At 33.8% G+C, this 57,671-nt stretch carries 49 protein-coding genes, 1 pseudogene and 1 riboswitch (1 of these 51 cut by a window edge); of the genes and pseudogenes, 24 read left to right on the plus strand and 26 right to left on the minus strand.

All coding sequences use genetic code 11. The features are described 5' to 3' along the window. The first annotated feature begins 615 nt into the window (after positions 1–615). Positions 616–1,857, plus strand: coding sequence for a cation:dicarboxylate symporter family transporter (locus tag ACFFIT_RS02085; protein WP_385876061.1), 1,242 nt, complete (start codon positions 616–618; stop codon positions 1,855–1,857). Between the two features lie 266 nt (positions 1,858–2,123). On the opposite strand, the gene gltS is transcribed toward ACFFIT_RS02085, so the two are convergent. The 5 genes from gltS to bcp all read right to left on the minus strand — a co-directional run bounded on the left by gltS (position 2,124) and on the right by bcp (position 5,982). After that, positions 2,124–3,347 carry a sodium/glutamate symporter gene (gene gltS, locus ACFFIT_RS02090; protein ID WP_385875935.1) on the minus strand — a complete coding sequence of 408 codons (1,224 nt, stop codon included), beginning with the start codon at positions 3,345–3,347 and terminating at the stop codon, positions 2,124–2,126. Positions 3,348–3,660: 313 nt separating this feature from the next. Further along, positions 3,661–3,810 carry a hypothetical protein gene (locus ACFFIT_RS02095; protein ID WP_385875937.1) on the minus strand — a complete coding sequence of 50 codons (150 nt, stop codon included), beginning with the start codon at positions 3,808–3,810 and terminating at the stop codon, positions 3,661–3,663. 3 nt (positions 3,811–3,813) lie between these two features. Beyond that, a complete protein-coding gene (gene dapE, locus ACFFIT_RS02100) occupies positions 3,814–4,968 on the minus strand; it encodes a succinyl-diaminopimelate desuccinylase (protein WP_385875939.1) in 1,155 nt (384 codons plus the stop codon). A 61-nt stretch (positions 4,969–5,029) separates the two neighbouring features. Then, positions 5,030–5,407 (minus strand): hypothetical protein, encoded by a 378-nt coding sequence (locus ACFFIT_RS02105; protein WP_385875941.1) that lies wholly within the window; start codon positions 5,405–5,407, stop codon positions 5,030–5,032. A gap of 107 nt (positions 5,408–5,514) precedes the next feature. Then, complete coding sequence (bcp, locus tag ACFFIT_RS02110) at positions 5,515–5,982, minus strand: thioredoxin-dependent thiol peroxidase (protein ID WP_385876062.1); 468 nt, start codon at positions 5,980–5,982, stop codon at positions 5,515–5,517. A 496-nt stretch (positions 5,983–6,478) separates the two neighbouring features. Between bcp and dapA the strand changes: the two genes are divergently transcribed. The 3 genes from dapA (at position 6,479) to purC (ending at position 8,917) form a co-directional block, all read left to right on the plus strand. Beyond that, complete coding sequence (gene dapA, locus ACFFIT_RS02115) at positions 6,479–7,375, plus strand: 4-hydroxy-tetrahydrodipicolinate synthase (RefSeq protein ID WP_385875943.1); 897 nt, start codon at positions 6,479–6,481, stop codon at positions 7,373–7,375. A gap of 81 nt (positions 7,376–7,456) precedes the next feature. Further along, positions 7,457–8,140, plus strand: a complete 684-nt coding sequence (bamC, locus tag ACFFIT_RS02120; protein ID WP_385875944.1) for an NlpB/DapX family lipoprotein — start codon at positions 7,457–7,459, stop codon at positions 8,138–8,140. A gap of 66 nt (positions 8,141–8,206) precedes the next feature. Beyond that, positions 8,207–8,917, plus strand: a complete 711-nt coding sequence (purC, locus tag ACFFIT_RS02125; RefSeq protein ID WP_385875945.1) for a phosphoribosylaminoimidazolesuccinocarboxamide synthase — start codon at positions 8,207–8,209, stop codon at positions 8,915–8,917. Between the two features lie 118 nt (positions 8,918–9,035). Here the strand turns inward: purC and sohB are convergent, their stop codons facing one another. From sohB to ribD, 6 genes and pseudogenes are all read right to left on the minus strand, one after another. Continuing rightward, entirely contained in the window at positions 9,036–10,220 is a 1,185-nt protein-coding gene (sohB, locus tag ACFFIT_RS02130; RefSeq protein WP_385875946.1) for a protease SohB, read from the minus strand. A 99-nt stretch (positions 10,221–10,319) separates the two neighbouring features. Further along, the gene (gene ribH / locus ACFFIT_RS02135) at positions 10,320–10,799 is read right to left on the minus strand and encodes a 6,7-dimethyl-8-ribityllumazine synthase (protein WP_385875948.1); all 480 of its coding nucleotides are present in this window, start codon (positions 10,797–10,799) and stop codon (positions 10,320–10,322) included. A gap of 251 nt (positions 10,800–11,050) precedes the next feature. Beyond that, positions 11,051–11,722: a GTP cyclohydrolase II gene (gene ribA / locus ACFFIT_RS02140; protein WP_385876063.1), complete on the minus strand. Its 672-nt coding sequence runs from the start codon at positions 11,720–11,722 to the stop codon at positions 11,051–11,053. Then, a pseudogene (ribB, locus tag ACFFIT_RS02145) lies at positions 11,702–12,334 on the minus strand (3,4-dihydroxy-2-butanone-4-phosphate synthase); the annotation flags it as partial. The gene ribA and the pseudogene ribB, both read right to left, overlap by 21 nt. A gap of 40 nt (positions 12,335–12,374) precedes the next feature. Further along, positions 12,375–13,037, minus strand: coding sequence for a riboflavin synthase (gene ribE / locus ACFFIT_RS02150; RefSeq protein ID WP_385875950.1), 663 nt, complete (start codon positions 13,035–13,037; stop codon positions 12,375–12,377). 15 nt (positions 13,038–13,052) lie between these two features. Further along, the gene (gene ribD / locus ACFFIT_RS02155) at positions 13,053–14,264 is read right to left on the minus strand and encodes a bifunctional diaminohydroxyphosphoribosylaminopyrimidine deaminase/5-amino-6-(5-phosphoribosylamino)uracil reductase RibD (protein ID WP_385875952.1); all 1,212 of its coding nucleotides are present in this window, start codon (positions 14,262–14,264) and stop codon (positions 13,053–13,055) included. Between the two features lie 378 nt (positions 14,265–14,642). Beyond that, positions 14,643–14,785, minus strand: a riboswitch (FMN riboswitch). A 343-nt stretch (positions 14,786–15,128) separates the two neighbouring features. Here ribD and ACFFIT_RS02160 point away from each other — a divergent pair. The 3 genes from ACFFIT_RS02160 to ACFFIT_RS02170 all read left to right on the plus strand — a co-directional run bounded on the left by ACFFIT_RS02160 (position 15,129) and on the right by ACFFIT_RS02170 (position 19,624). Then, positions 15,129–17,522, plus strand: coding sequence for a hypothetical protein (locus ACFFIT_RS02160; RefSeq protein WP_385875954.1), 2,394 nt, complete (start codon positions 15,129–15,131; stop codon positions 17,520–17,522). 447 nt (positions 17,523–17,969) lie between these two features. Further along, positions 17,970–18,731, plus strand: coding sequence for an SDR family NAD(P)-dependent oxidoreductase (locus tag ACFFIT_RS02165; protein WP_385875956.1), 762 nt, complete (start codon positions 17,970–17,972; stop codon positions 18,729–18,731). 74 nt (positions 18,732–18,805) lie between these two features. Further along, a complete protein-coding gene (locus ACFFIT_RS02170) occupies positions 18,806–19,624 on the plus strand; it encodes a pyridoxal phosphatase (RefSeq protein ID WP_385875958.1) in 819 nt (272 codons plus the stop codon). A gap of 147 nt (positions 19,625–19,771) precedes the next feature. Here the strand turns inward: ACFFIT_RS02170 and ACFFIT_RS02175 are convergent, their stop codons facing one another. Continuing rightward, positions 19,772–21,649 carry a DNA topoisomerase III gene (locus tag ACFFIT_RS02175; RefSeq protein WP_385875960.1) on the minus strand — a complete coding sequence of 626 codons (1,878 nt, stop codon included), beginning with the start codon at positions 21,647–21,649 and terminating at the stop codon, positions 19,772–19,774. 497 nt (positions 21,650–22,146) lie between these two features. Between ACFFIT_RS02175 and ACFFIT_RS02180 the strand changes: the two genes are divergently transcribed. The 5 genes from ACFFIT_RS02180 (at position 22,147) to ACFFIT_RS02200 (ending at position 27,641) form a co-directional block, all read left to right on the plus strand. After that, the gene (locus tag ACFFIT_RS02180; protein WP_385875962.1) at positions 22,147–23,382 is read left to right on the plus strand and encodes a polyamine ABC transporter substrate-binding protein; all 1,236 of its coding nucleotides are present in this window, start codon (positions 22,147–22,149) and stop codon (positions 23,380–23,382) included. A gap of 103 nt (positions 23,383–23,485) precedes the next feature. Beyond that, positions 23,486–24,592: an extracellular solute-binding protein gene (locus tag ACFFIT_RS02185; RefSeq protein WP_385875964.1), complete on the plus strand. Its 1,107-nt coding sequence runs from the start codon at positions 23,486–23,488 to the stop codon at positions 24,590–24,592. Between the two features lie 491 nt (positions 24,593–25,083). After that, complete coding sequence (locus ACFFIT_RS02190) at positions 25,084–25,896, plus strand: DUF3100 domain-containing protein (protein WP_385875966.1); 813 nt, start codon at positions 25,084–25,086, stop codon at positions 25,894–25,896. A 1-nt stretch (position 25,897) separates the two neighbouring features. Then, on the plus strand, positions 25,898–26,356 hold the full coding sequence (locus ACFFIT_RS02195) for a hypothetical protein (protein ID WP_385875968.1): 459 nt from the start codon (positions 25,898–25,900) through the stop codon (positions 26,354–26,356). Positions 26,357–26,456: 100 nt separating this feature from the next. Further along, on the plus strand, positions 26,457–27,641 hold the full coding sequence (locus ACFFIT_RS02200) for an amidohydrolase (RefSeq protein WP_385875970.1): 1,185 nt from the start codon (positions 26,457–26,459) through the stop codon (positions 27,639–27,641). Between the two features lie 607 nt (positions 27,642–28,248). On the opposite strand, the gene ACFFIT_RS02205 is transcribed toward ACFFIT_RS02200, so the two are convergent. The 9 genes from ACFFIT_RS02205 to ACFFIT_RS02245 all read right to left on the minus strand — a co-directional run bounded on the left by ACFFIT_RS02205 (position 28,249) and on the right by ACFFIT_RS02245 (position 38,791). Then, entirely contained in the window at positions 28,249–28,404 is a 156-nt protein-coding gene (locus ACFFIT_RS02205) for a hypothetical protein (RefSeq protein ID WP_385875972.1), read from the minus strand. 326 nt (positions 28,405–28,730) lie between these two features. Continuing rightward, on the minus strand, positions 28,731–29,165 hold the full coding sequence (locus ACFFIT_RS02210) for a hypothetical protein (protein ID WP_385875974.1): 435 nt from the start codon (positions 29,163–29,165) through the stop codon (positions 28,731–28,733). Further along, a complete protein-coding gene (locus ACFFIT_RS02215; protein WP_385875975.1) occupies positions 29,165–29,725 on the minus strand; it encodes a T6SS effector amidase Tae4 family protein in 561 nt (186 codons plus the stop codon). Before ACFFIT_RS02215 ends, ACFFIT_RS02210 begins: the two co-directional genes overlap by 1 nt. Before the next feature lie 493 nt (positions 29,726–30,218). Further along, a complete protein-coding gene (locus tag ACFFIT_RS02220; RefSeq protein WP_385875977.1) occupies positions 30,219–31,853 on the minus strand; it encodes an IS1634 family transposase in 1,635 nt (544 codons plus the stop codon). Between the two features lie 2,309 nt (positions 31,854–34,162). Beyond that, positions 34,163–35,377: a beta-ketoacyl-ACP synthase I gene (fabB, locus tag ACFFIT_RS02225; RefSeq protein ID WP_385875979.1), complete on the minus strand. Its 1,215-nt coding sequence runs from the start codon at positions 35,375–35,377 to the stop codon at positions 34,163–34,165. Between the two features lie 204 nt (positions 35,378–35,581). Continuing rightward, complete coding sequence (znuB, locus tag ACFFIT_RS02230; protein WP_385875981.1) at positions 35,582–36,376, minus strand: zinc ABC transporter permease subunit ZnuB; 795 nt, start codon at positions 36,374–36,376, stop codon at positions 35,582–35,584. Positions 36,377–36,400: 24 nt separating this feature from the next. Further along, positions 36,401–37,144, minus strand: a complete 744-nt coding sequence (gene znuC, locus ACFFIT_RS02235; RefSeq protein WP_385875982.1) for a zinc ABC transporter ATP-binding protein ZnuC — start codon at positions 37,142–37,144, stop codon at positions 36,401–36,403. Between the two features lie 62 nt (positions 37,145–37,206). Next, complete coding sequence (gene znuA / locus ACFFIT_RS02240) at positions 37,207–38,190, minus strand: zinc ABC transporter substrate-binding protein ZnuA (RefSeq protein WP_385875984.1); 984 nt, start codon at positions 38,188–38,190, stop codon at positions 37,207–37,209. Between the two features lie 112 nt (positions 38,191–38,302). Further along, positions 38,303–38,791 carry a hypothetical protein gene (locus ACFFIT_RS02245; RefSeq protein ID WP_385875985.1) on the minus strand — a complete coding sequence of 163 codons (489 nt, stop codon included), beginning with the start codon at positions 38,789–38,791 and terminating at the stop codon, positions 38,303–38,305. Between the two features lie 210 nt (positions 38,792–39,001). Between ACFFIT_RS02245 and ACFFIT_RS02250 the strand changes: the two genes are divergently transcribed. Continuing rightward, positions 39,002–40,429 (plus strand): hypothetical protein, encoded by a 1,428-nt coding sequence (locus tag ACFFIT_RS02250; protein ID WP_385875987.1) that lies wholly within the window; start codon positions 39,002–39,004, stop codon positions 40,427–40,429. 214 nt (positions 40,430–40,643) lie between these two features. Here the strand turns inward: ACFFIT_RS02250 and ACFFIT_RS02255 are convergent, their stop codons facing one another. Further along, positions 40,644–42,191, minus strand: a complete 1,548-nt coding sequence (locus tag ACFFIT_RS02255; RefSeq protein ID WP_385875990.1) for a nicotinate phosphoribosyltransferase — start codon at positions 42,189–42,191, stop codon at positions 40,644–40,646. An 890-nt stretch (positions 42,192–43,081) separates the two neighbouring features. On the opposite strand from ACFFIT_RS02255, the gene ACFFIT_RS02260 reads away from it, so the two are divergent. The 4 genes from ACFFIT_RS02260 (at position 43,082) to ACFFIT_RS02275 (ending at position 45,257) form a co-directional block, all read left to right on the plus strand. Further along, positions 43,082–44,335 carry an ammonium transporter gene (locus ACFFIT_RS02260; RefSeq protein ID WP_385875992.1) on the plus strand — a complete coding sequence of 418 codons (1,254 nt, stop codon included), beginning with the start codon at positions 43,082–43,084 and terminating at the stop codon, positions 44,333–44,335. A gap of 319 nt (positions 44,336–44,654) precedes the next feature. Further along, positions 44,655–44,858: a hypothetical protein gene (locus tag ACFFIT_RS02265; protein ID WP_385875994.1), complete on the plus strand. Its 204-nt coding sequence runs from the start codon at positions 44,655–44,657 to the stop codon at positions 44,856–44,858. A gap of 47 nt (positions 44,859–44,905) precedes the next feature. Then, the gene (locus ACFFIT_RS02270; RefSeq protein ID WP_385875996.1) at positions 44,906–45,106 is read left to right on the plus strand and encodes a hypothetical protein; all 201 of its coding nucleotides are present in this window, start codon (positions 44,906–44,908) and stop codon (positions 45,104–45,106) included. Next, on the plus strand, positions 45,093–45,257 hold the full coding sequence (locus ACFFIT_RS02275) for a hypothetical protein (RefSeq protein WP_385875998.1): 165 nt from the start codon (positions 45,093–45,095) through the stop codon (positions 45,255–45,257). Before ACFFIT_RS02270 ends, ACFFIT_RS02275 begins: the two co-directional genes overlap by 14 nt. Positions 45,258–46,112: 855 nt before the next feature. On the opposite strand, the gene ACFFIT_RS02280 is transcribed toward ACFFIT_RS02275, so the two are convergent. Next, entirely contained in the window at positions 46,113–48,035 is a 1,923-nt protein-coding gene (locus ACFFIT_RS02280) for a hypothetical protein (RefSeq protein ID WP_385876000.1), read from the minus strand. A 619-nt stretch (positions 48,036–48,654) separates the two neighbouring features. Between ACFFIT_RS02280 and ACFFIT_RS02285 the strand changes: the two genes are divergently transcribed. From ACFFIT_RS02285 to ACFFIT_RS02295, 3 genes are all read left to right on the plus strand, one after another. Next, positions 48,655–49,938 carry an MFS transporter gene (locus ACFFIT_RS02285; RefSeq protein ID WP_385876001.1) on the plus strand — a complete coding sequence of 428 codons (1,284 nt, stop codon included), beginning with the start codon at positions 48,655–48,657 and terminating at the stop codon, positions 49,936–49,938. A gap of 495 nt (positions 49,939–50,433) precedes the next feature. Beyond that, a complete protein-coding gene (locus tag ACFFIT_RS02290; protein ID WP_385876003.1) occupies positions 50,434–51,567 on the plus strand; it encodes a tRNA/rRNA methyltransferase in 1,134 nt (377 codons plus the stop codon). 157 nt (positions 51,568–51,724) lie between these two features. Further along, the gene (locus ACFFIT_RS02295; protein WP_385876005.1) at positions 51,725–51,928 is read left to right on the plus strand and encodes a YjfB family protein; all 204 of its coding nucleotides are present in this window, start codon (positions 51,725–51,727) and stop codon (positions 51,926–51,928) included. Between the two features lie 63 nt (positions 51,929–51,991). On the opposite strand, the gene yciH is transcribed toward ACFFIT_RS02295, so the two are convergent. From yciH to ACFFIT_RS02310, 3 genes are all read right to left on the minus strand, one after another. Then, entirely contained in the window at positions 51,992–52,318 is a 327-nt protein-coding gene (gene yciH / locus ACFFIT_RS02300) for a stress response translation initiation inhibitor YciH (RefSeq protein ID WP_385876007.1), read from the minus strand. 35 nt (positions 52,319–52,353) lie between these two features. Further along, positions 52,354–52,893: an endonuclease SmrB gene (gene smrB, locus ACFFIT_RS02305; RefSeq protein WP_385876009.1), complete on the minus strand. Its 540-nt coding sequence runs from the start codon at positions 52,891–52,893 to the stop codon at positions 52,354–52,356. Positions 52,894–53,022: 129 nt separating this feature from the next. Further along, positions 53,023–53,637, minus strand: coding sequence for an inner membrane-spanning protein YciB (locus ACFFIT_RS02310; protein ID WP_385876010.1), 615 nt, complete (start codon positions 53,635–53,637; stop codon positions 53,023–53,025). A 323-nt stretch (positions 53,638–53,960) separates the two neighbouring features. Between ACFFIT_RS02310 and ACFFIT_RS02315 the strand changes: the two genes are divergently transcribed. From ACFFIT_RS02315 to fabI, 4 genes are all read left to right on the plus strand, one after another. Next, a complete protein-coding gene (locus ACFFIT_RS02315) occupies positions 53,961–55,793 on the plus strand; it encodes a SulP family inorganic anion transporter (protein WP_385876012.1) in 1,833 nt (610 codons plus the stop codon). A 28-nt stretch (positions 55,794–55,821) separates the two neighbouring features. After that, positions 55,822–56,664: a deoxyribonuclease IV gene (gene nfo / locus ACFFIT_RS02320; RefSeq protein ID WP_385876014.1), complete on the plus strand. Its 843-nt coding sequence runs from the start codon at positions 55,822–55,824 to the stop codon at positions 56,662–56,664. 45 nt (positions 56,665–56,709) lie between these two features. Beyond that, the gene (hspQ, locus tag ACFFIT_RS02325; RefSeq protein ID WP_385876016.1) at positions 56,710–57,027 is read left to right on the plus strand and encodes a heat shock protein HspQ; all 318 of its coding nucleotides are present in this window, start codon (positions 56,710–56,712) and stop codon (positions 57,025–57,027) included. Positions 57,028–57,239: 212 nt separating this feature from the next. Next, a protein-coding gene (gene fabI / locus ACFFIT_RS02330) for an enoyl-ACP reductase FabI (RefSeq protein ID WP_385876018.1) crosses the window boundary here: on the plus strand, positions 57,240–57,671 show its 5' portion. The gene runs 357 nt beyond the window's last position; 432 of the gene's 789 nt are visible here — the first part of the coding sequence; it begins with the start codon at positions 57,240–57,242; its stop codon lies beyond the right edge, outside the window.

Below are 57,671 nucleotides of genomic sequence, written 5' to 3' on the forward strand. Positions count from 1 at the left end.
AAATGTTTGGGTTATAGAACGCCCTATGAAGTATTCGAAGAACTAACAGGCATAACCAGAGAAAAAATTATCGTGGGGTATGCACTTATGTCTTGAATTCACCTTGACTTTATTTTGTATTTTAATAATTAATGAGTTAACTTAATTTTGCAACCAGCTCAACTCTAACTGCTTATATCTAACTGCTTATATTGCCTTACTCCCAACACCGCTAATAAAAGAATATTCAGAGTGAAAATAACGTAAACTCTAGCTCGCATATAAAATACAAATTATCTTAAATAAAAAGGTCTACATGAATAGTCAAATTGCCGTAATGTATGGGTTCTTCATCTACATCCCCCCAATCAACAGCATAAGTGCAATAACTGGATTATCAATGGTACCTATTTAAAAACTTTAATACTTCTAAAAAAAATGTAAAATTTGTTGGGCAAACCCATCAAAGTGATAAAGTAAATACTTTAGGTGCTTAATGCTTTCACATTTTCATGGTACTTTTTTATATTATTAACTGCTATCTAGATTAACTTCAGTTTACGCAATTAATTCCCTAAAGCAAAGAATAATATACTTTTAAGGACATAATTCATTATTAAGGATAACATCATGACAATAAAAAATTTTAAAATGCCTGGCTTAGCTTGGCAAATATTTATAGGTATGCTACTTGGAATCATTACAGGCTGGATTTTTAGAGAAAATCCTCACTTATCAACTGTACTTACTCCAATAGGTGACATTTTTCTCCGACTGATAAAAATGATTATTATCCCAATTGTTGTGACTAGTATTGTGGTTGCAATTGCAAATAGTGGAGACGCTAAAGCACTCGGTAAATTAGGTGGTAAAACCTTACTTTATTTTGAAATAATTACTACTTTAGCAATTATTATAGGTATTTTATCTGCTAATATTTTTCAACCAGGTGCAGGCATTGACTTTAGCCAATTAACTCAAAACGATATTACTAAATATGTCAAAACAGCCACTAGCCAAGAGCAAATGAGCCTTATGGATACGATAGTCCATATCGTGCCAACCAACCCTTTTGCTGCAATAGCCAATGGAGACATGCTCGCTATCATATTCTTCTCTGTCGTTTTTGGTTTGGGGTTATCGGCAGCAAAAGAAAGCGGTAAGCCTGTGATCAATATCCTAAAAGGTTCAGCTGATACCATGTTTATCATTACCCATCAAATAATGAGACTAGCCCCTATTGGTGTCTTTGCTCTTATAGGAATGACAGTAGCAAATTATGGTCTCGCATCTTTAATCCCTTTAGGTAAATTAGTTTTAGTTATTTACGGCACTATGTTCTTTTTTGTCTTTGTGATACTAGGATCTGTAGCAAAAATTTTTAACTATAGAATTATGGACTTAATCAAATTGCTCAAAGACGAAATTATTCTGGCCTTTTCAACAGCAAGCTCTGAAGCTGTTATGCCAAGACTAATGAGTAAGGTTGAATCTATTGGTGTACCTAAGCATATCTCCTCATTTGTCATTCCTACAGGATATTCCTTCAATTTAGATGGTTCAACACTTTATCAAGCGATTGCAGCTATATTTATTACTCAAATGTATGGCATCGATTTTCCCATTATTGAACAGATATCTCTTGTATTAGTCCTCATGATTACGTCAAAAGGTATAGCTGGGGTTCCTGGTGTATCGATAGTCGTCTTAGTCACTACTCTTGGTGTAAAAGGTTTACCTGTTGAAGGAATCGCTTATATCGTTGGTATTGATCGTATTCTTGATATGGGCAGGACTGCTGTTAATGTCATTGGTAATGGTCTAGCTGCAATTATTATTGCAAAATGGCAAGGTGAATTTAAAAAAAATACTGCTTAGCTAATTAATAATTTGTATTTATATTAAGTATTTGCCTATTTTTGGAATTATTTTAAATTTGAAAGTAGGCAAATAATAAAATTCAGATTCATTGAAAATGATTATTAATCTATTGCATACAACGGATTAATAAGTTTAAGTTTCTTTTAAGCCTCTATTTAAGTATGTGAACCACATCACTCATTTTAGATGCAATATGATAAAAAAGCTAAAAACAGAAAGGTTCCGTTTTTAGCTTGCTAAATAAAAAATTGACTAAACAAAACTTAATTAAACAAAGTAATCAAAACAAGTGAACCTTTAATTACAAGTACATTTAAAAAATCCACCAAAAAAGCACCCACAAGTGGCACAATGAAAAATGCTATGTGTGAAGGTCCATAAATTTTAGTGACTGCCTGCATATTAGCTATCGCCGTTGGAGTGGCACCTAAGCCAAATCCACAATGACCCCCTGCTAATACCGCGGCATCATAGTTTTTACCCATTATTCTAAAGGTTATAAACACAGCATATAACGCCATTAATAAACCTTGAGCGGCAAGAATAATAAGTACAGGTAAAGCTAAATCTAGAATTTCCCATAACCTTAAACGCATAACCGCCATCGCAAGGAAAAAAGATAAGCTAACATTTCCTATTATTGATACTGATTTTTCAATCACATTATAAATACGAGTAACCGATAAAACATTTCTTAATAAAACACCCATAAGCATAATCGCAACAAATGCTGGTAATTTAAAATATGGCGTGATTAAACTGCTGATATAAGAGCCTATAGACAAGCAAATTGCAATTAATATAATAGATTCTGTAAATGAACGCGTTGATACATCACGCGGATCTTGAGGATTCTCAAATCCACTAGGTGGCAATTCATCATCGGGTACTCCATCTGGTGTAGTTGTTTTTTTAACCAAATATCTTGCTACTGGTCCCCCTATTATCCCCCCCATCACCAAACCAAAAGTCGCACAAGCAATAGCGATTTCTTTTGCGCCTGTTATATTATAATCATTACTAAACACATCGCCCCAGGAATTAGCTGTTGCATGGCCTCCAGATAGAGTAATTGAAGCGGCTAGGAGTCCTACATGCGGATCTAGGCCAAACAAACTGGCAAGGGATATTCCCAATAAGTTTTGTAAAATTAACAAACCTAAAATAGCAACCACAAATATGCCTAGTTTACTACCACCTGTCGCTAACTTGCGTAAATCGGCATTTAATCCAACCGTTGCAAAAAACATAAACATTAAAGCGTTTTGCAATGTATCAATATTAAATTGAATATCTACATTAGCAGTGGTTCTTAGAAGCGTAATTAAAAAAGCCACAACTAATCCACCTGCAACAGCTTCAGGAATTGAATAACGATTCAAAAAACCAATTTTTTTTACACATTTACGTCCAAGAATCAAGACAAATCCAGCTGCAACTAGTCCCGTATAATTATCCACGGAAATGAGCGTTAAATCAGAAGGCATTTTTGAGCTCCTTTATAATCAAAATAATTCTGAATATTTTAAAGTGTGTCATCATTATAACAAATCTTTACGGAATTTGATTTTTATATGTTATGTATTATGTAAATAGCTATCAGAATTAACATATTCTCTTCATAAAAGTAAAAATGCTATAAGCATACAGTGCTCTTTAGAATACAAAGTTTCTTAATAAATAATACAAAATTATTTATATGACTAGAGCTTAAATAGAAACTTTAACTCTTTTAAATTACGCAAACTATAATCGAACAAACCACTGTTGTGTCTTTTCCCCTTATTAGAACTGTTACACTTATTCTTTTTTAGTTTCATCAGGATTTTTTTGTCCTGGTTTCTTATAATATTTTTTAGTATCTATCTTATTTAATTCAACAAGATGATTAATAAACACTCCAATAAGAAAGATAATTATTAACCACCAATATTTTTCCAAAAATTCCATGAGCTATCCCAAAATATTTTTCATAATTGAAGTGTAAATTTTACTTAACGTAGTTAAATCACTTAAAGAAACACATTCATCAACTTTGTGAATGGTTGAATTTAAAGGGCCAATCTCTACAACTTGCGTTCCCATCGTCGCAATAAAACGGCCATCTGAAGTTCCACCAGAGGTTTCGAGCTGTGGAGTCAAACCGACATGCTCAGTGACTGCATTAGAAACGGCCTCAACAAGTTGGTCATCAGTTGTTAGGAAAGGTAAACCTGATAAACGCCATTCAATATTATATTTTAATCCTTGAGAATCGAGTATTTCCTTTACTCTAAACTGAATACCATCAACGCTCAGTTCGGTACTGAATCTAAAATTAAACTGTACCTGTAGTTCTCCAGGGATAACATTTGGGCTACCCGTTCCTGCATGGATATTAGCTATTTGCATTGTTGTAGGAGGGAAAAAAGCGTTCCCTTCATCCCATACTTCATTCACTAATTTTTCCAGTGCTTCGAGGGATTGATGCACTGGATTAACAGCCAAGTGAGGATAAGCTACATGTCCTTGAACACCATGAATAGTCAAATAGGCACTAAGAGAACCTCTACGTCCATTTTTGACTACATCACCTATACGTTCTCTACTAGAAGGTTCACCCACAACACAGTACTCTATGGATTCATTTCTTTTTTTTAATACTTCGACAATTCGCTGTGTTCCATCAATAGCTTTGTCCTCTTCATCAGAGGTGATCAGAAAAGCTAAACGTCCCTTTTTAAAATAGCCTTTTTGAATAAACTGTTCAACGCCTAAAATCATAGAAGCTAGCGATCCTTTCATATCCGCAGCTCCACGACCATACAAGTAATCATTCACAACAGTTGGAATAAACGGAGGAAAGGTCCAGTCGGACTCTTGCCCTGCAGGAACCACATCCGTATGCCCACAAAACAACAAAGTAGGTCCTTTGATGGGAGCATCAAGTGTAGCCCAAAAATTTTGGACATCGGCAAATGGCATTTTTTCAATACTAAAGCCTAATGCTTTTAACCTATCAATCAATATTTCTTGACACCCTAAATCTAATGGACTAATAGAAGGTTTTTCAATGAGTTGAGACAATAGCTGCGTGATATTTTGTTTTATTGGTATATCTTCTAACATTTAGGGTAACCTTAGTGATAAAAATGGATTTTAATAGACTAGAGCAATGAATTAGCATTCTTTAAAAATGTTCGTTAACAAATTTAAGATATTTATTTGCACAAAATCCTTGTACAAAAGAGACTGAATTCTCTTGGATATGACTTTTTGGTTTATTTAACAAAAGAATAGGTAGTACAAATCCACTACTCTCTTGAGTCTGGATGCTTTGCTGTATATTTTTTTCAGCATCAGAGTGCTTATGCAGGGCAGAAACTAAGTGCCCTGCTAGTTCTTCAAATGAATAAGGAGTGGGCAACTGTTCAACTAAATTATCCAAGTTTATTTTTGAACGGTCAAAAAAATCATACTCTATTTTTTGCAAATCGAGCCAAACCTTAGCCTTTAATGTTAAAGTACAGTTAGCTTGCCCTATTAGAAACAACTTATTTTTTTTCATGTTAAAGTATCCTCCTTGATGTATTGATATAATTACTTATAGTAATGATATCATTACTACTGATTCAAAAATCATCTATAACTATACTATTTAGTCATAACTATAAGCTAAAGGGTTTTAATTCTATTTAGTACTACTTCATGGTGATCTGATGTCTTAAACTTATCAAAACATTCTATAATTGTACCCTCTTCATCAATTAGAAAACTGATACGATGGATGCCATCAAACACTTTGCCCATAAACTTTTTCTCTCCCCACACACCAAAAGCTTCTGTGATCTTATGATCTGGGTCAGATAATAAAGTAAAATTTAAATTATCACGAACAATAAATTTAGCAAGTCTATCAGGGGTATCTATACTTATTCCAATGACATCAACGCCATTAGCGATAAAATCAGCTAAATTATCACGAAGATGGCTCGCTTGAACAGTACAACCAGGTGTCATTGCTTTAGGATAAAAATATATTAAAACTTTTTTACCACGCAGATCAGTCAGCTTAACTAATTCATTGTTTTGATTTAGCGCTTCAAAATTTGGTGCTTTATCGCCTGGCTTAAGGGGGGATATAGACATAACAACACTCCTAAAAAATAAAAAGAGATAAAATTCAAACTACCGAGTAATACATTAATTAGCCTGCTCCCAAAAAATGGAGTAGATTCTTGTCATCATAACCAAAAAAAGGCTAGTTTATGGTTAATTTTGAAGTTACATATTCATAATACATGACTTTTAGCAATAATAAAAACAAATGCACTTAATTTTATGTTGTACAATAAACAATCAACCCCCCTATATATCTAATTCGTGTAAACGTATTTACGCTGTATAATTAAAAATATCTTTTTCTTTCTTAATCCCTTGAATATCCTTTAAGTAATATGGTTTAATACAAAGTAGTGTAACCCTATTTAATCCTTATAGCTAAGATTCGCTCATTTAAGTTAAAACACCTAACCAATCAAATGCGTGCTTTCACCCACTAATAGCGATAAGCTTAAATACTTTCACACAGAACAATCAAAATTTATGGTTTCTTAACAGGTACTTTTATGGAGGTCTTATGTCAAACACAAAACTTTTTACTGGTAGTATTGTTGCATTAATCACACCGATGGATGACAAAGGTGAAGTTAACCACAAGTGCCTTAAAAACCTTATTGAATATCATATTGCAAGTGGAACAAAGGGATTAGTTATTGCTGGAACTAGTGGTGAATCTGCCACGTTAAACCATAAAGAAAATATTGATATTGTACTTGAATCTATTGATATCGCTGAAGGAAGAATTCCTATTATTGCTGGGACAGGCTCTAATTCAACGGCAGAAGCGATTTCATTGACTAAAGGACTTAAAGACAGTCAAGTGTCAGGTTGCCTGACTGTTACCCCTTATTATAATAAACCACCACAAGAAGGCTTATTTCAACATTTTAAAGCGATAGCTGACTCAACGGACATTCCTCAGATCTTATATAATGTTCCAGGCAGAACAGTTTGTGATATGTTAACCGAGACAGTTGCTCGCTTGAGTGAAATCAAAAATATTGTCAGTATTAAAGATGCAACAGGTAATCTTGCCAGAATTTCAGAATTAAAGCGCGCCATTACTCGCCCTGATTTTTCTTTTTTATCTGGAGATGATCCTACTGGTATCGATTTTATCAAATTAGGAGGAGATGGTACTATCTCCGTTACTGCAAATATTGCAGCTGCACAGATGAGTAAAATGTATGATCTTGCATTAAAAGGTGATTTCGAAGAAGCTTATAAAATTAATGACATACTAATGCCTTTACATAAAAATCTTTTTGTCGAAGCTAACCCTATTCCAGTAAAATGGGCTGCCAAAGCACTTAATTTAATTGATAATGATTTCCTAAGATTACCATTAGTGCGTTTATCAGCTCATGGTGAAGAAATCGTCAGTAATGCATTAAAACAAGCCAAAATATTATAATTTTTATTGATTAAAAGAAATATGGTATTATGGTATTTTAATACCCTATTTCTTATTAACCACAGGACATCAATTGCTACAATGAACAATTTTAAAAAATCTGCTTTATTCTTGTCTATAGGCGTCAGTTTGGTGGCAATAATAGGCTGTTCAAAAGACACAAGTTTCACAAAAAAGGTTAAGGGTACAGATGATTATCTATATGTTTCTAATCCTACAATGATCAATATCCCTGAATCAATGGTACTTCCAGCTTCAAATGCTGAATATGAGATTGCTTTACCAGGTAAAGAGGGCTCCTTAGGTGAAGAAGTTGACATAACTCCGCCTTCATTAGGATTAACAAGTACTGATGTACAAATTGAGTCCGAATTAGTGCAAGAAAGTATATCTGATGAACTATATGCATCTGTAATTAATGCGATTAACGCCAAAGATGAAACTAGTTCACCAATCGTATTATTTGACGCTAATTTTGAGCAAGTCTGGCAAGCGCTCCTAACAAATTTACCTAGAGCTGGTTTTGAAATTATTGAACAGAACAAATCAACAGGCTTAATCAAAGCCGAATACAGTAGTTTATCAAATGACGAATTAACTGCTTTTGGTATGATAAGATTTAATTTACCTGAAGGAGTTTATAATATTCAATTAGGTGATTTAAAAGACAAAACCTCAGCTCAACTAAGAAATGAAGACAATGTATATCTGAGAGAAGATCTCAATAAAGATTTATCAAGAATTTTTGACCAAATCATAAAATAATCTAAAACGGCTTTATCTCACCTAAAGCCTTTTTTTTGTTAACTATCAAAATAGAGAATCCTTATTATGCAAAAAATCAAAGAGCTTTATCGAGGAAAAGCAAAAACGGTTTTCACAACTGAAAACCCTAACTTATTAATATTAGAGTTTAGAAATGACACCTCTGCTTTAGATGGTGAACGTATAGAACAATTTGACCGCAAAGGAATGATAAATAATAAGTTTAATCATTTTATAATGACTAAATTAGCAGATGCAGGTATTCCGACTCAGCTTGAAAAATTATTGAGTGATACAGAATGTTTAGTGAAAAGATTAGATATGGTACCTGTTGAATGTGTTATAAGAAACCGTGCGGCTGGTTCATTAGTTAGACGCATTGGTGTTGAAGAAGGTATTGAACTTTCACCACCATTATTTGACATGTTTCTTAAAAATGATGCGCTGCACGATCCTATGGTGAATGAATCTTATTGTGAAACCTTTGGCTGGGTGAGTAAAGAGCATTTAGCAACGATGAAATCACTAACATACCAAGTTAATAATGTATTAAGTAAATTATTCTTAGATGCAGGATTGATACTAGTTGATTTTAAATTAGAATTTGGTATTTTTGATGGTAAGGTGTATCTAGGTGATGAATTCTCTCCTGATGGTTGTCGCCTATGGGATGTTAACACCCTAGAAAAAATGGATAAAGATCGTTTTAGACAATCACTAGGTGGAGTAATTGAAGCTTATGAAGAAGTAGCCAAAAGACTAGGTGTTTCTTTATGATAAGCTTCATACGATAAAGAAAGTTTAGGGGTAACCCTTATAAATAAATCCATCTATCACTTAGGCAGATGGATTTATTTTAGCAAATTAGTTAGCTTCCAATCTCATGGATTCTAGCTTATATCTGAGGCTTTTGATTATTTTGCCAAATAGACATCACTGAATCAATTATCGCTTTAGAGGCACTACGTGTAACTCTTTCAGCCATTCTTTTTTTCATTACATATTTTATTTTTAACACTTTATGATCTTGATATAATTTTCCAAGATAATCATCACTTGTTGCAATTTCATCTACTAAGCCTTTCTCTAGCGCTTGGATACCATACCAATGTTCACCTGTAGCAACACTTTCAATATCAAGAGAAGGTCTTTTTTCTATGACAAAGCGTTTAAAAAGCTCATGTGTTTCATTTAATTCTTGCCTAAATTTCTCTCTACCCTCTTCTGTATTTTCCCCAAACAAAGTAAGAGTTCGTTTATAAGCGCCAGCAGTATGTAACTCGACATCAATCTCATTTTTCTTAAGGAATCTATTAAAATTAGGTACTTGTGCAACGACACCTATAGAGCCTAAAATAGCGAATGGAGCTGCAATAATTTTATCTGCTACGCATGCCATCATATAGCCTCCTGATGCTGCAACTTTATCAACACAGGCAACCAAATTAATATTTGCATTTTTAATTCGAGCAAGTTGAGAAGCAGCTAAGCCATAACCATGTACTACCCCACCAGGACTAGTTAATCTGATAATGACAGTATCTTGACTTTTTGCCACACTAAGAATTGCTGTGATTTCTTCTCTCAAGGAACTCACTTCACCAGCGTCCATGCTGCCATCGAAATCAATCACAAATATACGTTTATGATTGTTATCGTCAATAGCAGTTTTAGACTCAGAAGTAACTGTCGACTGATCTGATTCTAATTTTTTTTGAGATTCTTTAGATTTAGACTGTTCATTACTAACCGAAGTAGCATCAGTAGAAATCAAATGGGGAAGTTCAGCCCCCTCTTTGTGTTCTTGTTTAGCTGCAATTTTTTCTTTTTTACGTTTGATTCTTTCTTCTTGTTTTTGCTTTTTCTGCCACATTTTTTGCTCAGCAGGGTTCATAAGTGCCCCTTGCATCATTTGTACCGTTTCTTCATGTTTTTCTGAAAGCGAAATGACTTGAATTTCTCCTTTTTGTCCTTGAGATTTGTGGCGCATTCCAACAATTAATATAAGAATGACTGCAATTGCAGCAACAATTGTGATTGTTTGGGCTAAAAAAACCCCGTATTGAACTAAATATTCCATATTCCCTCATTAAAAAAATTAAAGCGTTAAATGAGTCATTCAACGCTTTATTAGTTAAAACACAATAAGAGGCTTAGTATAGCCTTTTTAATGCAGGTTTTAAATTTGTTTTAAAATATTTGCCATTTCAATAGCACATACAGCAGCTTCCCAACCCTTATTACCAGCTTTTGTTCCAGCTCTTTCAATTGCTTGTTCAATAGAATCAGTTGTAAGAACACCAAAAATAACAGGGATTTCTGTCTGCATAGCAACTTGCGCTACCCCTTTTGCTGCCTCGTTACAAACATAGTCAAAATGCGGAGTAGATCCTCTAATCACAGCCCCTAACGTGATGATAGCATCATAATTTCCACTTGCTGCCATTTTTTTTGCAACAAGCGGGATTTCAAAAGCACCAGGAACAAAACTGATCGTTACATCTGAAGCATTGACTCCATGACGTACTAAGGCATCCTTAGCGCCATCTAAAAGTCTCATAGTGATAAAATCATTGAAACGCCCTACGACTATCCCTATTTTTAAGTTTTGTCCAACTAAATGACCTTCTTTAATATTAAATGAATTTGTATGTGACATGTGAATCTCCTTGTGTTTAAGTATGTAAATAGTGAATTACTGTATCTTAAAAATCTACTTTTTTTATTAATATTCAAAGCATAAATATACCCAATGGAAATGAAGATGCAGGATTTGCTAATGCTCAATGAATGGGCGTTAGAATAATGCTTGACCTGTAACTTACAATAACTTTAGTATAATCATGATGCTACCAGTTACAATAAAACCTTATTCTGCTTAGTAAAACTGCATAAATAAAGTCTATGAATCTATTCTTTATCTAATAAATGAGACATTTTTTCTTTTTTTGTCTGCATATAAGAAATATTTTCTTCAGCCTGCCCCACTATTAACGGGACTCTTTCAATAACTTCTATACCAAATTTAGCCAAAGCATGGATTTTATCTGGATTGTTGGTTATGAGTTTTATTTTACTGATCCCTAAATCTTTGAGCATGAAAGCTGATAATTCGTATCGCCTTAAATCTGCTGCAAAACCTAGCTGATGATTCGCTTCCACCGTATCGGCACCGCACTCTTGTAATTCATAAGCTTTTAATTTATTCAAAAGACCTATACCTCTTCCCTCTTGGCGCATATAAAGAATAATGCCACCTTCTTTAGCAATCATAGCTTTAGCATGATTTAACTGTGGACCGCAATCACAACGTAAAGATCCAAATACATCACCAGTTAAACATTCTGAATGAATTCGAACTAGAGGGATGTCAAATTTTTCTACATCACCAGAGATCAATGCAACATGTTCCTGATTATCAATTGCATTTTTATATCCATATAAATCAAAATGATGAGTTTCTGGCTCTCCAACATGCGCAGTTTTATTAATTGCTGAAGGAAGTTTAATTTTGGCTTCTCTCTTAATGAGAGACGAATCAAAGATCTGTCTGTATTGTACCAACTGTTCTATTGATAACATAACAAGATTATGTTGACGCGCTATTTTAATGAGGTCATCTCTTCTTGCCATCTCACCATCGTCTTTGAGTATCTCACATATTACAGCAGCCGGAGAAGACTGAGCCATCATTGCTAAATCGACAGCGGCTTCCGTATGACCTCGTCTAATCAATACCCCCCCTTTTTTGGCAATTAGAGGAAAAATATGACCTGGTCTCCTGAAATCAATACCTTTGGACTGAGGGGATGCTATTTTGTTTATAGTAAGTGCCCTTTCAAAAGCAGATATTCCTGTAGTGGTCTCTTCATGATCAACACTGACTGTAAATGCTGTTCCATGAGGATCTTCATTATTTTGAACCATCATAGGCAAGTTTAAGCGTTGAGCTGTCTCTTCATTTATTGCAACACAAACCAGTCCTCTGGCCTCTGTGACAAGAAAATTCATACTCTCAGGTGTCATTCCTTGGGCTAAATAGATAAAGTCCCCCTCATTCTCTCTATCATCATCATCGGTTACGATAATGGGTTTTCCACTTTTAAGTGCATCAATTGCACTATGAACAAGTTGCTTTAATTCTTCTATTCTCTTTTGTTCTATTTGATTGATTTCATTTAATGGTAATGGCATGTCTTAATTCCTCTATTAAAAGGTTCCTATTTTTTTGAATTCATTTAAAACCATATTTAGTCAGTGTTTCTAATGTGACCCCTGTATTTTTTTGGGTAGGTTGTTCACTATTAAGACTCTGCCTGAGTAATTTTTCTGTATATTTAGCTAAAATATCAAACTCTAAGTTTATTTCATCACCTATTTTCTTTTCAGTTAAAGTGGTTTTGTCTGATGAATGGGGGATTAAAGATAAGCTAAAACGGTTATTACTAACATTAAAGACTGTTAAGCTGATCCCGTCCACTGTAATTGCTCCTTTAGGAACCAAATACTTAGCATAATAAGCATCCATAGCAATTTCTATAAAAATAGCATTCGCATCAGGTTTTATTGAAGCTATTGTTCCCGTTGAATCAACATGTCCTGTGACAAAGTGTCCCCCTAGTCGACTGTTTGCAGCCAGTGCTCTTTCTAAATTGACACGTTCATTGATCTTAAGAGACTTAATAGTGGTTGATTTTTGTGTTTGTGGCATTACATCCACTACAAATGAATGTTCTGTATATTCAGTAACAGTTAAGCATATGCCATTGATTGCAATACTATCGCCTAACTTAACCTCTTCTAATACTGTTTTCGCTGCAATAGCCAGCTTAAATTGCTTGCCATCAAAATTTATCCCTTTAACTATTCCGATTTCTTCGATGAGTCCGGTGAACATATTTTTCTTTCCTCTTTAAACTTGCTCTTTTAGACTTTTATGTGGATTAGACTCTTTGTCCATTTTTCTCATGATAATTCTCAAATCGTTACCTAATATGTCACATTTAATTAATTGAAAAGAATCTATTTTATTTATTGGCAGAGTTTTAGTATTGAGGTATATACTTTGATCACCACCAAATACTCTTGGGCTCTGATAAGCAACCCATTCATCTATCAATTCAGCGTCTAATAACGCAGTAATTAACTTAGGTCCGGCTTCAACCATAATAGTCATTAAGCCAGCCTGTAGTGTCCATTTTAATAGCGTGGGTAAATCAATAAATTCAACCACTTCACAACCAAATGCTTGCAAAGATTGCGCTTTTGACTCAGTATAATGGCCAAATAAAATAGTGCGTTGAGTTTTCGCTGTCTGAACTAACTGTGAATCTTCAGAAATATGACCTTGCCTATCTATCACAATACGTGCAGGCTGTCGGGTTTCAATATCAAGTCTTGCGTTGAGCATGGGATTATCCGCACTCACCGTTCCAATTGCGGTTAGAATACCATCAACACTGGCTCTTAGTTGATGGACATCTTCCCTCGCTTCAATGCCTGTGACCCATTTACTCTCTTGGGTTATTAAAGCGAGCTTTCCATCTAAACTACTTGCTGATTTTAAAATTAGGTAAGATCTTTGATTTTTTTGAGTCAGAAAAAAAGCGTGCAGCAATTCATTGGCCTCTTGCTGGCAAAGACCGATGTGAACCTCAATTCCTGCTTTTTTAAGGCGTTCGATACCACGACCAGACACCTTAGGATTAGCATCTTGTGTAGCGATGAAAACTTGTTTTATACCTGCATTGATAACCGCATCAGCACAAGGCCCAGTAAGGCCTTGATGAGAACAAGGTTCAAGCGTCACATAAAGAGTAGAGCCATGTACATTACTCCCTGCCATATTAATTGCATGGATTTCTGCATGGGCTTCTCCTTGTTTTAAATGGGTACCTATTCCAATTAAGCGACTATTTTTGACTAAAACAGCACCAACACAGGGATTACTGCCTGTTTGACCTTGGGCATATGAGGCGAGAACAATCGCTAAGCTCATCCAATCGCTATGTTTTTTTGCATGATATTTTTTTAAATGAACAGGTAACAGATGACAAGAACTTTCATTTAAGCCTTCATAGCTAAGATGCATTCTTTTTTTCGAATTTAGGGAATAACTTGACAAAATTTCACCTCAAACACACATAATTTAACTATTAAAAAATTACATTTGAGGAAGAAAGGAAATAAAAACGCTAAGAACACTGTGATTTATAACTCTGTAAAAGCCCTAAGCATAAAATGCAATAACATTAACGATTAAATCGTCAGATTGCAGACAAATCAAAAAATCAGTTTATGCTTTAGAGGTAATATTTAATTAACTATTTAATTGACAGTAAATTATTAATCAATGAGACTAAATCCAAACAAAATCAAAAAGTTTAAGGTAATTAATTTATTCAACTCAAACAATAGATCATGAACGATTTTTGACAATTAATTAAGCTATAAAAATATGACCAAAATTTACATCCCTGTCACAGTAATCTATGTGTGTTTTCTAATCTTTCTCCCATCCAGACTTTAACTGTCGGTGCCAGATTTGCACTGGCTCCACCGTTATCAAACCGCAATAACGGGTCACGGACTAAGGCATAAGCCATCACCGCCGGTAGGGAATTGCACCCTGCCCCGAAAGATCACATTAAAAGTTTTATTAATTTACGTAAAAATTATGCTTTTGTAAAGCCCTCTTTATTGATCTTTTCATTAATAAGGTGCTTATCAATTTTTTTGTAAGGAATTCCCTTCTGGCACCCGTGTTGCTTTTTCTGTAATAAATTGATTGTCAATTCATTATGATCGAGTATTTCGTTACTCAATGCCTGCAACTTTTAAAGTAGTTAAAGTAAAAAAAACATCTCAGCATCCTTTACAAGTATTGTCGAAATCTTAACGATTACCACTAGATACAATCTGCTAATATTCTATTTTTACTATTAAAATAACTTCCTGAAATCAAATCAACAATTTAATAATTAACATGATGAATAATATTAAAACTTTTTATAAAAATTTATTTTTAACTGTACTTATCACTTTGCTGCACCCTGCTTATGCAGTTCAACAAAATGGATATTCTGACGTGACAATTCCTATTGTTGGTAACGCTCCTTATATTGGATCACTTGGAGTTTTAGCCGAGTATCGAAAGGATATTTTTGATGAAAACTTTGAGCCTGCCTATGTTGAAGGAACTTATATTTATATTCCAATTACTGAATGCCATTCTCACGAAACTGGAGATTCTTTTTTCCAGCAAAAGGATTCAGATGATGATGCGTGTTTAATAGATCCTAATGAGCTTACATGGTATATCGTTGAACCTAAAAACACCTCTTGGAATGAAGTCAATCGTTGGGATGAATTAATACATACTGTCATCGATAATGAACGTTTTAACAATACGATCTTACCACCTAATGAAAAATCCCTGTTTCCTTCATTAAAAATACCTAAAGAAGCCGTTGGAAAACGAATAGGGCTTAGCTATAAGCCTAAAACTCTAGAAGGTAATCCAATTGAAGGTCCGATGATCTATCTATGGGACTTAAATCATTTTTTTGCACAAACACCTATTACAACACCTGAAAATAATCAAAAAATTAATGAGGGAAGTAAAATCGGCCTTAATCCTAGTTTTATCGGTGAAGAAGTTATTCCTCTGATAGAAGTACCTAAAATCGAAAATTTATTTTTATCCGGTCGATTTGGTATTGATGAACAAATTGAAGCCAAGTATGATTTTATCGCTAATACATCGGAGGAATATACTGAAATTAGCCGGTTTTGGTGGGGAGAATTGGGTTCAACTCATGCACAAGCGACAATCGACAACGACAAATGGATGAACTCAGCACTATCGCCTAAACTTACTGAATCAAATATTGGCAACATATATGAAGTATCAATCCTACCAATAAAAAAAGAAAAAGGATTGATTGCTATAGGATCCCCTGTAACAGTTGATACCACTCATTCTGCAAACACATTGATTCTTGCACCTAATATAGAAAATGCTAAAATATTTTATGCTTCAACGCAGAGTACAGTCCCTCCAATCTATACTGCAAAAATAGGCGATAAAATTATCATAAAATATGATTTTATTAGCAAAAGTGAAAACTTGAATGATTCATCAACCTATTCATGGATCAATAAGACCAGTGGAACAGAACTTTCAAAGGGAAAAGTCAGTGAAGAACAACCTGATGTAGAATATGTCATTAGTGAAAATGACATAGGTCAGGTTTTACAAGCTATTATTCAGCCAACTGACTCCTCAGATTTAAAAGGTATCTCAACAAAAATTGATATACCTGCTTCATTGAATTATCCATCAGTGAGTGATTTACGCTTTGTGAATACGCCAAGTTTTACACAAAATGTCAATGCTGTTTATACATTTAATAATTATGGTGTAGAGGAGATTAAAGATAATTCCTCTTTTAACTGGTATTATATTGATGAAAATGGAGACAAAAAGGAACTGTCTTCAGGAAATATTATCGAAAGTGGCATCGTACCTGCTTTGTCTACTCCGTCAATGGAACTTATTGGGAAAACACTTGGATTAGAAATAGTGCCAAATGATCAATTTGAACGTCGCAATAAAGGTTTTTCTGTACAAAATAGATTGCCTTCCATTGATAAAATCACAATTTTTGATGGCGAAACCATCAATTTGAGTGATTTAGTTCCTATTAAGTTAGAAAGTTTTGCTCATTTTTCAAATGATGAAGTGATACAAGTTACCCAATATGGTACATGGAAAATTGATAATCCTCGTATTGAAATTGTAGATGGTAATACTATGAGAGCGCAAGAAGATTCAATCGGCGAAGAAGCGCAACTTACCTTTAAATATAACGGAATAGAAACAACATCGAGAGTTGTAGTTGTAAAATCTAAACTCTCGGATATTACGGGCACAGAAAGTGAATTTAAAACAATAATATCAGCAGAAACCTACCCAATTATAAAAATTTATGGTAGTGCGATTTGGGATGGAATTAGAGATCCAGACAATAATCAAGTAATTGCAGGAGGTCCTGGCGGTAAATTAGGTGGAGATGTAACATTAAATAATTCAAATACTTTTAATTTTGATGATAATATTACTTCAATAAGTGGATTGAGTATCAAAGGAACCCCTTACTTTAAAGAAGGTTTCTTAATTAAGGACCTTGTATGGAATGTAGTAGAAAATGGTCAAACCAAACAAAAATATTTTAAAGGAAATCAAATAGTAAGCAATTTAGAAACTAGACTTAAATCAATCGAAATAGAAAGCAAGGTATTCGGTTGGATAGTTTATTCCTCTGGGACAGTAGGAAAAGATGGTACCTATATACAAGGATTAAGAATAGTTTATTATTAAAAAGTAAACTTTTACATAGAAGCCCTTTGACAAGTTCGTTTCCACTTTCAAAGGGCTAGATAACTATCGTTACTGAATAAAACTGCGCTGCTATACAGAAATTAGTTTATGCTATTGAAGCAGATATTTCTTCAATGCATTATTGATGGGCGGTAAGTAATGCCAAAATCTGCATATTGATTTACGTTGTGAATATGCAAGTATACACAGTGTAGTTTAGATTTATCTATTCAGGGTTTTACCATGATATAAGATCATAGCTCAAGATGAATTCTTGCTCTAAATTAAGAGAGTTGAACTACTTCATTTCAAATGCTAATATGAGATGAATATATTATTAAATCAAGATAGCTTATGTAGCATAAGGAGTTGAGAACTGCTTTTATTCTCTTTGATGGATAAAAGGTGCTATCCTAAATAAGTTACACTTATATTCTCAAAAAAATTATGAAAATATTCATTACAGGTACAAGCTCTGGTTTTGGCAAAGCAATAGCAACTAAGTTTGTAAAAGAAGGACATTTAGTCGTAGGAACTGCGCGACGTTCAAATAAATTACTTGAGTTAAAAAATGACCTCGGCGATAACTTTCACCCCATTACACTTGACGTTACTGATTCAATTAAAACAAAAGAAGTCATTGAACGTTGTCTCATTGAGTTTGGTTTTTTTGACATTGTCATTAATAACGCAGGTCTTTCTCTTGGCACAGAAAAAGCCCAAGATGCTATTTTAGAAGAGTGGCATACAGCAATTGACACGAACATAAAAGGTGTTGTTAATGTTACTCATGCTTTTTTACCTTCTTTGATAAGCAATAAAAACGGGTTAATAATTAATATGGGTTCTACAGCAGCATTATATCCTTATGCTGGGGGAAATGTTTATGGCGGAACCAAAGCTTTTTTAAAACAGTTTTCGATGAACCTTCGTGTAGACTTACATGGTACAGGTGTTCGGGTCACAGATATTGAACCAGGGCTTGTAGGTGGTACTGAATTTTCAATCATTCGGATGAAAGGCGACGAAAATAAAGCAAAAGCCCTATATGAGAAAACTAACCCTCTGATGCCAGATGATATAAGTGAGACTGTATATTGGATTGCAACGCTACCTAAACATGTAAACATTAATGCAATAGAAATGATGCCTGTGTCGCAATCCCCTGCTGGACTACAAGTTTACAGTGATCCCAACCAAAGAAAATAACAATTCATTCTTTGTTAATGGCGTATAAAAAATAAATCACGTGTCGGTGACTAAACAATAAAAAAGGATGATTAATGAAATACAGTGTAATAGCACTTGATCTAGACGGAACACTACTAAATGACAATAAAGTCATATCCAGAGTCTCTTTAGATATACTCTCTCAAGCCCAAAAAAAAGGCCTAACTGTCATTATTGCGACCGGGCGTCATCACATTACTATGATTGACTACCACCGACAATTAAGATTAACAACTGATGCAATATGCTGTAACGGCGTCTATCAATACGATATTCTGAATTCCTCAGTAGTAGCTAGCACCCCTGTTTCCCATGCCGATGTTGAAAGGATGGTTCATCTAGGTAAACAACATCAAATTCCTTTTTACCTCTATGTTGACAATGTTATGTTGTACAGTAATAAAGAGGCTCACGCAAAAAGAGTTGCTGGCTGGGATTCAGCACATGATGAACGACTCAATAAGGTATTTAAATGGTATCCCAATTTTTTAACTGCCTATGAATCTTACAATAAGTTGTGGAAATTTTCTGTTGCATGGGACGATATTAGTGCACTTAAAAACTTCGTTGCAGCTGTGGAATCTGAAGCTAAGCTACAATGCTTATGGTCTTGGGAAAATCAAGTAGATATTGCATTGCCTGGAACAGGTAAAGGACCAAGATTAAAAGAGTATGTGGAATCTTTGGGTAAAACAATGAACGATGTAATTGCTTTTGGCGATAATTTTAATGATGTTTCAATGCTTGAAATGGCAGGTTTAGGGGTTGCCATGGGTAACCATGCCAAAGGTGTAGAAGCATTTGCTGATTTAATTATTGGGGATAATAATTCAGACAGTATCGCTGAAACGATCAGAAACTATTGTTTTTAAAAATGATTACCTTGTGGCTATCTTATTTAAAGTAAGATAGCCTTTTCACAACAAATATGATTTAGGTACGAGAAAACATAAGTGAAGAGTTTAAACCTTCTTAAAATAGGCTTAATGAAAGCCTCTGTAAGGAAGGTGTTTGATTGGTCAATAAATATGTTCATTCTTTACATTGTTTATTAATTGATATAGTGTGGCATTAAGCTGATCCATAAAATCATGATATCGTCTGTTTTTTTCACTAATTTTTGATAATTCTAATTCCCAATGGGCAGTCATATCTGGTTTTACTGCGATATCAGGTAAAGATCTAATCAGTAGTTTCCCTTTCTCAGTCGCGTGGATATTTCTTCCTTTTTTGATGAGATACTCTCTTTTGAAAAGTAATTCTATAATACCTGCTCGAGTCGCTTCAGTTCCTAGTCCATCAGTTTCCCTCAAGACTTTTTTTAAGGATTTATCTTGCACAAATCTAGCTATATTAGTCATCGCTGAAAGCAAAGTCGCATCAGTAAAAGGTCTTGGCGGTTGAGTTTTTTTTATCATTAATATACCCTTTAAACAAAACAGTTTCTGACCTTTTTTAAGTTTCGGCAAAGTATGCCCTAATTCTTCCTGAGCTGAAATTTTACTGTTTTTATCTAACATTACACCATATCCAATCTCTTTTAAAAATCTTGACTTGGCAATGAATTTCCCCCCTGCTATCTCTAATTCAATTTGGCATTGTCTGTACACCGCTGGAGGAAGAAATTGAATAAGATAATATCTGGCAATTAAGTCATACAAATTTGATTCAATACTTGATAAATGGACATTACCTTTTTTAGCAGTTGGGATAATAGCATGATGGGCATCCACTTTTTTATCATCAAATGCTCTATTTGCCTTAGTTAAATTTGCATTACTAGGTAGTTCATTGATTCGGCTATGCATAAAAATTGCCGCCATCACATCTTCTTTTTGCAAAAAATGCTCCTCTGGTAAATAGCGACAGTCTGAACGAGGATATGTAATCAAATTATGTTTTTCATATAATTGCTGACATCCATCTAATACTTGCTGTGCACTGTAACCAAATTTTTTAGCCGCCTCAATTTGTAAACTTGAGAGAGAGAATGGTAAAGGAGCTATTTCTTTTTCATCTTTATCAGTGTAGTTTGTTACAAGTGCATATTGCTTTTCAATACGCTTGATAACATGCAAAGCTAACGCTTCATTTAATAATCGCCCTTCTTCATCTTGATAATTTTGACATGCTTCACTGGGTTGCCATAGTGCTTCAAACAAAAACGCTTCTGAATTTTGAAGGCTTGCACTTTCATTGTCAAAAATTTGTGCTTTTACTTCAAAATAGTCCTTAGGCTGAAAGTGCTCAATTTCATTATCTCTATTGACGACTAAACCCAGCAGAGGGGTTTGCACTCTACCTACAGAAATCGTGCTTTGCTGGCTACTAAAATTGCTTTTTTTTAGTAGTAGCGTATAAGCTCTTGACATATTTATTCCATATAACCAATCGGCTCTTGCTCTAGCTAACGCAGAGGTTGATAATGGAATAAAATCTGTATTAGAACGCATTTTATCCAGTGCCTTTTTTATGGCTGATGGATTTAAATCATTTATTAGACATCTTAATATGTTTTTTTTCTTGTCACTTTCTAATTGAAAGTAACCAAAAACTTCATCAACAAGCAATTGCCCCTCTCTATCAGGATCTCCGGCATGAATGATTTGTTCTGCTTTTCCTAACAATTGTTTGATGACCATTAATTGCTTTTCAGTTTCAGGTTTAGGCAGTAATATCCATTTTTCAGGTACAATCGGTAAATCTACCAATTGCCATTTTTTAAATTTCGAATTATATACTTCAGGATTCGCTTGCATCAATAAATGGCCTATGCACCACGTTACCACATCACCATTCGATGCTCGAATAAAACCATTTTCTCTTTTTAATGGGCCTGGAAGGACCCCTGCTATCGCTTTTGCAAGACTTGGCTTTTCTGCAATAAATAGACGCATTTATTTCTTAATTCCTTTTATATTTATGTTTTTTAATACGATTTTTTTATTGATATTGTTCATACTGCAAATGTTTTTATTCCCTCAGTTTCTGTACTCTGTACTTTCTTTCACTATATTTTTATTCTTCTGCAATTAAACCCATAAAATTAAACTTAAGCAATAAATTCTTAAAGTTTATTCAATTCTTCTCACTATGACTTACTTAATTAGTTGCAGTAGCCCTAAAACCTTTCTATTCTAACATTTTCACAACAAATTTGCTTTTTTTGCAAAAAAGACTTTAATTTTTAATCGTTTCATTCATAATGCCTGAGCAGATTTATTGTTTCCTATTCATAAATTATCTTTTGTACGAGATTATCTTTATGAAGCAATAAAATGTGTGATGAGATCATCTCATCAATCTAATAATTTATGACTAAGGTGATAATAACATACTGTATGAGGCTTCTTCAGGAAGCATAACATTAATCTTTTTTGGGGGGTTACAGGTCATGCTGCAACTATTCCGTTTTGATAACAAAACTGTTTTATCTCATTTATTTTCTACCTCTTGTGTGCGTAGGCTAGAGTCTTCTAATAGACCGTTAAGCTCATTTAATATCCGATTTAAAAAAAAGCTTAAACCTATAAGCACTAAATTCATAGCCCTATCCTTGTTTTCTTGCTCTGCGCTAATTAGTCAAACCGCTTTCGCTGAAGACTCACCTAGAGTTCTTAAGATTTATAATTGGTCTGATTATATTGCTCCTAATACACTGGCTAATTTTGAAAAAGAAACAGGGATCAAAGTAACTTATGATGTTTATGATTCCAATGAATTATTAGAAAGTAAACTTATGGCTGGAAATACTGGATTTGATTTAGTTGTACCTACATCAAATTTTATCGCTAAACAGATTGACATTGGTATTTATCAACCTCTTGATAAAAATAAACTGGTCAATCTTGATAAATTAGATCCTAATATGATGGCATTGCTTGCTAAAGATGACCCCGATAATACTTATGCTATGCCCTATATGTGGGCTGCTTCAGGTATTGGATATAACGTTACAAAGCTAAATGAGATATTCAAAGAAGGGATCCCTGATGGTTGGTCTTTAATCTTTGATGAGGCAAATGCTTCAAAACTTCAAACTTGTGGTATTACTTGGCTTAATGCCCCTGAAGATATGTTTTCTATGGCTTTGACGTATTTAGGTCTCGATCCGAATAGTGAAAATCCTGATGACTATAAAAAAGCTGCTGAAATGCTTGCTAAAGTAAGACCTTATGTAAAATATATCCATTCTTCTAGTTACATAAGCGATTTAGCTAATGGTGATGTATGTGTTTCAGTTGGCTATGGGGGGGACTTATATCAATCGATATCGCGTGCTAAAGAAGCCAATCGTGGAGTAGAACTCAATTACTTTATTCCCAAAGAAGGTACTCTAGGTGCATTTGATGCCTTAGTGATTCCTAAAGATGCACAAAATGTTGATGAGGCTTATGAGTTCTTAAACTATCTTCAAAAACCTGAAGTGATTGCTGAGATAAGCGATTATGTTTTTTATGCTAATGCCAATCTTGATGCTAAACCTTTAATGAATCAAGAAATCGTCAATAATCCAAACATCTATCCACCTAAAGAAATCTTAGAAAAGATCTACTCACTTTCTGTAAAATCGCCAAAAACAGAAAGGACGTTAACACGACTATGGACAGATGTGATCACAACTAAGTAGTTTTTTGACTCCAAATTAATTTTTTAATTTGGAGTCACTAATTTTATCAATTCAATACATAATCTATTATATAAAATATTGACTCACATAAGGAGATTCACTCATGCTTCTTTTGAAAAATCACGCATTAAAAATTCTATTTACTTTATATATTATAGCATTTATGTCCTCTGTGCATGCAGAAGAGAGAGTGCTAAATATTTATAATTGGTCTGACTTCATTGCACCTGATACGATTAAAAATTTCGAAAAAGAGACCGGAATCAAAGTTAACTATGACATGTTTGATTCAAACGAAATATTAGAAAGCAAACTCATGGCGGGGAATAGCGGATTTGATTTAGTTATACCGACATCAAATTTTATCGCTCGACAAATTGATATAGGTATCTATCAACCCCTGGATAGATCAAAAATTCCTAATTGGCATAATTTTGATGAACAACTATTAACACTGGTTGCAAAGCACGACCCTGAAAATAAGTATGCTTTTCCTTATCTATGGTCTACTACTGGCCTTGGATATAATACAGAAAAGGTAAAAGCTATCTTTGGCGAAGAGGTGAAATTAGATAGTTGGGATATGGTTTTTAATGTAGAAAATGCAAAAAAACTCAGCCAATGTGGTTTGGTATGGGTGAATGATCCCACTGAAATTTTCGCAACTGCACTTCATTATCTAGGACATGACCCAAATACAACAGATGAAAAATTATACAGAGAGGCCGCAAAATTGCTCTCTGATGTTAGACCATATGTTAAATATATTAATTCTTCCTCTGTTATCTCTGATTTAGCAAATGGAGATGTGTGTGCAGTCATAGGGTGGGGTGGCGATGTAATGCAAGCAGCTCAAAGAGCTGAAGAAGCTAAAAATGGAAACATCATAGATTACTTTATTCCTCAAGAAGGTGCAGTTATTTTTTTTGATGTATTTGCAATCCCTTCTGATGCAAAAAATGTTAATGAAGCCCATGAATTTTTAAACTATCTGGCTAAGCCGGAAGTCATCGGGGACATTGCTAATTTTGTATTCTATGGAAACCCGAATAAAAATGCATCACCTTATTTATCTGACGATTTACTTTCTCATCAAGGAATCACCCCACCAGAAGACGTTAAGAGTAGACTATTTGCACTGACCGTCCAAGAACCTAAGTTAGAAAGAACACTTACACGGTTATGGACTGAAATTTTAACAGCTAAATAGTCATAAAATATAGGATAAGACGTTATGAATAAAGCGCCTTATCCTCTTTAATTTTTATCCAAACCCAACAAAAAATTCTACCACATAAAAATTAAAATATTTCCAATTTAATATAATCATCGTTAATTTTATTTATATGCATAACGGGAATAAATAAAAATGTTTTTAGATCGCATAAGATCTACTCAATAGGCATCGGAATATATCTGTGCATGCAACTTAAAATAACGGAGTGGTAAGAAAAAAGATTTGTCTAGATATACCGTCTGTTTTTTTTAATGCCATATCTTACCTAACATCATCCTCCAATAATTCCTTTTAAGAAAAACAGCCCTAAACAATATTAATCTTTTAAAACATAATTGCATGCTAAACAACAAAAGTCGTTATTTAATTCACATTTTTGAAACTGTCAATTTACGTCAATTACTTTCCATGCTATTTTAAAGGAGCGTAAATTTAACAACTAACAGATAATTTTAGGGATGCCTATGAATATAATTAAAGATTGGAGAGTATACTCCTTAGGTCTATTTACTGTGGCTACAGCAGAGTTTATTGGTACAGTTAAACTGGGAGTTATATTGCTCCTTCCTATGATTTTCGCTATGCTGATAGGTGGATTAATAAGTTTACCCAAATTCAAAATTTTGAATGAAAAACAAATGAAGCAAGCAAGCATTGCAATGTCAGTGGTACTTATGCTACTTGTGGCAAGATTTAGTCTTGCGATTGGCCCCCAACTTAATATTATTAAACAAGCCTCTACAGCCTTATTAGTTCAAGAATTAGGCCATTTTGCAGGCACCATTTTACTTGGTTTGCCCTTAGCTGTCGCTCTTGGTATGGGTAGAGAAGCCATTGGAGCCACATACAGTATTGGTCGTGAAAATAATATTGCTATAATTGATAATAAGTACTCCTTGGATAGCCCAGAAGGCAGAGGAGTCATGGCGATGTATATAATTGGTACTTTGTTTGGTGCTATTATTGTGTCTATTATTGCCAGTTTATTTGCTAAATTAGATATCCTCAATCCTCTAGCGCTTGCTATGGGGGCTGGTGTAGGTAGTGGAAGCATGATGACCGCAGCTACCGGTTCAATCCTTGAATTTTATCCTGAGTTAAAAGAAGAAATCACTGCAATTGCATTAACTGCAAACACGCTTTCTAGCCTTCTTGGTATGTATATCTATATCTGGATATCTCTGCCTTTAGCTGAAAAATTATATGGTGTTTTTAAAAAGCTATTCAGACGCCAGAACAGTGCAACGAGTTTTGAATCTACCGCTACAGGAGACTAAAATGAACATAAAAGCCAAAAGTCAACAAATCACTGAAATGTTATTGTTAATTTTTTTAATGGCTGGGATTATACTCGTAGGCAATTTGATTGGTTATTCTAAACCCATCATTCCTTCGATAATAGCTATGCTAATAATTGCTTTAATTGCCGGTGTAGGATACTTAATCGGTTTATTACCTTATTTTAAGTTATTGCCGAATATCGTCTGGATATCTTTTTTAGGGATATACCTTTCATCACCTTTTTTTCCTTGGCAACAAACGATATTGTTTTATGCCAATAACATCAGCTTTGCTTCTGTAAGTACACCAGTTCTTGCTTTTGCAGGACTTGCTGTTGGTAAGGACTTAGGGCTATTTAAGCAATTATCTTGGAAAATCATACCTGTGGCGGTTGCTGTATTTAGTGGTACATTTATATTTTCCGCAATATTAGCTCACTTTACTTTAAATTGGTAAACCTTACATTCAGTATATTTTTTCAATATTTACTTTAAACGTACCTTGCCATGCAGTGGTTTTATCGCAATTTTTTTATCTATACATTAAAGGAATACTAATGACTAATACAATTAAAATGATGATCAAGGAAGTACAAGAAGATGTGGTGAAATGGAGACGACACATCCATGCTAATCCGGAGCTTTCATTTCAAGAGTTTGAAACAGCCAAATTTATTTTTAATGAATTATCCCAATTTAGTAATTTAGAGTTAACCCAATTAACACCTAATAGTGTAATAGCACGATTAAAAGGTAATAAACCAGGAAAAACAGTTGCGCTTAGAGCGGATATTGATGCACTGCCTTTACAAGAAGAAAGTGGAGTCTCATTCTGCTCCAAAAAAGAAAATGTGATGCATGCTTGTGGCCATGATGTTCACACTGCTATGCTTATGGGGGCTGCTAAGGTTTTATCTCAATTACAAGACTCAATTTCAGGTGAAGTACTATTTATTTTCCAGCATGCAGAAGAAGTTCCTCCTGGTGGCGCTCAAGAATTGATTCAAAAAGGGGTATTAGATGGCGTAGATATGATCTATGGCCTTCATGTATGGCCTGGTGCCCCTACAGGTTCAATTTTTATAAAACCTGGTGTGTTCTGTGCATCTACCGATAATTTCGATATAAAAATTCAAGGCAAGGGGGGGCATGGTTCAATGCCTCAAAATAGCATAGATTCTGTAGTTATCGCAGCAAATCTAGTAACTTCAATGCAATCTATCATATCCAGACGTATCGATCCTACCTTTGCCCCAGTTTTAACAGTCGCTAAACTACAGGCAGGAAATAGCTACAATGTCATTCCTGATTCAGCTGAACTAGCAGGTACATTAAGAACACACAATAAATCCATAAGAGAAGAAGTTCCAAAATTACTAGAACAAACGGTCAATGGTATTTGTAGTGCCTATGGCGCAACGGCTAAAATTGAGTGGACCCCTGGATATACCGTAGGTATAAATGATCCTAAGGCATGTTCTATTGCAAAGGAAATGCTAGAGAACAATTTTAAAGAATATACAGTTCAATCCTTTGAGCACCCTATGTTTGGAGGAGAAGATTTTTCAGCTTATTTAGAAAAAGTTTCTGGCGCATTTTTAATGATAGGAGTACATAGCCAGGATAAATTAGGTGATGCGTTTAATGTTCACCACCCTAAATTCAAGATTGATGAAGATGCAATGCAAGTGGGAGTGTCTTTTCATGTAGGAATCATTAATCATTTATTAATGAACAAATAGATTTCTTTAATTTTCTACTATTAGTCCCTTTGGGATTTCTCTTTATTTGCCAAGAGTTGTAAATAGAGAGAAATCTAACCAGATCTCTTTATGCTATTTAATATGCCTCTTCTATTCTTATGCTATTGTGCTATTGTGCTATTGTGCTATTGTGCTATTGTGCTATTGTGCTTTCAATTTAATAACAATCCAATCATATTGGACATATTTACATCTTTTAACACCATAAATTATAAATATTTCTTAGGTTAAGAACGATTTTTTTAATATCTTTATATATTAGCTCATAAGGTTTGCCTAACAGTCGCATAATATGCCTATGCTCTTCACCAACACGCTTTAGTGTAAGCAGTTTTTGTCCTCTATAAAACTTTTAATCCTTCAATGCAAAAGTCTCTCTCGTTTGATCCTCCACGCGATCACTCGGTTTTATTAGCAAGAGATTTTTCACTACTACGGCTTCATCTGCCACCTTACACTCAATCTATTCTTGATTTTCGTCTTGAGATAAATTGTCCACTAAAAAAAGGATTCAGTGCCAGGTTTCTCCTGTTATTGTGCTGACGCCCTGTGTATGGCTCCATCCTCAAGCATATAATAGTTCTGACTAAGTATATGGCTTTGCGCTATTTTGCACGCTTACCCATCTATCATAGGCCCCCGGTTCACTATCGTTATGTACCATATACTTAGTATGACTTCCTTTAGCCCCAACCGCTTGAAAGTGTAGCCCTCGCATAGAAGCGCCTACTTTTGGTGTCACTCGGATTAACTTCCCCTTAGTCAGGGTGTTCCCACTTTCTTTCAAGTGAACGGGTTTGCTAGCTTTACTGAGTAAACAAAAAATCATCATTCACAAACAATTTTGGCCCCTACATGCAGAATAACTGCATTTTGCTATGAATTTACACTACTTTTTCATGTGATGATAATTTTTACACTTATACAAAGCTCTCTAATTAATAATTAATGTATTAACCGAACTTTTACAGACCTGACTGAATTTATGCTGAAGTTTTGAATTTGCACTTTGATAGGCTGTTAATTTCAGATCCATAGAGGTCTGTATGAGCCTCGAACCTTTCAACGTCAGGCATCCTCACCGAGCTCGAGTAATCTCAGTTCAATTTGTTTTTTAAGAAAGTCTTTAAGCTCTTGTGACTCATAAAAATCCGCAAATTGATAGATGACTATATTAGTTGATGCCATATCCCCTGTTTTATGTACAGGTTGATAAAAATGTCCCGTCTTCATTTGAATATAGTCCTCTAGCACATTAGTAGTTTTACCGTTCCCACCAAAACCTAAACCAGCATCAATATCAATAAAGCCTCTTGTAATATCTTTGAGTGGCAGTTGATTAAAATCCACCCCCATTTTTTCATAATTATTTTTAATACAAAGAGCAAGTGAATAAATTTTATATTCATTTATCATCTCATCAAAAGTCATTTTTTGATCATAATCAGCACTGATAGACAATGAATAAAACCCAAAGAACAAAATAATAAGTATTTTTTTCATTATTTTAACTCCCAAAAATAAATTGCGTGTGTATTTTCGCCGATATAGTAATGATCTCCTATCACGCGCTTACCCGTCCTTAATGTTGCATGCCTACTATTACCACCAAATTGACTAGGGAATTTAGGAATCATGATATACCCCCCTTTTTTGCCGTTTAACTCGTTTTTTACCTGATCTTCAGTAACAGGAAATTTTATCAATATGTCAGGTTGCCCCCAAGATTTAACTAAATAATTTTTCAACTTAGCCGCTCCTGATTCAATAAAACGACCATAGTATTCATGCGTTTTTTCTGAAATCATTATCCGATTAGTAACATTTTTCATCCCACCTGAAAGTAATGCTAGAGATACACGAGTAGCACATGCATTTGTAAAATCGTCAGTGTTATATCCACTGCCAAAAATTCTTGTAAAGACTCTAGTTGAAGGCAAGTCATCTTCAAAATCAATTCCACCCGCTGTTTTCGGATACCTCGCATAGACACTACTCCAACGAGGTCTTCTTACATTCAAATTTGATGTTACATTACCAGATCGTACAGTGACGCTAACCATTACTCCCGCTCCTCAAACAATTTAATCGTTTCATCTTGAAATATATTCCTAATAACTACAATGCCATCTATTCCAACTTGCTCTTGATAAGACCTAATTATGCCATCGTCTATTTCAAGTTAAATTTCAATCATTTCACCTAGTTGATAATTCTTCGTTTTGCATGTAGATTTAAATCTGAATAATGCCGTGAGTTTCCTCTAACAGGTATTTGATCTTCACCATATGTCCAATACAATGGTATCACTCTCTTAACGTTTATTTGTTCCAAATTTGAAGGTAGCTCAGGTACAGGTATCTGCAAACTATCCTTAGGCAATACTTGAACTGAATGACTTTTAAGCAACATATCATTCGGTGCCCCAATTTCAACATTGCCACCCGAAATCTTGATATAGGCACCTTAGCAGTTGAGTAAGAGTACTTTTTCTGCCGTAACTATTACCTGTCTTTCCGCACTATATTTTATAATTATTTCTTAGGTTAAAAATGGTCATTTTTTAACCTCTCTATATATTGACTCGTAGGGTTCTCCTAGCAGTCTAATTATATGTCTATGTTCTTCATCAATACCCTTGATATACACAGTTGTTTTGTCCACTATCAAACATTTAATCTTAGTGAATTTCAAAAACAACCATTTCAACGTTGGATTATCTGTTTGTTTCTTCATACTATTCGTGACGGTTTTCTTATTCTCTTTGAGTGTCGTTCTGATTTGATGCTCTAGACCAGCATAAATCATCAGTGCTGTGGTCATTAAAAATAATAACGCTTCTATGCGACTTGGTTTTTCAACAAAAAATGATGAGGTCATGAATGAAGGATCTTTTAAGAATCTAAACCCTCTCTCGACTCTCTGCTGGGATTTATATAAGCTTAATAATTCATGCATATCTGGCGTATTATTAATATCATTCGTACTTAAGATGAATATGCCTAATTTGAGCTTGGCTTCCTCTAGCTTTGCTTCACAAATCTCTAGATTCGCTGTAATCGTGTACTTATAACCGACGGGCTCAGCATCCTTTTTAGGTGCTCCGCGACCTGAATATTGAGCGATTGAATTGATTTGGTAATCTTTGATTTCAGTGTATTTTAACTCACGTTTGAACTCTTCTAAGCGAGACAAGGCATCGTGCTCACATGAGAAGTTTGTCTTCATGAGGCTACTAAGTTGTTTCTCCTCACGCAACTTGCCTTTTGCAACATCTTTATCAAAAGTCTTGAGTGCACGTTCTCGTCCAGCTTGAGAGCGGATGACGAGCCACTTTTGCGGAACATCTGCATAATTGCTGTCTGTGTAATATCCTTCATATCCATCACAAATAGGCATAAAAGCGGCTAAGTCTGGTCGGTTACTGACCGCTTTGGCATCATTTGAAACTGACGAGACTCGTGTAATAAAGTATCGATTTTTCTCATGCAAAGACTGGATAGTCGCTTTAGTGTAAAGGGCTGAATCAGCGATTAAATATTGACTATTCTCAGCAGCTTTTAATAAATCTAACTGAGATGTAATGATATCTTGGAAAGTCGATTTATCTTCAGCATTACCAATGAGTGCTTCCAAATAGATTGGGATCCCAGCTTGATTTTCGGTGATTAATGCAAGAATTATTTGGTTGAGCTCAGGCCTATGATCTCGACTATATCCTTGGACAATACGAATGAATTTATCAGTATCACCAGACGTGTTGTCATTGTAAGCAGTCCCATCGACATGGAAGCTAGTTAAGTCGAGATTTATCGCTTTAGGGGTAATTTTTAGGGTATTAAGCGTTTTAATTGCAAGTTCACTGTAGAGTGAAGAGACACCATAATCAAATACGGCATCTAAGGTTCGGCCAAGCACATCATCGTTCAGATGCTCACTATAGATCCCAGGCGCAATCAGTAAATCAATAGGTTTATCAGAAAAGTATTCGGGGACTAAGTAGAGAGATTGAGAATGAAATCCTAGCGAATTAAGCAACATCGCTGCAACTGCTTGACCATGACTGACATGACATAGCTTAGTTTTAGGAATGACGCGATCAATATAGTCAACTAACCCAACTTGTTTAATAAAACCAGCAACCAATCCAAGATGCCCATAATCATATACGTCAACATTATCAAAGTTCATAATCACCATCCAAAAAGTCATAATCGAACATTTTTATCAAAAATATCAATAACTTAAACCAAAATAGTGACAAATATCACAAAAATACTTTTTAATTAATCATTTTTTGAACAGCGGAATGTGGGATAAAAATATCAAACAACACTTAAATCAATTTTTGAAAAGGTTGATGCAAAATCTCATTATATATTACATCTATATTGTTGTATCTATCATTTGTTTTCTAATTAAAATATGAAAATCAACCTTTTTTACTAAAAAATAAGCTTGACTAATTTAGTTATTCACATTTTTTTATTTTCTTCTTAACTAGACCTAAGGAACATATTTTATAAAGTACACAAATTCAACACACCTAGAAAATAAATTAACCTTTTGATTTAAAACGTTTTTAACAAATTTCATTTGATAGGCGATAAAACAGACTACTACGTATAATGCTTAAAGACATTAGGCTTTAGCCTGTTATCAAAAACTAACTCACAGAGTTATCCACAGGTTTTGTGGATTAATTTAGTTTAGTCTAAAGTGACTAGAAATCTATTTAAATCCTCTAGAATTAGTTACTTTCCCACTAGCAATGAGCCCTTAAATAATCAATTCAATATAATGCTCATAAAACAACCATTATTTTAATGCGTTGCTATATGGGCTTTTACAATGCTTATCACAAAGATATTCCCAGAGTTATCCACATTTAATGTGAATTAAATATGAAGCACCATATCTTTTCATCAATAATGACAACTTCCTTTGAAGGATAATTCACATATTGTAAAAAGCATCTTTTAAAACTATTCAATTTTGAGTTAAAAATGGGGGTATTACACTATCTTTTTTTAGATTATCTAATGTTTATCAATAAGTAATTAACAGAGTTATCCACAACTTATATCTATTCAATAAGATAGTCAGTATTTTTTATGTTATTGCATTAAATAAAAAAACTAAACGATGCTATTTTGACGTATTTGAACTAGGTACTCACTATAATGAAATTAATTCTAGTTACAGGAAAAAAATTATTATAATTTCTATTGATTGGGCTAGTAGTAATACTGAAATCTGCCTCTTGATTTCAATTTAGTATAAATAAATTTTATTTGTAAGCAAAATCCTCCTATTGTTATTCACAATTCAAGCGTGTGTATAAAATGAAAAATCTAAGGGTTAGAAATGAAAATTACAATTCGATAAAAAAAACTATTTTATTGAAAAATAACAAGATAATTCATGTCAATTTTTTTAGTTTATAAAACAATCACACAGCCCCTCCCCTTATTTTTCCATGTTGTCCTATGCTTATCAAAAAGTAATTAACAGAGTTACCCACAACCCATGTGGATTAAATACAGTGTACTTGATTTTCAAATTGTATCTATATTGAAAAGAATAAATAATACTCTTTACCAAAAAGAAATTGCCATTTATTTTTCAATCTAAGTACCTAAAAATGTGTTCTGGTAGTGGTACAACTATTTATTTTGAATTAGATCCAGATAAAGAGAGAGAAAATCACTATTGGTCGTTCGCTAATGATTAGCAAGAGACTTGAGCCTTATTGAGCACAGGGTTCTTCGATATTAGTTAATGTAAACAAATTAATATGAGGAATTTTATCGTATTAAAACTAGAAATTGTATTCACCTAATGGTTGTAGTATATGAGAATGAAATAGCAGGAAAGAATCAAATGCGTGATTGTGATCAAGATAATGAATATTAACTTTATACAAAGCCAATAGATATCGAGCCTGGAAAGAATTGTGTTTTTATTATAAAGGAAAATGATTAAATCGCTGTAATGCGAGGTTTAGATTCATAGCCTTCTTAATTCGAAAATCGATAAGTAAAGAGTATCTCATAATTAATTCCACTGTAAAGCTCTTTAATTAAGGGTAGGAGCTAAATTTGTATGTCTTGAGGAGGCATGTTGAACTATTTTTAAATAAAGTCATACTGTAATTTTAAAAGATGATATTCGGTAGGGAGAAATCAACATAATTTAATTTGGAAATCATATTAACTTTAATGCTTGAGCGATAGGTTGCATTTCAAATAACACTAATGAATCGTGTTATTATTTTCACACAGGAAGTTGCAAAATGTAGCTCAAATGGGTTCTAGATTTTATTGGGTTTGTATTTAAAGAAGATTTATGAGGTATAAATATACTAGAACTAATATATAACAATCTAACTGAAAAACTCTTGATAACTATGAATTTCTATCAATATCACCTCTTTTTGATCTGTCGATAAAGTCGATAAAAAGAGGTGAAAGAGATTAAATTTATCCCAATATTTCTGTTTATTTTTGAAACTTTTTCATTACTAATGTAGCATTAGTACCACCAAAACCAAAGCTATTTGACATCACAGTGTGAAGTTCTTTGGGTGTGTACTCAGTCACAATAGGATAAGGTTTAGCTAATTCATCCATATCCTCTATATTGATGCTTGGTGCAATAAAATTATGTTCCATCATCAGTAGGCTATATATAGCCTCTTGTGCACCTGTCCCGCCTAAAGAATGCCCTGTCATCGATTTAGTTGATGAAATAGGTGGAATACTATCACCAAACACAGTTTTAATTGCATCTAACTCCACAATATCACCCGCTGGAGTTGACGTTCCATGAGTGTTTATATAATCAATAGGTGTATCCACATTCTTCATAGCCAGTTGCATAGAACGAACGGCTCCTTCACCAGAAGGAGAAACCATTTCTGCACCATCAGAGGTAGCACCATATCCAACTACTTCAGCGTAAATTTTTGCGCCACGAGCCAAGGCATGTTCTAGTTCTTCAATAATCAAAATCGCACTACCTGCTGCAATAACAAATCCATCTCGATCATTATCATATGCTCTTGAAGCTACGGCAGGGTTATCATTATATTTCGTTGACATCGCCCCCATACCATCAAATTCGCAAGCCATCTCCCAGCAAAGTTCTTCCGCGCCACCAGCAATAACAATGTCTTGTTTTCCAAATTGAATTTGTTCAACCGCATTACCGATACAGTGAGCAGATGTGGTACAAGCAGAAGAAACAGAATAGTTAACCCCTTTTATTTTAAAAGGAGTCGCTAAACACGCAGATACTCCAGAGGACATTGCTTTAGTTACAGCATAAGGTCCGACGCCTTTAACACCACGACGTTTCATTCCATCCGCTGCTTCAACGATACTTCGTGCAGAACCACCACCTGAACCGACAATCAAACCAGTTCGTTCATTGGAAACTTGATCAGGAGTTAATCCTGCATCTTTTATTGCTTCTTCCATAGCTATATGAGCATATACCGCAGCATCACTCATAAAACGTCTTACTTTTCTATCGATTAAGCCTGTAGTATCAAGTTTGATATTACCCCACACTTGGCTGCGCATACCAATTTCTTTGAATTCTTCAGAGAATGTGATACCTGATTTACCTGCTTTTAAGGATGCTAGGACTTCTTGGCAATTATTACCGATGCTGGATAGAATACCTAACCCTGTTATTACAGCTCTTTTCATCTAGAAAACTCCAAAATTATAATCTTAATTAATTGTTCATGTAAAAGGCTTACACGTGTAAGCTCAATGCATACTCTAGCGCACAGTTGTACGCTGAACAAGTTAATTTTACTTTTTTTCACAAATTTCTTTGGTGTATTTAGCATATTTTATTTAATTACAAGCAATTAAATAAAATATGTTTTAAATAAAAAATATTAATTTTTAGCTTTTTTTAAGAAAATTTTGGATAAACAAGCCAATAGAAAATAAAAATGCACTCGAAACAACAACTGATGGCCCTGCTGGCGTATCTTTCATAGCAGATAAAAAAAGGCCTAATGTGATTGAAAGCATACTAAAGCCTATTGAAAAAAAGGCCATTTGAGTAGGGTTTTTGGCAAGTAGGCGAGCTGTTGAAGCAGGAATAATGAGTAAAGAAGTAATTAACAATGCCCCAACAAATTTCATAGCCAAACCAATTACAACAGCGGTTAATAAAATAAGTAATAGCTTGGCTCGGCCAGTTTTATACCCTTCAACATGCGCAATATCATTATCAATAGTGGCCGCAATTAAAGTCTTCCATTGGGTAAAAAGAAGTAAACACCCGAGTGAGACTCCTATCATTACAATCGGTAAATCGTCCCAGACGACCGCCAATAAATCACCGAATAAATAATTCATCAAATCAATTCGAACATTCGGCATCAAACTCACAATCACTAAGCCTAAAGATAAGGCACTATGAGCAAATATACCTAGCAAAGTATCAATAGACAGTAAAGGACTGATTTGAAGTCTATATAAAAGAATAGCAATAAAAAGAGTTGAACCTAACACTGCATAAAATGGATTGATTTCTAAAAAAAGTCCAAAAGCCACACCTAACAAAGAGGCATGAGCTAGCGTATCACCAAAATAGGCCATTTTTCGCCAAACAACGAAACAGCCTAATGGACCGGTAAGAAAGGAGAGGATACAACCTGTTATCCATGCGGGCAACAAAATTTCTAGCATAATAATTTTTCTTTATTGGTTATATTAATTATGATTGTGATGAATATGCCCATCTAGCTCATGACAATGGTCGTGTGAATGCTTATAAACAGCTAAATGCTCAACGTCTTCTTTACCAAATAGAGCAAGATATTTTGGGTGATTCGTTACAATATCAGGTGAACCGCTACAACAAATGTGCTGATTTAAACATAAAACATAATCCGTTTGTGCCATAACCAAATGCAGATCGTGAGAGACTAATAAAATCCCACAATTCATTTCAAGGCGAATAGTTTTTAAGAGTTGGTATAATTCTTTTTGACCAGTAATGTCAACCCCTTGCATAGGTTCATCTAGAACCAATAGATCAGGTGAGTTTAAAAGTGCACGTACTAAAAGGACCCTTTGCAATTCCCCTCCAGAAAGCTTATGCACATCTTGCTTAATAACATAATGAATATTAAATTTTTCTAATAAAGAAGTTAACTTATCTTTTTGAAAGCCTGGAGATAACTTCAAAAAGTCGATCACCTGCATTGGAAGTGATTTATCAGGATGAATTTTTTGCGGTACAAACCCAATACGGATGTTTTTATTGATTTTTACTTTACCACTAGTTGGCTTTAAAAGTCCTAAAACGATTTTGACAAGGGTGGATTTTCCAGCACCATTAGGGCCAATTAACGTCAAAATCTTCTGTCTTTGTAGAGTCAAAGAGATATCTTTCAAAATTAATTTATCATGGCTTTGATAAGTCACATTTTCGATTTGTAATAAGTTTGTCATTATAAAAGCTCTAACAAGAAAATATTCCCTCCTTATTATGAAGGAGGGATGAAACTAATTTACTATTTTAAGCATGATATGTAATTATCTGCAAGAGAATTTAAAAATTCAAAATATGACCTCTTAGATAATTCGATATCTCCCCCGACCGGATCTAGTGAACCTACTTTGACTTTGGTATCTTGAATAACCGCATTAATAACGTTAGGACTAAATTGTGGCTCTTTAAATATACATACAATATTTTCTGCTTTAAGCTTACTTTTAATTTCACTTAACTGTTGAACACCTGGCATAATGGTTGGATTTATCGTAAATTCTCCTTCACGATGTAATCCAAATTTGTCCTCGTAATATCCATAAGCATCGTGAAATACGTAGTAAGGCTTCTCCTTTACATCATTAAGTTTTGAAGAAATTTGAGTGATGGTTTTATCCATGTTTGTTTTAAACTCATTTAAGTTACCCTCAATTTTTTCTCTCTTTTCTGGGTAAATTTTTACAAGCTCTGCTGCAATTTGTTCTGCGGCTATTGAACTTATCTCCGGAGACATCCATATGTGCCAATCTGTATAGTGATCATGAGCTATCTCTTCATTTGAATGATCTTCATGCTCATGTTCATGTTCATGTTCATGTTCATGTTCATGTTCATGTTCATGTTCATTATGAGCATATGCCGTATCTTTATCTTCTCTAGAAATAAGTGCATTGATTTGCTCAATTTCACTCAATTTTAATTGTTTTGACACATCTTTATTTTCCATAGGCTTGATTAAAAATGCTTCTAAGTCTTCATTCACCCAAATAACAAGCTCAGCTTCATTTAGCAATTTAATATCACTTGGCTTCATCGCATAATCATGCGGAGAACTTGAAGACGAAGCCAATACTTTATGTTCAACCACACCATCAGCTATTGCTTCTGTAATAAAACCTATCGGATGAATTGAAGAAACAACAGTTGACATTGCCGCGTTTGCAAATAACAAACCTGAACTCATAAGTAATGTTTTCGTAATCAAACTACATTTCAATTTATACATAATTTTGCCTTTTATTATACTCGTGTGGTTATCGAAGAATGGGAAAGATTCCCGCAAAGCAAAATGATATGTTATAACATTTTATTTTGCAACTATTAATTATTTTATCTCCTCACCTAGTCCAAAGAAATTTCTCACCAAAGTTAGGACTATTCCTTGTATATTTAATCCGATAAAATGCTAACTGCCATAAAGGCTGGACCAACCGTTTTGCCTCCGGAAATTCGAATTGATATTGAGCCAAAAGCTCTTGATACCTCTTTTCAGTCTCATTAATACATAACGCCTTAGCAAGATATTGTATGCCCTCTATATCTTTCACCTCTCTCGTAGATGAAGCGATAGTTCCAGACACAAAAGGATTACTAAGCAGCATCTTTGCATGCTGTGTTTTCATACTGCTCATAAAATATAAATCCAATATTGGATTTTCAAGAGGCGTCTTTTCCCAACGTTTATTGGATGTCACATAAAAACAATTTGCACTCCAAAGCGCGGTTTCTTTATCTTCGTTAGTCTTTGCTTGGCAAGTTATAGAAAGAATGAATTGTTTTTTTAAAAATTCATTAATCAGTTCTGTTGAATCAATTAATTGTGTCATTTATAGTTACTCTTTTTATTTAATTAAAATGAATATTTATTGAGTGTATTATTGTGAATAACGTAAAATTAAGCACAATTACTTAAATTTACAGGTATAATCATTAAATCAATTTAAAATTTATAGGTGAGCGAATAGCAACAAATAAAATCACATGCACAACCTATACATTTTATTCATTGATTTTTCCTCTAATCATCAGGGTATTGTATGTCATTATTTAAATTGCTTGCAGATATTTTTAACTCCATTTTTCCTGTCAAAGAAACCAAGATCACACCTGAAGAACTTATTCAAAGATTTATTCAATTATGTTACGAGGAATCTACCATCAAAACTAAGGCACTTCATCAAGTCCTTTCTTTTAACTCGCCATCAGAAAATGATGGCTTAGCTTTTTTAATGAAAAATAGTTTAGATCAACATTTTTCAAAACTCATTAAAGACTCTATGAATGAAGCTTTTTTAGTAAAATTACAAAATAATACCCATGACTTAAAAACGCAAATTATTGATAAAGCATTACATTGTTTACTGCAAGAACTGCCCCATTTTACCTTGATTGATAAAGATGACAGTACATGCTTTGAAATAGCACTCAATAATGCTGAGGATTTATATGATATTGATACTTCCAATATTTTAAAAAAAACTCAAGATAATTTAGATGGTGCGATGACACTAAGCCAAATAAGGCAGCATTTACCTGCTATGAATTTAATGGCTGTCGGATACGCACTTGATAATGGATTTTTGTTCGCTCTGTTACCTGATAATAAAGAGGAAGAGATCAATCAATTAAAATCTGAGCATGGAATGGATTTTTCTATTTATCGTTTTTTAAATAAAATTTACTATGAAAACCTGACTACACCAGCTAATACAATCAATAGATCACTTGATAATAACAAAACAATTTTAGCTGATTATGAGGATAGAGTCTCCCATCATCCAGGCAAAGAATCTATTGACTCTACTTTGACTACCCAAACGAGTATGACAACGCATTCTGGATTTAAAGAGTCCCCTCTATATTCTTCCTTGATATCAAACTTGCAAACCATTTCTGCACATTTAGCATTAATACCCGAAGAGGTTCATGTATTTGAACAGGCAATTGCAGTTTTAAGATGTGAGTATGTTTCAACCATTGAAACGGATTTGTATTTTAAAATTATCAATCAACGCTCAGAAATAAGGCACTTAAACTCTACAGATATTACATTTGAAAAGATAAAATCGAATTCAAATTATTTTGCACAAACAACGTTTTCTTTGGGGTTACTATTTGAATCTTTGCCTTTTACTATCCAGGCTGAACTGCCATTTTGTTCTAATATCGCCGAAAATATTCTGGAAAGAATCGGCTCCAAACTATCCCAAGAAGATCGTTTACTATTAGAAATGCTCTCTGATACTGAGCTGGATGAATACGCAGATGATTTAGGTGAAGAGATTAATGGAAACGGTTCACTGATACTGAAGACTCTAAATTCGTTAAACTTAGCTGTTTTGTCTATCGAAAATGGGACTGATGATATGTGCCTAATAATTATAAAAAAAGAGGCTCTAGATACCGTTTTACAGATACTTGAAAATTTATTACTTACACCAATGGTTATAAATGAGTTTTTTTAACCGATATCCACAAAAAATTACTCATATAATAGTTTAAGGCTTTTTTGGTATAGAGTTAGAGGTTACTTTAGCGTGATGCATTCATAATGCCATGGATTAGATATTTGTAAACCTTTTAATTACCAATTAAATCTAATGTCTACTCTATAGCCTAAAAAGAAACGTACCACATGTAATTAAAAAGTCAAAATCTCAGAAATGACAGAAAAAGAGTTTAAAGTGAACTAAGAAGCCTATTTCTTATTTCTTCTAGCGAGTAATTCACAATGAGTTCTCCATTTTTAAATACGGTTTTTAATGCATTATCTTTTTCAATTTCTGCAAATGAAATTTCATCAACCAATGCATATCCAGATAAAGTTTCGATTACTTTTAAAAAGCCTTTTGCCGATTTTTTTACTTTGTCGGTTTTAGGTGATTTGTACACCATGAGTTCTTTATTATTTACTATCGCTGCTGTGGCTTTTACGGCAAATCCTAATGAATCCCTTGTGACATATTGATAGCTGTGGGAGCCTACACCAAACACAATGTTACTTGATGCAAACCCTTTTTTTTCAAGCCCCTCTAAAATAGATTCTGCACGTGCAAGTGTTATCGAATCACCATAGATTAATCCAACATGAGGATCTAGTACTTTATATCCTTTAGAATTGATAGTACCGCCAAATATATCCCATAAAACTTCAATCGAACCCTTACGTTCAACTTCAGTACTTGCATTAGGATCACCACATACTAAAGTGAGCGGATCACCACTGTCTGGGCGAAAAACTACTCTACCATCTCTTGCTAATATCTCATTTTTAAATTTTAATGCAGTTTGAGAAATCGTTCTCCAATAATCAAAACTATCAGCAACATAAGAACAAAATCCATTAGGATATATTGTTGTTATGAACGCCTTAAAAAAATGTTCTTCAGCGATGGCTCTCATTTCATCGTCAGATAAATGAATTGCGGTTTTATCTTCAGTTGTTTTAAGTAACTCAAATCCTAAAGCAATATTTGTTGTTGCTGTTGAGTGTTCACTTGCTGGTATAGAGCAACCTATATTTTTAGATTTATGGCCTTGGTAATATAAATCTAAGTAGTCAATTGCAAGTACACTATCAGTGCCGGTAAAACTAAGAAGATGCCCAGCGCTAGACTGAGCTGTATCATACAAACCACTCATGCCTCGAAAACTAAAATCATGGCATTGGAAGGTAATGTGGGTATTATCATCACAACTTATTTGGGCATACTTTTCACAAATTTGACGATACTGAAAGGCAATTGTTGCGGCAGTAATGCTTTTCCAATTTTCCGCGTTCATTACCGATTCAAGATAATTCGTTAACCAAAAAAAATCAGGATGTGTGTTATGAATAGTGTAAATAGGGATTTGTATACTAGAACGTACCCCCTCTGCAAGCGCTTTTATTTCGATAGGTAAATAACCTAAATCATGTAATGCCTCAATATGATCATATTCTATTGCACCTTTTCCTAAAGCACCTTCCACCCTACGCTTATATTCATTAACCACTTCTATTTTTGAACGTTGAAAAAATGTTTCATTCCAGAGATCTATTAAATACCACTTTATAAACCCCTGCAGACCAAAAACGACTACTTTCTCATCCCAGCAGGATGATTTAGGGATATTTTTATCTGATCTTGGTGTGAAATTAGAAAATACAAGAGAGGTACCTTGAGGGTATTGTTCTTTGTGTGAGACTTTATACCAATCAATGGCGTTTATTGCGGATAGTTTCATTTTATTGTCCCTTTTGATCTGTATTATTTTATGCTCAGATCTAAACAAGTAGATTAGATTTAAATGATTAAAGTTGTTTAATTACCACATTAAATGTTTAAAAAATAATACTATTAATTATTTTTTTGTCAATTATGTTTTTTATATCAAACCAAAACTACACATAAAAATTATTCAATCAATTTATCTATCTTGGGATGCATATTTCCAGTTTAGAAGTCGAAATTATGAGTTAAGCGTGTAAAAAAGCCACATTGACTGCGGGAAGATCGAATATAACGATTTCCTCTAGTGAAATTGAACTAGGTACCCTATAAAGATACGGTTTTCCTGTAATCATCTTCAGTCTATCTTATATTGCGCATTCATACGATATTTCTTAAGATTGTTTTTTGTGCAGATCTGATTCTAAGCATTTTATTTGGCAGTAAGGGATCAGATCTGATGTAAACATCTCAGTTTCTCTATATCGTTTCGTATTAGATCTCCTACAATTCTTCAAAATAAATGAGAAAATTTCATCTAATAAACTGCACTAGGAAGGACTTTAACAGAATGATCTAACAGGCTTTGAGAAGCTGAAACTGTGATAGGTTTATGTTTGTGTCAGAAACTACATTTGATAATATATTAGGTTCCTTTTAAATTGATTTCGGTAAAAACACCCCTAAAAACCACATTAGAAATAAAGCATTAAAAATCAATTACTCTAAAAATCCATCATATGCCCACTCTCTTTAAAATAGATGGTTTTGCCTGTTTTGCTGGGCAAACAAGATTTTTTTTCCCTATCAGAAGAAAAGAATTGTATAAGACATTAAATACATTTAAATTAAATGTGCGGTACATCACGTTTTATATTTTATGTAAATTTATTGGAGATCATTGTCATGCATTCTTTTTCAGATATTAATGCGCTAGATACCTTTTGGGTAACGTTTACATCCTTATTGGTACTTTTAATGGTTATTCCTGGAATGGCATTATTTTATGCAGGTATGGTCAGCCGAAAAAACACACTTTCTGTAGTTATTCAGGTCACTAGTGCTTTTGTCGTTGGATTGTTTCTTTGGGTTATATTTGGTTACTCTATTGTATTTACTGAATTTAATTCGATTATTGGTGGATTAGATAAAATAGGGCTAAAGGGCACAGTAAATTTATCACAAGAAACTTTTTTAATCATTGGTAATATACCTGAATTAAGCTTTGTTATATTCCAAGGAATTTTTGCAGGATTATCTTGCGCTTTAATTGTAGGGGCCTTAGTGGAAAGAATTAAACTCGTATGCTTACTTGTCTTTGTTACGATTTGGTTTGTTTTTTCTTATTTACCTGTTGCCCATATGGTCTGGTTTTCAAGTGAGAGCCACCCTGGTTGGTTATTTAAACGAGGTGCATTAGACTTTGCTGGAGGAACAGTAGTACACATTAATGCAGGAGCAGCGGCTATTGTTGGTGCTTTGATGATAGGAAGAAGAAAAGGGTTTGATAAAGAAATTTTAAAACCACATAATTTGATAATGACTTATATTGGTGTTGCTTTTTTGTGGGTAGGATGGTTTGGATTTAATTCAGGCTCTGCTTTAGAGATGTCTTTTAATGCAATTATCTCGTTTTTTAATACATTAATTGCGGGCTTGATAGGCTTATTGACTTGGGCATTTATAGATCAAATCAAACATAAAAAAATATCTCTTTTAGGACTATGTTCAGGCTTAATTTCTGGTTTAGTCGGCATTACACCCGCCGCAGCTTATGTCGGTTTTTTAGGTGCGATTTTTATCAGTATTATTACAACTGTATGCTGTTATTTCGTGGTGGAATTAATAAAACACCGTTATAAAATCGATGATAGTTTAGATGTATTTGGGATCCACGGCATGGGTGGCGTGATAGGGGCGTTATTGACAGGAATTTTCTGTTTTCAATTCTTCGGTGGTACTCAATCAGGTGGATTTATTGATTTACTATGGCAGCTATGGATTCAGTTAGAAGGAGTACTAATTACACTCATTTGGTCCTGCTCTGTTAGTTTCGTGGGCATCAAAATACTGCATTTGGTATTTAAAGAACCTAGAGTAAGTCTAGAACAAGAAACTCAGGGCCTTGATATAAGCCTACATTCAGAGTCAATCTATTAAAAACGGTCAACCCAAGAGGATGTAATTCAAATTGTGTATTTGCCCCTTTTTGATATGTTTATTTTTAAACATTAAAAATAGGCAGGTACCTAATAGACGAAAAACAACTTAAAGCTTTAGGTGCAAAATTTTCTAAAAACATTAAAACTGAAGCTAACCTAAACCAATTTTCAAGAATAATAAAGGAGATTATTGTTGAAACAGCTTTAAAAAAAGAAATTACCGAGCATCTTGGCTATGACAAAAAACAACATACAATGAACTCTAATAGTGTTAGATCATTCTGTTAAAGTCCTTTGTTCAAAAACATTTATCTGAGATGTTATTTGAGACAGTAAGTCATGATACAAAAGCAATAGAATCTAAAGAGAAAGTAAAAACAGTAAAAAATGAAGAAAACTCAACAACTGATACACAACCTGAAAATAAAAAAGCTCAGCAACCTCCCAAAAAGAGAGAGCGCCCGACAAAAGGAGAACAAGCACTAAACAAAACCCAGCACGAACAAGAGGAAAAAAATTAACAGTCATCGGCTCACAGCGCACTAAAACTTACCCCGCAGCAATTGAAATGCATCTTACATTTGATTTGGTAGCGGGTACTGCTAACTATGTTGGGCTTGATGCAGATAAAGAAAGTGAAAAACATTATAGGCCATTTGCAGATGAACTTAAAGATACCCTTGTATTAATGAATGCAGGGTATTTTGATATCGAATATTGTAAAGGAATCAATCAATTTAAAGGATTTTTATTTTATGCGAGCGGATAAAAGTATTAACCCGGAAGTGGTTGATTACTTAGCTCCTGACACACGCGAACGAATTTCTTGTCTTAAATATGAGAGCGGTCAAACCTCTATTGTAAAACTGAAGAAACTCAATATTGGTAAAGATAAGGTAGTTGATTTAACGGTTAAATGATGGAAGTTTGATGAAACATTTAGGGTGTTCAAATTCAGGGATAGAAAAACCAATAATAAAGCATATTTAATCACGAACCTACCTGTGGAGCAGTTTAGTGCAAAAAGCGTACTTGAATTATATAGCCTAAGGTGGCAAGTATAGCTATTTTCCAAAGAGTTAAAATCATACTGTAGCATAAAAAAAGTGAATACAGCCGACCCTAACATTGTAAAATAACGTCTTTAAGGCAAGTATCGGAACTTGTCAAGATAGTTGTCAATTTTTTAATTCAAACCTTGAGTTGTAAGATGATGCTAATCTTGTTGATATTATTCAGACTATAAATACAACTAAATCAAACCAGTACTATAAGCCTTTTCACAATCAAATTAAAAAACCAGAATGCACCCAATTTATACAATACATGGCTGATAAAGAAATTCGGCATCTTTTTATCGAATCCTTTAAATCGACATTCCGCTGTTCAAAAAGTCACAATTGATTTTTTTAAATTATATCAATTGTTTATAAAAAATAACATAATAAAACTCACAAAAAAACCTTTTAAGTAAGCATTTTTTGAACAGCGAAATATCGGCTGGAAAATACTGAGCATAGTCGAATCTAATTATGTAAATATGTACAAAATATAATTTACCTCTAAAGTTTTTTTCATGCTTGGGCGTTATACTCGCCTTAATACTATCTAAAACCTTAGAAATAGGCTTTACAATAATAAAAAAGAGTTTAAAACTAGCTTTTCTATTATCAAAAACAAATGGTAACGTGGAAAAATAATCTAAATTTTTACTGTTGACTAAATATATAGTTAGATCTAAAAAAACATAAACATATTTTGCCATGTTGGATCTATTAAGGACACAATAGATTTTTATGGTAGTTAATCGCATTTTCAAATGTAGAAAGATCAGCATCCATGACTTGACCGTAAGAACGACTAATAAAAACATCATAGCTTTGCAGCAAACTTTCATAAAACATAATAATAATGGATTTTTTATCTAGTTTTGCATTTCTTTGAATACTCATAGCATACTCGTCAAATACATCGATGATTCTATCCGCAAAGAGGCTTAACGTTCGCGCCTCTGTCGGATATACAAAGCGTAAACAGTCATGAGAATGTGATGGGTAGTGTTTGATTTTTTTAAAAAGATATTGACAAAAATAAGTGATAAAAAAATTTGATCCTAATTCTATATCTTTGTTCTCTAATAATTCAACTATTTCAATCATTCGAACAGTATTTTGTTTGTAAATGCAATGAGTTAACTCTGCTTCTATTACCCAAGGATTTAGTTCTTCAAGTGCTTTTGCTTTAGATAATAAATGATCAATTTGTGTTTTATCTGGGGTTACCATTATCCCTTTATCCCAATAACTAGTATGAGAATATAATAAATTGAAGAGTTTTATTATTAAGGACCTTAACTCCCCTAGTTCGATTGAATCGGTCCCTACATATTTCATCCAAACATAACTGTATTTTTGCTGATCAGTTAAATATCTAATTGAGTCGATAAGTGTCTTAAAAAATGCAGCACTTTCGTCTAATTGTTTATCTTTTCTGTCATTTATTGGAGTTAAATTTACTTTTAAATTACAGTCTAAACAAAGGGCATCCGTTGCATCATCTAAATCATACAGATTTTCTTTAATAGCTGATCTTAGCTCTTGGTATTTCTTTTGTTCATAAAGAATAAAAAGTTTAATACGTTTTACCTTTAACACTACATTTAATTTTGTTATATGTTTATATGTATCTATTGACTCTTCTACATCCTTTTGTGTTTTAAACCAAGACTCATATAAGAAAAGTAAAATAGGTGGATTGCCGCTTAAGGGCGTAAAGTGATATTTATTGCTTATCCATTCAAGCCATTTTTTTTCAGTGGGTTCTTTATTCTTTTCAGCAAGATCAAGGTGTGTACAATAGAGAAGCAGAACATCTATCTTTAACAAAAAAATATCATAGTTATATTTTTTTCCAAATGCATTAATTAAGAAATTTACTTTATCAAGATAAACCGTTAGCATAAGTTTATCGTCCTCTGCAAGATAAACGCATAACCTGTGATAGTAGAGACTTAGTACTTCTCGAAAGAGTTGTGGTAATTTTTTGGGTAAGGGGAGATTAGTGTTAGATAACGATAAAAATTCATTCTTAAATAAAAGGCGCTTATGATGAAACATATAATCTGCTGCAATAGAACTAGGCGCATGTTTACTTAATAGCTGTTTTAAATAGTTCAACCGTTCATGAATAAACGCAACATTATCAATATAATAATCCGATTCAACAAAGGCTAAGTTCTCTTTTAGAAAAAGAGCTTTTTCAAGTTGATAAAAAGTATTAACTATTTTAATAGTTAATACATGCAGACAGATTTTATTCTTAGTCAAATTGGCTAATTCAATTCGATGGATGTTTACAAAAAAGTCTAAAAATACTCGATTATTTTCACTTAATGTATTTTGGTGATTCATGTCTATCAGAAAGTGATCTAATACAAATGCGCACTCATCAAGCTGCATGAGATTAGTTTTTATAGTAAACACTTTGTTTAATAGAAATAAATTATCTGGCGCTAGCGTTTGATTACCTAATAATTCCAATCGTTTTTGAATGACTTTGTTTTGAATTTCAATGTCAGTCAAATTATCTTCATTACTGATGGCTTCTGTACTTTCATAATATTCATCAATATCATGTTCAAGCTCTTCAAACCAATCAAAAAGAGCTTGTCCTGTTAGTGTGTTTTTTGCTCTATCCATATGTTATTTAGCCCTTCTCGATAGGCATCTATTTTTAATCTGTGATTAGAATAAAAAATAAAGCAACAGTTATAGTAAATAAAAAGTCGACTCAAAGTACTAAATTAATCGCTAATTCAGACAGAGTTATTTATTTGACATCAGGTTTGCCTTGTTAAATAGATTCACATAAACATTTAAGTTCATCTATGAATAAAAAATTTACCGCTTTTTTATTAAAACGTTAAATTTGTTCATTGACATAATTCAAAAGCTTACCTATATTCTTAACTTTAAATAATAACCTTACAATTTATTTTCATAAACTTACAAATGATTTTTTACTCTTGATATCCCTGAATTATCTAATACGCTGAATAACAACAATAAAAATTTAATGCGAGAGAATAAAGTAACTTTTTAGACCATCTATTCCCTTATGAATTTTTTTATCAAACGTTTATTGATGATTGTTGCATTACAGTTAAGACAAAAAAACTGGGGAATTAAATTTATTGGCATGGGCTGAATTATTTCATGTCAATTCATTAAAAATACATTTTAAACTTTAAATCTTTGGATGATAACCAATGCTATTTTTTTATCATCCCAATATGGATGACATTACTTGGAGAATAATATGTCAAATAATCAATCAAAACCACCTAGTATGAGTAAAGTAGCAACGGCTAGTTTCATTGGTACAGCGATAGAGTATTATGATTTTTATATCTATGCTACCGCTGTTGCATTGGTCATTGGTCCCATTTTTTTTCCTCCAGGGGACGCCTCTGCTCAAACATTAAATGCCTTTGTCACTTTTGGTATTGCATTTGTTGCAAGACCCATTGGGTCGTTGCTTTTTGGCCATTTTGGCGACCGTTTAGGAAGAAAAACAGTACTCGTCAGTTCTCTACTCCTAATGGGCATTGCGACCACTCTGATAGGTTTATTACCCTCTTATGCGCAATGGGGCATAGCAGCACCAGTCATCTTATGTGTATTGCGATTTTTACAAGGCTTAGGACTTGGTGGTGAATGGGGAGGCGCTGCTTTATTGGCCACTGAATATGCTCCTAAAAATAAAAAAGCGTGGTATGGAATGTTTCCTCAACTGGGTCCTTCTGTAGGTTTTTTACTGTCCAGTGGAATTTTTTTCCTATTATCAATTTCACTTACGGATGACGCATTTAAAAGTTGGGGATGGCGTGTACCTTTTGTCCTTAGTGCAGTGCTTGTCGTTATTGGATTATATGTGCGCCTAAGTATTGCAGAAACACCAGCTTTCAAAAAAGCCCAAGAGAAACAACAATTAAGTAAAGCGCCTGTAAAAGAAGTGCTGACTAAACATGCAAAACCACTTGTTCTTGGCTCTTTATCAATGGTGGTATGTTACGCATTATTCTATATTGCCACTGTGTACACTCTTAAACACAGTACAGAGTATATGGGTTTTTCTAGAAGCGACATTCTTCCATTGATGTGTGGAGCTATTGTATTTATGGCAATTGCAACCCCTATATCAGCAGCACTTTGTGATAAATTTGGCAGAAAACCAATTCTAATCATAAGTGGTATTATTGCTTTTATGACAGGATTTACGCTAGAGCCACTTTTAGGTTTTGGGTATTGGGGTATTTTTGCATTTCTCGCTTTAAGTCTATTTATGATGGGGATGACATTTGCACCAATGGGTGCTTTTTTACCTGAATTATTTCCAACGCAAGTTCGTTATACAGGCGCCTCATTTGCCTATAACTTAGGGGGAATTCTTGGCGCCTCATTAGCCCCTTATTTGGCACAAAAACTTTTCCTAATGGGAGGATTAAGTTATGTTGGTTTTTATATAAGCATTGCTGCAAGCATTAGTCTATTGGCTTTGTTCTTAACTCATGAAACAAAAGATACTAACCTGCAAGTCTAATTATGAGGTAGGCTTAAACAATATTTTTTAATTTTTATGTATGTTTACATCACTGCTTTTAAGTCAGGATGTAAACATAAACGTTGTCACTGACCCACAAATTTAACAAATAGTGACTAACATTACCTCATTTAAGCTTGGATCATTGCATGCCAATATTTCTATATTTTGCAAAAATAAAAGCCTATTTCTCATAGTACACTTACTGAGACATGCCATACTCAATCAAGCTAATTATTGCACTTATACTAAAACTCAAATTTTGCCTTTCTATATGCACATACAGCCTTAGGCTATTAAAAAATAAAATCTCTATTCCTCACTCTCCATCCAATTATTGCAAAGTTGCTATCATCTAAATTAATCTTAAGTCAAAAACGTTTTTAAAATTTATTCATCGTAAAAAATCAGGTTATGTATTAATATGCTCAAGATAGTCATGTGATATAAAAAATGATAACCTTTCGATTCAGTTTTTAAAATATAGGGCAAAACATGTTTGAAGAAAAAGAAGCTATAGGCAAAAAAGGCAAAATAAAAGTATCTTACGTCAAAAAGGAAAATAAAGAAGGAAACACTTCTCTAAATGTTTACAAGGACAGAGATAGAAGTAAAGATAGAAATCATGATAGGGCAAATTCAACGAGTAGATCAAAGCGCTGGAGTACAACAGAACAACAAACACAACATAAGAACCCTAAAAAAAGTCGCACATTGCCTGGCCAACAAATTAGCCCTAAGAGCAGAGAGTGGTTAAGTCAATATCAAGATGAAAGAGAGATGCCAAATGTATCTCAATCCCATGATGACTATTTGATATCAAATGAAGAGAGTATAACGTCTGAAGATGCAGAATTTAAGGCACTATTAAAATCACAAAGACAAAATGAAATTAAAGTTTATGGTGAAAATGCTTGCCAAGCAATATTCAAATACAGAAAAGAATCTATTATCAAAGCATGGTTTGTTGAGTCAATAACTTATCGATTTAAAAATACCTTAAGCTTCCTTGCAAAACAAAAGCTTGGCTACAATATAGTTGCTAAAGAAGAGTTAATTAAAATTGCAGGGACTGAGCATCATGGTGGGGTTTGTTTTATTGTTAAAAAAAGACCTTATTTTGAGTTAAATGAATACATTCAATCAGCACAAAAAAATGACTGTATTTTAGCATTAGAAGGTGTTGCAAACCCACATAATATTGGTGCAATCGTTAGATCAGCTGCACACTTTGGAGTTAAAGCGATTATTCATCAAGATCCTTCCATTTTAGAGTCTGGTGCAGCGATAAGAACAGCAGAAGGAGGCGCTGAATTTGTAAAACCGATAAATACAATCGATTTTTATGATTCACTCATCTGCCTACAAAAAGCGGGTTATACGTTGATAAGCACTTCAAGTCATCAAGGAAAACCACTTTCTAAAACAAAATTACCCAATAAGTGTGTTTTACTCATCGGACAAGAACAAGATGGCTTGACAGATAGTACATGGGAAAAAGGAAATTTAAAAATTTCCATTGATGGTACCGGTCAAGTTGAAAGTTTGAATGTATCAGTTGCTACAGCCATCATTTTATCTAAATGGTGGCAAGATACTCATTTTTTTCAGAAAAATGATAGCCAATAACAATGGTCAATGGCTTAGACTGAATAAATGTTACAAAAGTGTCAATTTCAGTAAAATAGTTTTACAACCTCTATCTTTAAGGTAGAATTAAAATGTTTTATGAATTTGAAATTAATCTGAGTGATACAAATCACTTAATTAAACTAAGGAGTCTATTATGGACGTAGGTGCAGTTAACTCAATCGTTTCTACCGCTTCAGCGTTAGATCAAATTTCATTGCAATCACAAGTCAGCACTTCTGTTATGAAAAAAACTATGGACATCAATGAAAGCCATGCAGCTTCATTAATTTCAATGATTAACCAATCTCCTCTCGCAACTAGCGGTAGTGTTGGTACTCGAATCAATACAACTGCCTAACTGTTTAGCAGTTTTTGGGTTACCTTCGTTAATAAGGTAACCATTTTTCAAAAGCGGATTAAATTATCCGCCGGCCAGTTTAACTTTAAACCCTTTATCTTCAAGAAATTGCTTTATTAATTCTCGTTTATCCCCTTGGATTTCAATTATACCGTTTTTACAAACTCCGCCACAGCCTAATTTTTTTTTAAGTGCTGAAGTCAGTTCACTTATTTGAGTGTCATCCAAATCTAATCCGGTGATAATGCAGACCCCTTTTCCTTTTCTTCCAGTCGTTTGGCGACTGATTCTGACAATACCGTCTCCTTTAGGTCGCTCTGTTTTTTTAGGTTCTTCCTTAATTCTTCCTATCGCAGTTGAATAAACCAATTGACTATTGTTGTCTTCCATTAAATTACCTATTGAATGTTTAAATTAATCAGTGATTACCTTCTAAAAAGATCTAGTTCAACATTTAAAAGCAAAAGTAGAGCAGATTCTCCTCCCCATGCCTTTGTCGCTTGATGAAATGCGAGAATTGAAGGGTGTTGGGCTAACCAAAAAGGAATGTTTTGTTTAAGGATATTTTTTCCAAAACCGTGCATTATGCAAGCACACTGCACACTCTCTTTTAGACAAGCAGTAACTAATGCACTTATTTCTCTTTTTGCTTGCAATTGGGTAAGTCCATGCACATCCAAAAATAATTCAGGTGTGTAGTCACCTCTTCCCAAGCGTTTAAGTTCAAAACTGTCCACGTTAGGTTGTATAAAACGCATTGGGCCCTCTGTCGGCAGATTCGGTTGATAGATATCAGAAAAAGGAAAGAATAATTCCTCATTTTCTTTGTTATCTTTTGAGCGATTGAATTGATTATAAGCATTTCTAGATTTATTATATGTTTTAGGGATAATAACATCTTGCTTTAGGATTTTAGCTCCTTTTGTCGCTTCTCTAAATAGACTCAGCTCTTCAAATTTATCCATATTCTTCACCATCACATTGCGCTTAAAATAATCAAATTCTTTTGATTGGAATTTTTCATTGTATTAAAGGTACATCAGTACTAATTAATATCTCATCTATTGCAATGATATTTTTGATTTCCCTATGTCTTATTTTTGCGTATCAGTGGTTTTGTCAGAAGAGTTTTGCATTTGAGAATCAATATCCGTTTGCAAACTCGTATTTTCATTTTTTTCAATCATCTTGGCATTTTTAAACAGATATACCATTTGTAGAACCAAAAAAACAACCAGTAGAACAGGCATACCAAACATCTTAAAATTTACCCATGTGTCTAAATCATAATGCCATCCAACAAATAAATTTAAGCCACTGCAAAAAATTAAAAAAATAATAAGTGCAATATTGATATTTCGCCAAACGTGCTTTGGCGCAGTAAGTTCATCTTTCATCGCCACCTCCATCGCACTTTTTTTAGTAACGAAGGTAGTTATTACCAATCCTATTGCTAAAATCCAATAAATTATGGTGACTTTCCATATTAAAAAGGATTCATTTTGAAATTTGATGGTCAATAATCCAAAAATAACCAATAAAATATTACTAAAAAGCATCATCTTATCGATTCGTTTATACAAAAAATAATAGATTACGGTCGAAAGAACTGTAAGACCTATAAGGGCTTTAGTCGCTAAAAAAATATCATATTTTTTGTAGATGACAAAAAATATGATCACAGGTAAAAATTTTAAAATCGCATTCATATATGAAATCCTATCAGTTAAAAAAGTACTAAATTTTAGCACATAGTGTGACTATATTTAAGTTTATCTTATAGATCTAAGTTGTAAAACTTGGCAAATTAGAGTCTTCATTCTTATTTACTACATGCTCACGTCGTTTTATTAGCGCGAGATATTAATCTCGTGATGATTTTAAAATATATTGGATAACGGCTTTTAAATACACATCTTCGGCTTTGTAGCTTTACAAATACCATTAAGCACATTATATTTACTCAAAATGAGTTATATTCCATAATTTGAAATAATTACACAAATGCATTACTGACAAAACGGACTTTATGATGAAACTTTTGAGTAAATATACCCTGTTTAAATTTATGCCTGGCCTCAAAAACCTCTTCGAATATCAAAGAGACTGGCTTGGCCCTGATATCAAAGCGGGGCTTTCTGTAAGTGCTGTAGCTTTACCAATTGCAATTGCCTATGCCGAATTAACTGGGGTTAGTCCTATTGTGGGTCTTTATGCATGTATATTACCTATGATTGCTTATGCACTTTTTGGCTCCTCTCGACAGTTAATCATAGGCCCTGATGCTGCGACTTGTGCAATTATTGCTGCAGTTGTAGCTCCATTAGCTCTCTCAAACCCTCAAGTTTATCTTCAATTAGTGATCATAATGACATTTATGACAGGTATTTGGTGCTTAATAGCAAGTAAACTCCATCTAGGAGCACTAGCGGATTTATTATCTCGTCCTATTTTAACCGGGTTACTTAACGGTGTAGCCATTACAATTATCATTGGTCAATTAAATAAAGTATTAGGATATACAAGTAATAGCAATCAATTAATTGAAATTTTATATAATCTACCAGTAGAAATACAAACCATCCACTGGCCTAGTTTTATCAGTTCAGCTCTAACTTTAGCCCTTTTGATTCTCTTTAGGCGTTTTTTTTCAAAATTACCTGCACCCTTAATAGTTATGGTAATCATGACGTTTCTAGCTGCATTCTTGGCAGAACAATTTAATATAGACATGATTGGTGAAGTCAGAAAATCTAGTTCATTACCTGATTTTTCTAATTTTCCGCCTGGATTACTTCGTGAACTATTAGTTCCCTCATTAAATTTAGCCCTAGTTAGCTTTGTTAGCCTCATGCTAACAGCAAGAAGTTTTGCTACAAAAAATCGCTATGAGATTGATGCGAATGCAGAGTTTAGGGCGCTTGGTATTGCCAATATTCTTTCTGCTATTTCGCAAGGTTTCGCTGTGAGTGGAGCAAGCTCAAGAACGGCTGTGAATGACAATGTAGGTGGTAAAACTCAACTGGTTTCAATCATAGCCGCAGCGGTTATTGCCTTTGTACTCTTTTTTATGACTGCCCCTTTGAAATACATACCGATTTCGTCTCTTGGTGTTGTTCTTATTTATGCTACATGGTCACTTATCGATTTCAAGAATATCAGAAAATTACGCAAACGAGATAAAGCAGCTTTTCGTTTAGCTATTTTCACGGTCGTCATGGTACTCACTGTTGGAGTTATCGCTGGTATTGGCTTAGCTGTATTAGTCGGTTTGATGCAATTTTTGAGAATTATTTTTAGGCCTACTGAAAGTTTGCTAGGTGCTGATGAGGAAGGCAGAATTCATTCTCTTTCTTCAAACAAGGAGGTAAAACCGATTGAAAATACCATCATCTACCGTTTTAACTCTCCTCTGACTTATTTCAATATTGCCTACTTTAAAAGAAGAATAAATCAGTTAGTAGAAAACTCTGATGGCTTAGAATCAACAGAAATAAAGTGGGTGATTATTGATGCTGTTTCTGCATTAACTCATTCTGACGTGAGTGTCATAGCTGGACTCAAAGAACTTAAAAAAGAGTTAAACATCAAAGGAATTCAAATTCTTTTTGCGGGCAGAAAAACCAATTTAACTCAATGGCTTAGAGTCAAAGAAACCAATAAAGATTGGCTTTTGTTTAATGATTTATACCTCGCTGTTCGCTATGTGCAAAGTATCACTCAAATAGATGAGGAGAATCAAATTGAAAATAGTGATTCAAATTCAACGATTAATACTCAAGAAACCATCCGAAACAAAGTTGAAATTGATAAAAATGCCCCAATAATTAGTTTAAGCCATTATAATGCGCTAAAGCCTATTTAAATTAAATCAATTGTAAAGGATTATTCTAATGAAATATATTGGCGCACATGTGAGCGCATCTGGCGGTGTACATAACGCCATTGAAAGGGCTCATGAAATAAATGCTAATGCCCTTGCTCTTTTCACAAAAAACCAAAGGCAGTGGCAAGCCCCTCCTTTAAGTAAAGAGATTATAGAAGCCTTCAATGCTAATTGTATAAAGTATGCGATTGATAAAACTAAAATTCTTCCCCATGATAGTTATTTAATTAACTTAGGGCATCCTAATCATGAATCTTTGGTTAAATCAAGGAATGCGTTTATTGATGAAATGCAAAGGGCAGATCTTTTAGGTCTTTCTTTATTGAATTTTCATCCTGGAAGTCATCTTAACGAAATTACTGTTGACGAGTGTCTCACAAGAATTAGTGACTCAATAAACATGGCATTAGATGCAACCTCAAACGTTATTGCCGTTATTGAAAACACCGCTGGACAGGGCTCAAATCTCGGTTATAAATTTGAACATCTTGCTCAAATCATTGAGGGTGTCAATGATAAAAGTCGTGTCGGTGTCTGTATAGATACTTGTCATGCCTTTGCTGCGGGGTATGATCTAAGAACCCATGATGATTGTAAAAAAACTTTTGAACAATTCGAAAAAATTGTTGGTTTTAACTATTTAAAAGGGATGCATCTGAATGATGCAAAAAGTACTTTTGCTAGTCGAGTAGACAGACATCATAGTCTTGGACAAGGAAATATAGGTGAAGATGTTTTTAAATTTATTATGCAAAACCCCGCTTTTGATGATATTCCCCTGATATTAGAAACCATAAACCCTGACATATGGAAAGAGGAAATTCAATGGCTTCGCTCTTTGATGGATTAATTATGTTTATAACATTCACTTTTTAACAGGATATTGCTTATTACTATGATTAAAACTCAGTTCAATATTGGCCAATCAGTTAGGCATAAGCTATTAGGCTTGCCTGGAGTCGTTGTGGATGTTGATGCTGAATATGGTTTGATTGAACCGAAAATCAGTGAATTAGATATTCATGAATCTTTTTTTAAAAGACCATGGTACCATGTGGTATTACAAGATGAAGACGGTAATCATATTCACACTTACCTCGCTGAAACACAAATCATGGAAAGATTAAGTTCAGAAGATGATGAAACTGAAAAACTCAATGATATCCGTCGCTCTGTTCTAAGCCAATTTAATTACATGAAAAACAGAACTTAATTTTCAGTCTTCAAAGACAAGTTTACAAAAACAAGTGATTGATTTAAGATTTTGTGGTAAATTATCTGAAAGAATTTCTACTATGAATATCCAATCGTAATATTCACTTTTCGCTAAAAGCTTACTGTAGATGAGTCTTTATTTTTTACTTTTCTACAACAATAAAATAGAGTGTTTTAATACAACACTCTTAGTAACTATCTGAGGTATATATGGGATTTTTATCTGGTAAACGTATTTTAATCACCGGTCTTGCAAGTAAATTATCAATCGCACACGGTATTGCTAAAGCAATGCATGATCAAGGTGCAGAACTCGCTTTTACCTATCAAAATGATAAATTAAAAGGCCGTGTTGAAGGTTTTGCTGAAGAATTCGGTTCATCTATCGTCCTTCACTGCGATGTAGCTGAAGACGAGAATATTGATACCATGTTTAAAGATCTTGCCAAGCATTGGCCGACTTTTGATGGTTTCGTTCACTCCATCGGTTTCGCTCCTGCAGATCAGTTAGACGGCGACTATGTTAATGCAGTTTCTCGCGAAGGCTTCAAAATAGCACATGATATTAGCTCTTACAGTTTTGTAGCTATGGCAAAAGCTTGTCGTGAAATGCTTAATCCTAATGCTGCGCTTTTAACACTA

The organism is Thorsellia kenyensis, assembly GCF_042432445.1.
Classification (GTDB): Bacteria; Pseudomonadota; Gammaproteobacteria; order Enterobacterales; family Thorselliaceae; genus Thorsellia; species Thorsellia kenyensis.

Bases quoted from the DNA above. Each gene is read 5' to 3' on its own strand.
- ACFFIT_RS02220 (WP_385875977.1), bottom strand. From the start codon at position 31,853: ATGAACTTTGATAATGTTGACGTATATGATTATGGGCATCTTGGATTG.
- ACFFIT_RS02295 (WP_385876005.1), top strand. From the start codon at position 51,725: ATGGACGTAGGTGCAGTTAACTCAATCGTTTCTACCGCTTCAGCGTTA.
- ribE (WP_385875950.1), bottom strand. From the start codon at position 13,037: ATGTTCACCGGACTCATCGAAGAAATCGGAATAGTTAAAGGGATAAAT.
- ACFFIT_RS02180 (WP_385875962.1), top strand. From the start codon at position 22,147: ATGCTGCAACTATTCCGTTTTGATAACAAAACTGTTTTATCTCATTTA.
- ACFFIT_RS02200 (WP_385875970.1), top strand. From the start codon at position 26,457: ATGACTAATACAATTAAAATGATGATCAAGGAAGTACAAGAAGATGTG.
- ACFFIT_RS02260 (WP_385875992.1), top strand. From the start codon at position 43,082: ATGCATTCTTTTTCAGATATTAATGCGCTAGATACCTTTTGGGTAACG.
- dapE (WP_385875939.1), bottom strand. From the start codon at position 4,968: ATGTTAGAAGATATACCAATAAAACAAAATATCACGCAGCTATTGTCT.
- ACFFIT_RS02175 (WP_385875960.1), bottom strand. From the start codon at position 21,649: ATGCGTCTATTTATTGCAGAAAAGCCAAGTCTTGCAAAAGCGATAGCA.
- ACFFIT_RS02315 (WP_385876012.1), top strand. From the start codon at position 53,961: ATGAAACTTTTGAGTAAATATACCCTGTTTAAATTTATGCCTGGCCTC.
- ribA (WP_385876063.1), bottom strand. From the start codon at position 11,722: ATGTTATCAATAGAACAGTTGGTACAATACAGACAGATCTTTGATTCG.
- ACFFIT_RS02165 (WP_385875956.1), top strand. From the start codon at position 17,970: ATGAAAATATTCATTACAGGTACAAGCTCTGGTTTTGGCAAAGCAATA.
- ACFFIT_RS02195 (WP_385875968.1), top strand. From the start codon at position 25,898: ATGAACATAAAAGCCAAAAGTCAACAAATCACTGAAATGTTATTGTTA.
- ACFFIT_RS02290 (WP_385876003.1), top strand. From the start codon at position 50,434: ATGTTTGAAGAAAAAGAAGCTATAGGCAAAAAAGGCAAAATAAAAGTA.
- ACFFIT_RS02095 (WP_385875937.1), bottom strand. From the start codon at position 3,810: ATGGAATTTTTGGAAAAATATTGGTGGTTAATAATTATCTTTCTTATT.
- ribH (WP_385875948.1), bottom strand. From the start codon at position 10,799: ATGTCACATACAAATTCATTTAATATTAAAGAAGGTCATTTAGTTGGA.
- bamC (WP_385875944.1), top strand. From the start codon at position 7,457: ATGAACAATTTTAAAAAATCTGCTTTATTCTTGTCTATAGGCGTCAGT.
- nfo (WP_385876014.1), top strand. From the start codon at position 55,822: ATGAAATATATTGGCGCACATGTGAGCGCATCTGGCGGTGTACATAAC.
- ACFFIT_RS02185 (WP_385875964.1), top strand. From the start codon at position 23,486: ATGCTTCTTTTGAAAAATCACGCATTAAAAATTCTATTTACTTTATAT.
- fabB (WP_385875979.1), bottom strand. From the start codon at position 35,377: ATGAAAAGAGCTGTAATAACAGGGTTAGGTATTCTATCCAGCATCGGT.
- dapA (WP_385875943.1), top strand. From the start codon at position 6,479: ATGTCAAACACAAAACTTTTTACTGGTAGTATTGTTGCATTAATCACA.
- ACFFIT_RS02265 (WP_385875994.1), top strand. From the start codon at position 44,655: ATGTTATTTGAGACAGTAAGTCATGATACAAAAGCAATAGAATCTAAA.
- hspQ (WP_385876016.1), top strand. From the start codon at position 56,710: ATGATTAAAACTCAGTTCAATATTGGCCAATCAGTTAGGCATAAGCTA.
- znuB (WP_385875981.1), bottom strand. From the start codon at position 36,376: ATGCTAGAAATTTTGTTGCCCGCATGGATAACAGGTTGTATCCTCTCC.
- ACFFIT_RS02275 (WP_385875998.1), top strand. From the start codon at position 45,093: ATGCGAGCGGATAAAAGTATTAACCCGGAAGTGGTTGATTACTTAGCT.
- gltS (WP_385875935.1), bottom strand. From the start codon at position 3,347: ATGCCTTCTGATTTAACGCTCATTTCCGTGGATAATTATACGGGACTA.
- ACFFIT_RS02310 (WP_385876010.1), bottom strand. From the start codon at position 53,637: ATGAATGCGATTTTAAAATTTTTACCTGTGATCATATTTTTTGTCATC.
- ACFFIT_RS02105 (WP_385875941.1), bottom strand. From the start codon at position 5,407: ATGAAAAAAAATAAGTTGTTTCTAATAGGGCAAGCTAACTGTACTTTA.
- ACFFIT_RS02270 (WP_385875996.1), top strand. From the start codon at position 44,906: ATGCATCTTACATTTGATTTGGTAGCGGGTACTGCTAACTATGTTGGG.
- yciH (WP_385876007.1), bottom strand. From the start codon at position 52,318: ATGGAAGACAACAATAGTCAATTGGTTTATTCAACTGCGATAGGAAGA.
- ACFFIT_RS02210 (WP_385875974.1), bottom strand. From the start codon at position 29,165: ATGAAAAAAATACTTATTATTTTGTTCTTTGGGTTTTATTCATTGTCT.
- ACFFIT_RS02255 (WP_385875990.1), bottom strand. From the start codon at position 42,191: ATGAAACTATCCGCAATAAACGCCATTGATTGGTATAAAGTCTCACAC.
- ACFFIT_RS02215 (WP_385875975.1), bottom strand. From the start codon at position 29,725: ATGGTTAGCGTCACTGTACGATCTGGTAATGTAACATCAAATTTGAAT.
- ACFFIT_RS02170 (WP_385875958.1), top strand. From the start codon at position 18,806: ATGAAATACAGTGTAATAGCACTTGATCTAGACGGAACACTACTAAAT.
- znuA (WP_385875984.1), bottom strand. From the start codon at position 38,190: ATGTATAAATTGAAATGTAGTTTGATTACGAAAACATTACTTATGAGT.
- ACFFIT_RS02250 (WP_385875987.1), top strand. From the start codon at position 39,002: ATGTCATTATTTAAATTGCTTGCAGATATTTTTAACTCCATTTTTCCT.
- ACFFIT_RS02285 (WP_385876001.1), top strand. From the start codon at position 48,655: ATGTCAAATAATCAATCAAAACCACCTAGTATGAGTAAAGTAGCAACG.
- sohB (WP_385875946.1), bottom strand. From the start codon at position 10,220: ATGGAATATTTAGTTCAATACGGGGTTTTTTTAGCCCAAACAATCACA.
- smrB (WP_385876009.1), bottom strand. From the start codon at position 52,893: ATGGATAAATTTGAAGAGCTGAGTCTATTTAGAGAAGCGACAAAAGGA.
- ACFFIT_RS02160 (WP_385875954.1), top strand. From the start codon at position 15,129: ATGAATAATATTAAAACTTTTTATAAAAATTTATTTTTAACTGTACTT.
- purC (WP_385875945.1), top strand. From the start codon at position 8,207: ATGCAAAAAATCAAAGAGCTTTATCGAGGAAAAGCAAAAACGGTTTTC.
- ACFFIT_RS02190 (WP_385875966.1), top strand. From the start codon at position 25,084: ATGAATATAATTAAAGATTGGAGAGTATACTCCTTAGGTCTATTTACT.
- ACFFIT_RS02280 (WP_385876000.1), bottom strand. From the start codon at position 48,035: ATGGATAGAGCAAAAAACACACTAACAGGACAAGCTCTTTTTGATTGG.
- ACFFIT_RS02245 (WP_385875985.1), bottom strand. From the start codon at position 38,791: ATGACACAATTAATTGATTCAACAGAACTGATTAATGAATTTTTAAAA.
- znuC (WP_385875982.1), bottom strand. From the start codon at position 37,144: ATGACAAACTTATTACAAATCGAAAATGTGACTTATCAAAGCCATGAT.